Below are 57,671 nucleotides of genomic sequence, written 5' to 3' on the forward strand. Positions count from 1 at the left end.
AAAGCGTTAGATTGGCTTACACCATTAGAGAAATTTGCTCAGCTTGTTGATTATCATAAGACTTTTCAAACTGTCGCACCTCATGTTTGAATTCGCCTAGTATCTTTTTTTAATCCCGCCTATGTAAAATCCGATTGAATTTTTATTGTTAAAATTAAAAAAATATATTTGAAATATAAAACTTATTTTATTATTTAGTCATTAGGATTAATTTTTGATTAAGTATTTGAATACAAAATTCGTTAAATTTAAATCTAGGCATTTCTACATTTTTTATGCTATCAATGAGTGGTAATGAAATTGGACAATCAATGCACAATAGATTGCTATCGTCCGACTAAATCTTAAAAAAATAATGGAAAATTTAAAATGGAAAATACAGAGAATAGTCAATTTTATGATACACATATACATTATTTGATTCATTGGGAACGAAATCTAGCAGATAAAGTTTTCTTGGTTCAACCATCACCTAATGGACAAGCCACCAGTTACACATGGAAAGAGGTTGGTCGCCAAGTCAGAAGCATGGCAGCCTATTTAAAATCTTTAAATATAGAGCCTCAAAGTAAAATTGCGATCTACGGTAAAAATAGTGCACATTGGATCATGGCAGATCTAGCCATTTGGATGGCAGGCTATGTATCTGTGCCGTTGTATCCAACTTTAAATGCAGAAGGAACAGCGTATGTTCTAGAGCATAGTGAAGCAAAATTATTATTCATTGGTAAATTGGATGGTAAAACAGACAGTTGGGGAGATGTGAAAACAATTTTACCGAAAGATTTTCCTTGTATTCTTTTACCTTTAGCACCTGAATATAAAGCACAGAAGTGGAATGATATTATCCAAGTTACTGCTCCACTGGAAAATCCAGAATTTCCTGAAAAAGATGATTTAGCAACAATTGTTTATACATCAGGAAGTACAGGTGTACCTAAAGGTGTGATGCAAAGTTTTGCCACATTACTTGCTGGATCTCGTGAATTAAGAACAACTTATCAGGTGTCATCTTCAGATCGAGCATTATCTTACTTACCACTCGCACATGTTGCTGAACGAATTTTTATAGAATCTTCCGCAATGATTACGGGTTTAACGGTTTATTTTGCAAACTCTATTGATACTTTTATCGATGATTTAAACCGAGCAAAACCTACATTATTCTTTTCTGTACCACGTTTATGGACTAAATTCTATTTAGGAATTAATGAAAAAATTCCACCTCATGTACAAAATATTTTATTTAAACTCCCTATTATTGGAAAAATCATAAAGAAAAAACTATTAACTAAATTAGGTTTAAATAATGTGCGATATGCTTTCACCGCTTCTGCACCATTACCCGTTGATATTATTTTATGGTACAGAAATTTAGGTTTGGAATTACTTGAAGTATATGGAATGACAGAGAATTGTGGATATTCTCATGTGACTCGAGTTGGGCAATTTAAAAGTGGTTATGTGGGAAATGTTCAGCCCAAAGTTGAATGTAAAATTGATAGTAATGGCGAAATTTTGGTTAAAAGCCCTGGAACGATGTTGGGATACTATAAAAATCCTGGAAAAACCGCAGAAGATATCACCAGTGATCACTTTTTGCGTACAGGAGATTTAGGGGAAATTGATGCAGAAGGGCGTTTAAAAATTACAGGACGTATTAAAGATATTTTCAAAACCTCTAAAGGCAAATATGTCATGCCTGTTGCTATTGAGCAAAAATTAGGAAATCACACATTCATCGAGTCTGTATGTGTAGGAGGAGCGAATCAACCACAACCCGTTGCTTTTATTATGCTTGCAGAGGATATTCGTCAGCAACTTGAGCAAGGTAAAAGGCATGATGAAATTGATAAAGAGCTAAATTCTTTATATGTAGAAATAAATCAAGGACTCGAACATCATGAAAAAATTGATTATTTTGTTGTCATTAAAGACATCTGGACGATGGAAAATGACATGCTTACACCGACCATGAAAATCAAACGTAATAAAATTGAAGCAAAATATGAACCGTATTTAGATAGTTGGATCAAACAAGGTAAAGATGTGATTTGGGAATAATGTATTGTGAATTTACAAAGTTTATTTTGTAGTACTGTATTTTAAATAAGTGTAAATAATTGAATTTTATATGTTAGTAATATTTTTAATCTTAAAAAAACCTCTATATACTTAAACGTATAGAGGTTTTTTATAATAAATGATTCTAGCACCCTATTTTTATTCATTTTGAAAACTAGAGTAGGTTAATGAAAAATTTTAGTGGATTTGTGCTTCATCTAAATGGCGAGAGCCTTCGAGTAACATACGGATCATAATCATGGTTTGTTCTGCCACTTGCTTACGCTCATCTGTAGGTAAATCAATAACTTTTGCACCCATGTTGAATACCAGTTGCGTAATTGCCTTGGCAACTAATTCAGGATGTACCAATTTACTATGATTAATGCGTTCGATACGGATCAAATCTTCTTGTAATTCTTGCTGAAAATAGTTCAATTGCTTTTCTACTGCAAGTTTATACGATGTTGAACCTGTATAACCTTCACGTAATAAAAGACTGAGATTACCTTCATCTGCATCTAATTGTTTAATAAAGACTTCAACAGAACTGCGAATAATGCTGCCATGCTTGATTGCTTTAATACGCGCTTCATGCAAAATTTTGCGTAAGACCAAGCCAGAACGATCAATTAGCTCAATAGCAAGTTCATCGATATCTTTAAAATGACGATAAAAACTATTGGGTGCAATGCCTGCTTCACGAGCTACTTCACGCAAACTTAAAGATGCAATACTTTTCTGTGGACCTATTAAATTCAATGCTGCTTGAAATAATTCGTCTTTGGTAATTGTTGCTTTTCGGCCAACTGTACGCACAGAAACTTTTTCAAGATCATCATGAAAAGAGTCTTGAAGGAGTGTTGTATTCTGAGGAAGTGCAGAAGTCTGATTCATAAATATCAAATAAATTAAATTATTTAACTAGTATAGCCGTTGCTCTTACATAAATGAAATGTCTAGATACAATACGAGTGTATATACAAATATATATACATATGTATAATAATTAAAATCCAATCGAATGGTGAGCGCAACATGCACGCTATTGAAAAGCAAAAACCTATTTTAAACTCTATATTTGACGTTGTAATCGGTCAAGATAATGCAAATTTTTGGCTGCGAAAAGTTAATCCATTGTGGTCAGTACAGCAAGCTTTGGGTAAAGTTGTTCAAAAAGAACAAGCTGCTGAAGATACAGTTAGTTTAAAGATCCAGATTAATCGTCATTTTAAAATGGGACAGGCAGGTCAGCATCATCCTGTGATCATTGAAATTCAGGGGCGACGTTACGAAAGAACCTATAGCTTGACTCAGTTAGACCGTCAGCATGTTTTATTAACAGCCAAGAAAGTTGAAAATGGTACTGTCAGCCAATGGTTATCTAATCATGTGAAAGTGGGTGATATTTTAGAGTTTGGTCAGCCTTATGGAGACATGCTGCTGCCAAAGGAAATTACACCTTTGCTACTATTGGCCGCGGGGAGTGGAATTACCCCAATGTATAGCTTAATTAAAGCATTAGAGAAAAATAAGCAGATTGAACAGCAATCCGTTCACCTGAAATATTGGGTGAAAAAGCATGCTGATGTCGCTTTTAAACAGCAATTTGAGCAACTGTCTGAACGCTATTCAAACTTTAAATTTGATGTGTTCTATACCCAAGAAGTACCAGCAGATGCACGTTTGAATGTCGAACATATTCAGTCAATGCAAAATTTGCAACAAAGCACGGTTTATGTTTGCGGGCCATCTGGGTTTGTAAATACTGCGGAATCTTTATTTCAAAATGTTCAGAATTTTAAAAGCGAAGCTTTTAGTTTAACGCTGGTTATTTCTGATGAAACAGGCTTTATCAATGTCACTTTAACCAAGTCCAATAAAGTGGTCGCAATCCCCAAAGGGCAATCTATTTTAGTCGGTTTAGAACAGCAAAATATCAAGCCGCAACATGGCTGTCGAATGGGTATTTGTAATAAATGTGCATGTCATAAAGCCCAAGGTGCAACTAAAAATTTGGTCAATGGTTTAGGCAATACTGAACCCAATAATTTATTGCGAATTTGTGTCAATTCAGCACAAACAGATTTAATTATCGATATTTAAGCGAGTTTTACCATGAATATGCCAGTTAAAATTCAATATTTTAAAAATCCGAAAAACCGTGAATTGACGCCATTTGAATTGGATGAATTAGCACGAGAGTTGGATGCGATCAAACAAGAAGTTTTAGATGATATTGGTGAAAAAGATGCCAAATACATCAAAAAAGTTTATGCCGCAGTTCGCTATAGCAGTATTTTAGGGCGAGCTTGTTTATTTGCAGGTTGGTTTCCACCAGCATGGTTACTTGGGACAGGTTTACTTGGTTTTTCCAAAATCATGGAAAATATGGAGCTTGGTCATAATGTAATGCACGGTCAATACGATTGGATGAATGATCCGCGCTTTAAGGGTACAACTTACGAATGGGATATTGTTGGAACGTCTGACAACTGGCGCCAGACCCATAATTATAAGCATCATACCTATACCAATATCAAAGGTATGGATGATGATATTGGGTATGGTTTGTTGCGTTTATTTCCAGAACAACGTTGGAAACCAGGTTTTTTATTGCAGCCTTTATACGCAATTCCATTTTGTCTATTGTTCCAATGGGGCGTTGCGATTCAAAATCTTGAAATCGGCAAATTAGTTTATAAACGCAAAACATGGGCGCAGTTTAAAGAAGAGTGGAAACCAACCCAGAAGAAAATTGGTAAGCAGTTTTTTAAAGATTATCTTTTCTTTCCGTTGATTGCTGGACCCGCTGCATTACCTGTATTTACAGGAAATTTAGTGGCAAATGGTCTTCGTAATATTTGGACATTCAGTATTATTTTTTGTGGACATTTCACTAAAGATACAGAGGTTTTCCCAAAAACTGTTTTACAGGACGAAAGCCGTGGGCATTGGTATATGCGCCAAATTCGTGGTTCTTCGAACTTAACAGGTTCAGAAGCTTTTCACATTCTTACAGGGCATTTAAGCCATCAGATTGAACATCATCTTTATCCAGAAGTTCCTGCACGCCGTTATCGTAAAATGGCACCCAAAGTTCAGGCCGTTTGTGAAAAATATGGCCTAAATTATAACAATGCAAGCTTGTTTAAGCAGTATGGACAAGTGCTTGGACGTATTGTGAAATATGCATTTCCTTTTAAAAAATAAGATCGTAAATTAAGCTTTCGATTGCCACTTTCGAGTGGCTTTTTTTATTGCAAGAAAAAAGGATTGGTCGGTAATCTATAGCGATTAAATATTTGTAATAACCAAGATAAAATGATCCAATAATAATGAGAGAAAATCGAAACTTGGTTACAGAAACATGCAGCTAAAATTACTTTCAGTCACTTAACTCATCGGCAACGATTGCTGAGTTAGCGCTATTGCAACAAAAAATCTCTCATCCGAATATCTGCTGCTGAATTAGATTATAGCTATAGTATAATGATTATGCATCGTGAGCCGATTTAAAATTGAGTCATTCATGTAATTGTTTTAATAGATTTATTTTAATAGGATTTCAATGAAAGAAAAGGTCATAGCCCATTCGGCCAATTAAAAACACCAGTAGAATTAAAAAGAAAATACGAATAAAACCACTTCCATATTTAAATGCCAAAGCAGTACCCGCAAGTGAGCCTAAAACATTGCAAAATGCTAAAATGATGCCAGCCATCCATAAAATATGCCCAGAAGGAATAAAGAAGAACATGGCAGAAATATTAGTGGCGACATTGACTAATTTCGCAGATGCAGAAGCATTTAAAAAATCAAAAGCAAATACTTTTACAAACAGAAAGAGTAAAAAACTACCTGTCCCTGGGCCAAAAATTCCATCATAAAATCCAATTAAGGCGCCAAAAAATAAACCTAACGCAATTTCTTTTTTACCCGTCTGTAACACAGTATGGATTTTACCTAAGTCTTTTTTGGCAAAGGTGTAGATGGCAATCAAGATCAGTAAAAAGAATACGATATAACGCATCAACTCTTTAGGTATCAACGAAACGGACATTGCACCTAAAAAAGAAAATATAAATGCTGCCAACATTGTGGGTAGTATAAGTTTCCAATTGATCGTAACTTTCTTAAAGTAGGCAAATGCAGAAGATACAGTGCCTGCCATGGCAATGATTTTATTGGTTCCAAAAACTGTGGCGAGACTTTGATTGGGAAAGGCATGCATTAGTGCTGGGAGTAGAACTAATCCACCTCCACCCACCGCAGCATCAATTAAACCCGTACAAAAAGCGAAGAAGCCTAAACTCAGAAGTATTGTCTCGTATTCCATTACAAATTGTTCTAACTGTTATTTTAAGAGAATAATCATAGAATATATTCAAATAAAAGTAATTAAAAAGCGCTAATCTCAGTCTATGAGATTAGCGCTTTAGTTTTAAATGCTTTGTAAATCTACACGTTTTTCAAAAATTAGAAATCAACAGAAGTTTGTAGATAGAAAGTACGTGGCTGTCCTACGTATTTTCCACCTGTAGAGTCAGATGAACGAGTAAAATATTCTTGATCAAATAGGTTTTTAATCCCACCTGCAACTTTTAAGCCGTAAAAATCTTGCCCAAAATCATAACCTGTACGTACAGCAAAAGTTGAATAACCTGGGATATCACCAGTACGGCCATCTGCAGTTTCAACAGTTTGGTAAACATTGCCTGAACCCGGCGCATGTTGTTTAGATTGAGCAAACATATCAGCATTGACAGACCATTTGTCAAAGCTATAAGCAAGCCCTAAATTTCCAACATGTCTTGAATAATAAGGTAAGTCCTTACCATCAAATTTACCTGCCTCAGACACTGCTTTGGTAAAGGTATAATTACTATAGATTTTGAGGCCTTCAAGTGTGTCATAAAGATTACCAAAGTCATAACTTAGGCCAAACTCTACACCTTTATGACTGGTTGCACCTAGATTGGTCCAAATGCCTGTACCAATATTGTCAGGGCGTTCAAGTAATAATTCTTTATCGAAGTCTAAATAGAACACTGTAAATTCAGCATTTAAACCATTGCCGAGGTATTTTGTACCGATTTCATAGTTGTTGGATTTTTCAGGATGGAGACCATCTAAAGTGGTTACAGCTTTGTTGCTTTCAACTTTAGCCAACTGGTTATATTGCTGAGGACCAAAAGAAACCGCTGCATTGGCAAAGACATTCCATTGTTCATTGAAATTGTATTGCACTGCAAGGCTTGGTAAAAACTCATCAGAATTAATTTTTGGATGCACCGTATTGATGAATTTACCATTTTGATAAGCTGTGTAATCATTATGGGTTTTAATAGACTCAAATCGTACACCCGGAGTGATGGTCAGTGCACCTAGACCAAAACGGTTATCAATATACACGGCATGGGCTTTGGTTCCACCTTCACTGCTAGTGTTGGCAAGGCGTTCACCCGGTGTACCTGTTACAGTGTTATATGGCGCTGTACGACCAGAAAACTCTGAACTGTCTTCCTCTAAGTAGCGATAGCCGACTGTGACTTCATTATTCATATTGCCCAAAGTGTAGGCACGTGAATAACGTGGTTCAATGCCAAAATATTTATAATCACGTGGAGAGTTACTAATTCGACTATTTATAGTACCTTCTACAGCTGACTCTAGATCACTGGTACGGAATGAATCGACATAATAACCAAGAATTTCAAAGTTATTTAATTCATCTTTATGGCTATATTTAACAGAAACATCTGAACGACGACCCGCAAAATAGTTACGATATTGGTTCGACTGGTATGGATTTTTGGCATAATCTGCAGTCGTTAAGCCTTCTGGCATTTCGCCACGGCCTTCATAATGATGCAGATTAAGTGCAATCGAATCGGCATCTGTCAACTGATATGACGACTTTAACATGACGTCATCGATATCTATCTCGTTATTGGCTTCGCGATAGCCATTTCCTTTTGTTCCTGAATAAAGTAGTGCAAGGCCTAAACCATTATCCATAGTACCGCCAATAAAGAGGTTTGGACTGTACTTGAGTTGGTCGGTACCTGTGGCGAATTCTGTGGTTAAACCAACAGAGCCTGATAGTTTTTCAGGGATTGCACGGGTATTAAAGTTGATAATCCCACCTACGTTTTGAGGCCCAAAGCGGACTGAACCTGCGCCACGAACAACGTCTACAGATTCAATATTGCCCATTGAAACAGGTGCCATAGACAATTGTGGTTGACCATAAGGTGCGAAGGATAATGGGACACCATCCATCAATACTGTAGAACGAGGTGATAGGCGAGAGGTTAAGCCGCGGACACCTAAATTGAGTGACACATCACTGCCACCTGTTCCATTGCTGTCCTGAACCTGAACCCCTGGCACTTGTTTTAACGCATCACGGATAGAGGTCACCGCAGATTCGTCCATTTTTTTACGATCGATAATGGTACGTGCACCTGCATGCTTGTGAACTTTTTCAGCATTGGCTGCTTCAAGCCAGTTTCCTTCAGCTTGGACTGTGATGGTTTTCAGTGCTTGTATTGTACTTTCTTGATTATCTTCGGCAAAAGTTGTACTGGATATAAAGCTTAGGGAAGTTGCAATTGCAAGGCTCAGGTACGTACGTTTAAAAATGGTGAAGACAGATGTTCTACGGCTTGGAATTTTCATAAGGAGACAAGTGTTTGGAATTGTGCGTATCTTAATCTGTTCAATCACATTTTTAAATCAGGATGATTATCATTTAAAACTATTGCTTAATTCAAATTAATAGATTTTTTAATAAATTATTCACAATTTCGTATATTAATTATAAAAAACCGCGCTTAAGCACGGTTTTTTATAACAATTAAAATCTTATTTAAATTGGATCGAACCATTGGCGTTGACGGTAATTTTAGACTCACCAGAAGCCATATTTTGACCACCGACTGCATCTGCAGCCTCAAATTTTGCCATAGATGCGCGAGCAGCATAAATTGGTTGTGGATATGAATTACTAGTGTTGATATTTAAACTGACCAAGTTATACGCAGACTTATTCCATGCTTGGGTTAAAATTTGCGCACGTTGCTGAAAGTTTTTTGATGCTTCAACGATCAAATCATTTTCAACTTTTTTACGCTGTTCATCGGAAACCGTGAAGTTAATCGATTGTGTTTGAAAGTTTTGTTGTAGCTCATTGATCAATTGGCTTGCTGCTTTAAAATCTTTACTCTCGATTTGAATTTCAGCACGACCACGCCATTCTTTTAACTTTTGGTTATCATTGTCATAAACAGGATAGGTCGTTTGTGAACCCGTTTCGACTTTGACTTGCGGATATTTTTTCGCAGTTGCCATCGCTTGATTCATCAATTGTGTAATTTGTGATGAAAGCTCAGCAGGTTGTTTGTTGGTTTTTTCTATGAAAAGTACAGCATGCATTTCATCATTAGAGACCTGACGAGTTGCATCGGCTTGTACATTCACAACATTATAATTTAAAGCATCATTATCAGCAGCCATAGTCATTGTGCTAAGTGTCGTTCCTAGTAGTAGTGTTGTTAAGGCTAAATAGCGCATAAAAAATCCTTTGAAATAGAATAAAGTGATCATAAAAGTCATAAATTTATGTTTTGATAGTAAGCACAAGTTTTGCATTACTTGAGTAGAATTTGTGGTGTATTTGTAATTATTTATACTTAATTTGAAATGATAGATAAATTAAAATTATTTTAAAAATATATACTTGAGAATACAATTATTCAATTTACCAACAGAAAAAGTGAAATAATAAAATAAGTGATAAATCGTCGGGTTTTCTTTGCTTTGTCACATAGTATGATGATAATAAATAGTAAGTTGGGGTTTAATGTTTTTTTCGATCAATGGACTTTAGATAAGTACATAAAAGATATTTATTTTCTTGAAAAAAACTGTATTATCTCGCTCCTAGTTGTGAGTATACAAAATCACTCGAACTAGATCTATAAAGCGCCGAGTCAAAGGACCGCAAGTCACCCGACTTATTTCTTTCAACCCATATCAGAGATGGTAATTCGATATGAGCGTTTCTTCTGTAAATCCTGCCCCTAATTCTACTAACGAATACTATTTGGCTCGCCAAAGTCAGATGGAATCGAATGTTCGTAGCTACCCACGTAAATTACCGTTGGCAATAGCAAAAGCTTTAGGATGTTGGATTACTGATGTTGAAGGTACAGAGTACCTCGATTGTTTAGCTGGGGCAGGAACATTGGCATTAGGCCATAATCATCCTGCGGTAATTAAAAGTATTCAAGACACTATCGCTAGTGGTCTTCCTCTACATACTTTGGATTTAACAACACCTTTAAAAGATGCTTTTACTGAAGCACTTCTTGCTCAACTTCCGGGTGGACAAGAAGAATACTGCTTACAGTTCTGTGGTCCGTCTGGTGCAGATGGTACAGAGGCAGCAATTAAATTGGCGAAGACTTATACAGGTCGTAGCACTGTTATCAGTTTTTCTGGTGGTTACCATGGCATGACGCATGGTGCACTAGCAATGACAGGTAACTTATCTGCTAAAAATGCGGTAAATGGCTTAATGCCAGGCGTGCAATTTATGCCGTATCCGCATGAATATCGTTGCCCATTGGGTATTGGCGGTGAAGCAGGTGTAGATGCTTTGACTTATTTCTTTGAAAATTTCATTGAAGATGTTGAAAGCGGTGTGACGAAACCTGCTGCTGTTATTCTTGAAGCAATTCAAGGTGAAGGCGGTGTAGTCACTGCGCCAGTAAAGTGGTTGCAAAAAATCCGTGAAGTGACTGAACGTCATAACATCGTATTAATTCTAGATGAAGTTCAAGCTGGTTTTGCACGTTCAGGCAAAATGTTTGCTTTTGAACATGCTGGAATTGAGCCTGACGTTATTGTTATGTCTAAAGCTGTCGGTGGTAGCTTACCGCTTGCAGTGTTAGGTATTAAACGTAAGTTTGATGCTTGGCAGCCTGCTGGTCACACGGGTACATTCCGTGGTAACCAACTTGCAATGGGTACTGGTCTTGCAACAATCCAAACCATTAAAGAACAAAACCTTGCACAAAATGCGCAAGAACGTGGTGATTTCTTACAAGCTGAGTTTAGAAAATTAGCAGTAGAATTCCCATGTATTGGTAATGTTCGTGGTCGTGGTTTGATGCTAGGTGTGGAGATTGTTGACGAACGTCAAACAGCAGATCACATGGGCTCATTGCCAGGTGATTCTCAATTGGCTGCTGCAATTCAAACAGCTTGTTTCAACAATAAATTATTGCTTGAAAAAGGTGGTCGTAGCGGAACTGTTATCCGTTTACTTTGCCCACTGATTATCACGCATGATGAATGTGTTGAAGCAATTGCACGCTTTAAAAAGGCGCTTGCAGAAGCTCTTATCGCAGTTCGAGGCGCTTAAGTTATGGTAGATTTTGCAGAACATCGTAAAGCGTTACTCTGCAATGATGCTCAATCGATTGCTGACTATGAGTCAGCAATGACTGAGGCGACTAAAGCAGTCGCAGCATGGTTGCAAAATGATAAAATGTATACTGGCGGTAGCATTAAAGAGCTTCGCCAAGCCATTTCTTTTAATCCTTCAAAAGAAGGTTTAGGTTTACACCAATCGCTTGAGCGTATGGTGGAGCTTTTCCTGAATAAAAGTTTAAAAGTGCACCATCCACATTCTTTAGCACATTTGCATTGTCCAACAATGGTCACAAGTCAAATTGCTGAAGTGTTGATTAATGCGACCAATCAATCAATGGATTCATGGGATCAAAGCCCTGCGGGTTCATTGATGGAAGTTCAATTGATTGATTGGCTTCGTCAAAAAGTCGGCTATGGTGCAGGTCAAGCAGGTGTTTTCACTTCAGGCGGAACACAGTCTAACTTGATGGGTGTTTTACTTGCTCGTGACTGGTGTATTTCTAAAAACTGGAAAGACGACAACGGCAATCCTTGGTCTGTACAGCGTGATGGTGTCCCAAGCGATGCAATGCGTAACGTCAAAGTGATTTGTTCTGAAAATGCACATTTCTCTGTGCAAAAGAATATGGCAATGATGGGTATGGGTTTCCAATCAGTCGTGACCGTCCCTGTGAATGAAAATGCACAGATGGATATGGATGCGTTGGAAAAAACCATGGCGCATTTACAGGCTGAAGGCAAAATTGTAGCTTGTGTCGTTGCGACTGCTGGTACAACAGATGCAGGTGCGATTGACCCATTGAAACAAGTGCGTGAAATCACCAATAAATATGGCGCATGGATGCATATCGATGCGGCATGGGGTGGTGCACTGATCTTATCAAATGACTATCGTTCAATGCTTGATGGTATTGAGTTGTCAGATTCGATCACATTGGATTTCCATAAGCATTATTTCCAAAGTATTTCATGTGGTGCCTTCTTGCTGAAAGATGAAGCGAATTATCGTTTCATGCATTATGAAGCAGAGTATTTAAACTCTGCTTATGATGAAGAGCATGGTGTACCAAACCTTGTGTCTAAATCGCTCCAAACAACACGTCGTTTCGATGCGTTGAAATTATGGATGACGATTGAAAACCTTGGTGAGGAACTCTACGGTTCTATGATCGATCACGGTGTTAAATTAACCCGTGAGGTTGCAGATTATATCAATGCAACTGATGGTCTAGAAATGCTTATAGATCCTCAGTTTGCTTCGGTATTGTTCCGTGTCATTCCACAAGGCTATCCAGCTGAATTGCTTGATGCTTTAAATCAGAACGTGGCAGATGAACTATTTGCACGTGGTGAAGCAAATATTGGTGTGACTAAGGTTGGAAATGTTCAGTCTCTGAAAATGACCACTTTAAGCCCAGTTGCAACTTTAGAAAACGTGAAAAATCTTCTCGCTATGGTGTTAGAAGAAGCGAATCGTATTAAAGATGCGATTGCTAATGGTAGTTATGTGACTGCATTAGATTAATTTATTATTCATGTGCAAGTTATATTAAAAAAGAGGTCGTAATGACCTCTTTTTTATTGCAAATTGATGATCTGAATATATTCAGATTAATAGATGCCAGCTATCTTTAGAAAAGTTATATTTTAAAAATGTTGAATGCCATTTTTCATAATTTAATGTGAATATTGTCATTTTTATTTCTCTGCTTTTAAATTATTAATAGATTTAAGATGGAAAAATGATAACAGGGTGACTTGAAATATTGCTCTATTAAGTAAAATTCAAATGTTTAGATATGACATAAACATGAAATATTACATTTTAAAGCAGATTCTTTGAAAAAAATAAAATAGTACACAGTAATTTACATATTGAAATTTAAAGATTTTTAATGGAATCAAATGCAAAACATCAATTATCATAAAAGCGTCATAAAGCTGTAACTTCTTTGTCATATTTTAAAATCAAAATGCAGATATCCGAAAAGTACTACACAACAAGAAGTGGCGTACTTCAAATTTGCAGTTTAAATTTAAGAGAGAATAGAATGCGCTTTAATCACATTGCACTTGCATTAGCAGTTTCAGGGGCAGCTGTAACGACTACAGCTAACGCAGCTCGTGATACCATCCAAATTGCTGGTTCTTCTACTGTACTTCCATATGCAAGTATCGTTGCTGAAGAGTTTGGTAATACTTTCCCTCAGTTTAAAGCACCTGTTGTAGGTTCTGGTGGTAGTTCAGCGGGTCTTAAACAGTTTTGTTCAGGCGTGGGCGATAATACAATTGATATCGCAAATGCATCACGTAAAATTAAAGATACAGAAATTGCAGCTTGTAAAAAAGCGGGTGTAAATAAAATCCAAGAAATCAAAATTGGTTATGATGGTATTGTATTTGCATCAAACTCAACAAAAGCTGCCTATAAATTACGTCCACAGCACGTATTTGCCGCATTAGCTGCTGAGTTACCTTCAAATGGTAAACTGGTTCCTAACCCATATACGCGTTGGAATCAAATTGATAAATCGCTTCCAAATGAGCCAATCACTTTAGTGGTTCCTGCATCTAACCACGGTACACGCGAAGTTTTCCAAGAGAAAATGGTTGAAGCTGGTTGTGAAACTTACGATTACTTCAAAAAGTTAGATAAAGATGCTCAGAAAAAAGCATGTTCTAACTTCCGTAAAGACGGTAAGGTAATTGAAATTGCAGGTGATTATACTGAAACACTTGCGCGTTTAAAAACCTCTCCAAGTGCTGTTGGTGTATTTGGTCTAGGTTTTTATGATCAAAACCGTGACAAGTTACGTGTTGCTACGGTAAATAATGTTGTACCTTCTGAACAAACGATTCTAAATGGTTCTTACCCAGTATCTCGTCCTTTATACTTCTATGTGAAAGGTGAGCATTTACAATCAATCAAAGGTTTAAAAGAGTTTACTGAATACTTCTTGAATAAAAAAGTATCTGGTAAAGGTTCTAAATTGGATAAAGCTGGTTTGATTTCTATGTCAGATGCAGAGCGCGCAAAAATTCTTGCAGCGTTCAAAGCTGGTAAATAATCAATCCGTAATGATAGAAGCTGATGGTGGGTGACCACCATTGGCTTTCATTGCTAAGCAGAGTTTTTTCAAATAATGAAAATTGAAAGAACGGTGGAGAATACATGAATCTGCTACTCATTGGCGTGTTATTAGCTTTAATTGCTATCGCATATCAAATCGGGCTACGAAAAAGCCGAAGCCTAGCAGGTAAGGGAAATAACACTGCAATTTTACATTCACGTCCAGGCTATTATGGCTCGTTGGTCGCATTATGGTGTGGAATCCCAGCTTTTTTAATTTTGATTATTTGGAACTTGGTTGAACCGAGTATTTTACAACATCTAATTCTAAAGAATGTGCCAACGAATATTGCATCTGGCTTAGATGCTGCAGGAGTTGATGTTCTTGTAAACCGTATTCAAGCAATTGCTTCAGGATTTGGAGTAACGGATACACCGGCAGCATATGAAGTTGCGGCGGCTGAACAACTTGCAAAATTTGAAAGAGTTGGATCATTCGCAAAATTTGCAGTGGTCATTTGTGCTGCAATGCTTGGTTTGGTTTGGGCGAAGAAAAAAATTAGCCAACAATTCCGAGCTCGTAATGAAGTAGAAAAAACAATTAATGTCGTTTTGATTCTATGTTCTGGTGTTGCGATTCTGACGACTGTTGGTATTGTGATGTCAATGTTCAGCGAAGCAATGCACTTCTTCCAATTCGTAAGTCCAGTCGATTTCTTTTTTGGTACCGAATGGAACCCTGGTTTTAGTACTTCAGGCAATGCAGAAGGAAGCTATGGTTTATTGCCGTTACTATGGGGAACACTCATGGTCAGTGGTATCGCACTTTTAGTTGCAGTGCCATTGGGTTTAATGATAGCGATTTATCTTGCTGAATATGCTTCTCCACGATTCCGCTCATGGGCAAAACCTGCAATTGAAGTTTTAGCAGGTATTCCGACGATCGTTTATGGTGTTTTTGCCATGATGGTTTTGGGACCAGTTTTTAAAATGATTGGTGATTCTATTGGTATAGAAGTGAATGCGACCAGTGCATTAACCGCAGGTTTTGCAATGGGAATTATGATTATCCCTTTCGTGTCTTCACTATCAGATGACATTATTACCCAAGTACCTCGTTCACTCCGTGATGGTTCGTTAGGGCTAGGTGCGACCAAGTCTGAGACGATTCGTCAAGTTGTTCTTCCTGCTGCATTACCAGGGATTACGGGTGCATTCTTATTGGCAGTTTCTCGTGCCGTTGGCGAAACCATGATTGTGGTTCTTGCCGCAGGGAATAGTCCTTTATTGCACATCAATCCACTTGAAGCCGTATCGACAGTTACCGTAACGATTGTAAAACAATTAACAGGTGATACAGACTTTGCTAGTCCGCAAGCACTCGTTGCATTTGCATTAGGTTTGACCTTATTTGTCATTACATTGTGTTTAAACATTGTCGCACTTTATATTGTGCGTAAATATCGTGAGCAATACGAATGAGTACATCAAAGACATCTCCTGTGGGTCAAAATGTATTTGATCCTCAAGTTGCCGCAGAGTTGCGTGAAAAGCGTAAGGCAAAGATTGCAAGTACATTGTCGAAACGCCATCGTAAAGAAAAAGCCTTCCGTATTGCAGGTTTTAGTTCAGTCATTATTGGTCTAGCTTTCGTTGCAATTTTGTTTGGCAGTATTTTATATAAAGGGTTGCCTTCATTTTGGCAAGCCAGTATGACAGTACCCGTATTTTTTGATCCTGCGGTGATTGATGTAGGGCCAAAACCGACACAAAAAGTGGGTGAATCTCCTGCAGTTTTCCAAGAGCGTTATGTCGATTGGCAAACGAAGATGGGGATGGTGGATTGGGATGCGCTGATCGTAAACGGCATCATTGCCAAAGACCCATCACTTGCAAACCGCCGTGATGAGCTTTCTGATTTGTATACTAGTTCTGAATCATATCGAGTTCGAGATATGGTTTTTAAAGATCCTGATCTTATTGGAAAAAAAGTTGAACTGAATTTTCTAACAGATGCCAATATTGATGTGTGGTTAGCAGGAAATATTGATCGCAGTCTTCCAGATGATCAACAACAATTGAGTCCAGAAGTTCGCAAGCTTTCTGATGATTTAGCTGCGAAAGGTGTGATTGAACGTACTTTTAATACTCAACTATTCACAAATCCAGATTCACGTAGTTCACCTGCAACAGCAGGCTTAGCTGGTGCATTCATGGGTTCATTATTCATGATGCTCATTGTGATTGCAATTTCGATACCACTGGGTGTTGCGAGTGCGATCTATCTTGAAGAGTTTGCACCGAAAAACTTTATTACAGATATCATTGAAGTCAACATTAATAACCTTGCAGCTGTTCCATCGATTGTATTTGGTTTATTAGGTGCTGCCATCTTTATCGGGTGGATGCATTTACCGATATCAGCCCCATTAGTCGGTGGTTTGGTATTGAGCCTCATGACGCTTCCTACAGTGATTATTACTACACGTGCATCACTAAAAGCTGTGCCACCATCAATTCGTCAAGCTGCTTTGGGCATTGGGGCTTCACGTTTGCAAACGGTATTCCATCATGTGCTTCCTTTGGCTTTACCAGGAATTATGACTGGTGCGATTATTGGTGTTGCGCATGCTTTAGGTGAAACTGCGCCATTGCTACTGATTGGTATGAGTGCTTTTGTTGCAAATATTCCAGTATCGCCAATGGATCAATCTACTGCATTACCTGTTCAAGTTTATTTATGGCAAGGCAATGAGTTACGTAATTTCTTTGAAGGACGTACAGCCGCAGCAATTATCGTGTTATTGGCATTGATGGTTGGATTGAATAGCTTTGCAATTTGGGTACGTAAGAAATTTGAAGTTCGCTGGTAAAAGAGAGCAGAATATATGAATACTGTAGACATTAAAAATTCCTTAAAACAGGATACAACCGTGAATTCAGAACAATCGCAATTTACTGCAGCTAGTACAGAGCAGAAACAGTCGAATACTTCATTTGTTTCTCAGTTTGATACGGCTGCGCCAAAGAAAGAAAAAAATACCACAGTAAAAATTAGTGCTCAAGATGTGCATGTGTATTATGGCGAAGCAGAAGCGATTAAAGGTATTGATCTTCAAGTGTATGAAAATGAAGTGATTGCATTTATTGGTCCATCTGGTTGTGGTAAATCTACTTTTCTTCGTACTTTAAACCGTATGAATGACACCATCGACAGCTGCCGCATTACAGGTAAGGTCACATTAGATAACCAAGATATTTATGATCCAAATCTAGATGTGGTGCTATTACGTGCACAAGTGGGTATGGTTTTCCAAAAACCAAATCCATTTCCAAAATCTATTTTTGATAATGTTGCTTATGGTCCTAAACTGCATGGTTTAGCCAAAGATAAGTATGATCTAGAAGAAATTGTTGAAAATAGTTTGCGTAAAGCAGGTCTTTGGGATGAAGTAAAAGATCGTTTGAGCCAACCAGGAACAGGTCTTTCTGGTGGTCAGCAACAACGGTTATGTATTGCGCGTACTATTGCTGTAAGTCCAGAAGTAATTTTGATGGATGAGCCATGTTCTGCACTCGATCCAATCGCTACAGCGAAGATAGAAGAGTTGATCTCTGAATTATCGAATCAATATACAATTGCAATTGTGACGCATTCAATGCAACAGGCGGCACGTGTATCAGATCGTACAGCTTACTTTCATCTAGGTGATCTCATTGAAGTTAATGCGACTGAAAAAGTATTTACTCAACCAGATCATCAATTGACTGAAGCTTACATCACAGGTCGTTTTGGTTAATATATTGAATTAATCAGAAGACTTTAAAAAGCAACTCATTTGAGTTGCTTTTTTATGGGCCACTTTAAAATAATTATAGATGCACTTAAAAAAGACTTTAGGGTAAGCCATGATTAATAGATCTTATTGTGATCAAAATATTTTGGCAGAAAGGGGGGATTCTTAAGAATAATATTTTTATATAAATTAAGTGATAAAAATAAGTTACTAGAAGCTTGCTGAATAGATAGAGATTTATTATGGTTGGAGAGAATATTTAATTCTAAAATACAAAACGCCTAATGAAATTCATTAGGCGTTTTGATTGAAATAAGTGTTAGCCTATTTCAAGACTGGGTAGAAATTACTCAGCTACGATAGTAACGAGAACTTCAGCAGTCACATCATGATGCAATTGAATCGAGATGTTGAACTCGCCAGTGTGACGAAGTGCGCCGTTCGGTAAACGAACTTCAGCACGGTCAACTTCAAGACCAGCATTTGTTAAAGCATCAGCAATATCACGAGTACCGATAGAACCGAATAGTTTACCTTCATCACCAGATTTAGCAGTGATAACGATGTTAACTTCGTTCAATTGGTCAGCACGTGCTTGAGCAGCAGCTAAAATATCAGCTTCAGCTTTTTCAAGTTCTGCACGACGAGCTTCGAAAGCAGCAGTATTCGACTCAGTCGCTGCTACTGCTTTACCTTGAGGGATAAGAAAGTTGCGGCCGTAACCAGCTTTAACTGAAACTTTATCGCCTAATTTACCAAGGTTTTTAATGCGTTGTAATAAAATAATATCCACAGCTCAACCTCACTTATGATTGTCAGTGTAAGGAATCAACGATAAATAGCGAGCTTGTTTAATAGCTAATGCTAATTGACGTTGGTAACGAGCTTTAGTACCTGTAATACGGCTAGGAACAATTTTGCCGTTTTCAGTAATGTACTGTTTTAACGTATCGATATCTTTATAGTCGATGTAAGCAACTTTCTCAGCTGTAAAGCGGCAGAACTTGCGACGACGGTAAAAACGTGCCATTGATGTTCTCCTTATGCTTCAGCAGAATCTTGAGATTGTTGTGCTTCTTCACGTTGAGCTTTACGCGCACGTTTTTCTTCAGCACTTTTAGCAAGTAAAGATTCTTCAGTGATTGCATGTTCACGACGAATAATTACGTTACGAAGGATTGCATCGTTATAACGGAACAATTCTTCTAATTCATTAAGCGTAGTTTGGTTACATTCAAGATTCATTAGAATGTAATGCGCTTTGTGAATTTTGTTAATTGGGTAAGCCAATTGGCGACGGCCCCAATCTTCAAGACGGTGAATTTGACCTTCGGCATCTTTGATGTGAGAAATGTAGCGTTCTACCATTCCCACAACTTGATCGCTTTGGTCTGGGTGTACCAGAATTACGATTTCGTAGTGACGCATTGTCAGCTCCTTACGGTTTATACAGCCCCAATCAAAAATGATCGAAGCAAGGAGTCACAGTCAACATTAACTCAAAAGTTAATATAGTTGATTGTGCCGCAAAAATTGCGAGCGCCTATTATAAGAAAGTTTGACTCTAAACACAATTTAATATTCAAGTATTTATGTTGTGAGGTCTGGTCACTGAATTTATTTACAGGTTGATGCTTGAATATGATGTAGTCAGTATTTTGGATTGATCTTAATAAAAATTGCAAACCTAGTGGTGATAAATTTCAGCTCGGAAATTTTAAAATAGTTGAACGTTATGAAGGCAATCCAACTGTAGATTTTTATAATCATTGATTTTTAAGTTTAAAAATAAAAAGATAGAGTTGAACTCTATCTTTTTAGAACAGCGGCAAATGTGGTGCAGGGGAGACATAACTGAAACTAAAGCTAAAACTTAAAGCAGTAATTAAAATTACAGAATACAAAAAGTATTTCTTTGCCCAAATTTGATCATTTTCAGCTTTAAATCCAATAATCGATAAATAAACCCAATAAGCAGATAAAGCATTAAAGGTAATTAAAAATAAAATATTGGTATAGCCGAAACAATACAAACCATTCAATACAGCAGCAAACAAAATCACATAGATCAAACTTTCGATTTTAGTGCGATAGATTGAACGTGCTACAGGCAAAATAGGCACGCCTGCATTTTTATAATCATCAAATCGGTAAATAGCGATTCCCCAAGAATGCGGCATTTGCCAAAGTGCGTATGCAAGAAAAAGCAATAACGCGGCAACATCAAATTCATGAGAAACAGCTGTATAACCAATTACAGGAGGGCTTGCGCCAGAAATACTACCAATCACAGTTTGGTGAATAGTGGTACGTTTACTCCAGAGACTATAAAAAACAACATAAACAACAAACCCAAGTACAGCGAAACCAAAGGCATAAGCATTGACAAAAAACCAAAGTAAGCCGAAGCCTATGATGCCTAGAATTGCCGAAAAAACTAAAGCAAGGGTAGGACTAATGGATTTCTTAACAAGCGCGCGATTCATCGTCCTTTCCATCTTATGATCAATATCTTGATCAATGACGTTATTGACGACGCAGCCTGAGGCAACAACAAGGGTTGTACCCAGTAAAGTGATAAAAAGGAGGAGGAAATCTACAGATCCCTGAGCGGCTAAAAAGAAGCCGCCCAGAGTAGTAACGAAGTTACCAAAGAGAATTCCTGGCTTAGTCAGGAATAAGTACTTTTTAAACATAATGATCAGTTTAGATCATCATGTTTGAATGTAAGTAGTTCATAATCCACACAGAACCAATTAGTAAAACGGCAATGGTTAAAATTGTGTAGATAAAAGCAATTACATTCCAGCGTTGTTCTGACGATGAATTCATGTGCAAGAAGAAAACCAATTGCACAAGGACCTGAGCGACGGCTGTAATTGCAATTGTTGCAATCACTGCACCACCAGTCATGCCACTCATCACCATCCCAAACGGGATGATGGTGAGAACTACAGAAAGAATAAAGCCGATTGAGTATTGCTTGATGTTGCCGTGCGAAGCACCAGCAGCATTATGATCATGACTCATTATTGCGCTACTCCCAGTAAGTAAACGACGCTGAATACGCAGATCCATACGATGTCAAGGAAGTGCCAGAACAAGCTTAAGCAAGCAAGACGGCGAGTGTTTGGAAGTGTCAAACCATTTTTCTTGATTTGATACATCAACACAAGCATCCACACTAAACCAGAAGTTACGTGAATACCGTGCGTACCTACTAAAGTAAAGAACGCAGATAAGAACGCACTATGGCTAGGGCCATGACCAGCGTGAACTAAATGTTTGAATTCATAAAGTTCCATGCCGATGAATGTTGCACCGAAAACCCAAGTAATTGCCAACCACAAAATAACTTGGTTAACATTTTTCTTGTATGAAGCAAGAACCGCAAAACCAAAAGTCACAGAAGAAATAAGGAGGGCAAAGGTTTCTACAAGAACGAAACCTAATGTATCTCCGAATAATTCTTTAGGGCTTGGTGTGCCTGGCGGAATATGACTGCTTAATACAGCGAACGCGATGAAGAGTGTACCGAATAAAATCAAGTCACTCATCAAGTAGGTCCAAAAACCAAAGACTGTGATGTCTGTATCATCGTGATGATGATCTTCGTCGTGTCCGTGGTTATCGTGATGAAGTACTTCAGTCATGTCCTTAGTCCTTCTTCAAGTGTTTTTCAAGTAAAGCATAACGTTCGTTTTCGATACGTTCTACTTCAGCAGCAGGGACATAGTAATCTACTTTCTTGGTGAATGAACTTACGATGAAGCTAATCACTGCACCAAGGAAAGTAACTACAACCAGCAACCAAATATGCCAAATTAATGCAAAGCCCATTGCTGTAATAAACATTGCAATAACGAAACCAGCAGCACGGTCAGTTGGCATATGAATATCTTCATAATGCGTAGGACGAGCGTATGCAATACCATTCTCTTTGTCATTCCAGAAAGTATCAATACCATTGATTTTAGGAATATGAGCAAAGTTATAGAACGGAGCAGGTGAAGAAGTTGCCCATTCAAGTACACGACCATCCCATGGATCGCCTGTGTGGTCCATGTTGTCGTGACGTTGTAAGAAGCCTACAATCACTTGCATTAAGAAACATGCAATACCGATAGCAATAAGAACAGCACCGAACAAAGCAATCGCTAAGTATGGATCCCATTCAGGGTTGTCATATGTATTCAAACGACGAGTCATGCCCATGAAACCAAGGACATAAAGTGGCATGAATGCAAAATAGAAACCGAAGAACCAGAACCAGAAAGATGCTTTGCCCCAAGTTTCATTTAACTTCCAACCAAACATTTTTGGCCAGTAGAAAGTGATACCTGCGAACATACCGAATACAACACCACCAATAATTACGTTATGGAAGTGAGCAATCAAGAATAAAGAGTTGTGTACCAAGAAGTCAGCTGGTGGAACAGCCATAAGTACGCCAGTCAAACCACCGATACCGAAAGTTACTAGGAAGCCTAGTGTCCAGTACATTGGTGATGTAAATGTAATACGACCCTTATACATGGTGAATAACCAAGAGAAGATTTTAACGCCCGTAGGAATCGCAATAATCATGGTCATGATACCGAAGAACGCATTTACGTTCGCACCAGCACCCATGGTAAAGAAATGGTGTAACCATACAACGAACGCAAGCACTGTGATCGCAATCGTTGCATATACCATAGATTTGTAACCGAACAACGTTTTGCGTGAAAAAGTTGAAACGATTTCTGAGTATAGACCGAAAGCAGGCAATACTAAGATATATACTTCTGGGTGACCCCAAGTCCAAATCAAGTTCACGTAAAGCATTGGGCTACCGCCAAGCTCATTAGTGAAAAAGTGGAAATCGAAGTAACGGTCAAGTGTTAACATTGCAATTGTTGCAGTTAATACTGGGAATGATGCAATGATCAATACGGCTGTACAAAGTGCAGTCCAAGTAAAGATCGGCATATCCATTAATTTCATGCCAGGCGCACGCATTTTAATGATGGTAACAAAGAAGTTAACACCCGTTAATAACGTACCGAGACCAGAAATCTGTAGTGCCCAAATATAATAGTCAACACCCACACCAGGAGAATACTGAATACCTGAAAGTGGAGGGTAAGCCATCCAACCCGTCGCGGCAAATTCACCTAGAACAAGTGAAACCATCATTAAGCCAGCAGCACCTGCAAATAACCAGAAGCTGATTGAGTTTAATAATGGGAATGCAACGTCACGTGCACCAATTTGAAGTGGTACAACGATGTTCATCATACCCACAACAAGACCCATTGCTACGAAGAAGATCATGATTACACCGTGTGCGGTGAAGATCTGATCGTAGTGGTCAGGATGTAAGTAACCTTCACCACCACCTTTAGCAAGGAACAGTTGAAGACGCATCATAATTGCATCTGCGAAGCCACGAAGCAGCATCACAACAGAAACAAGAATATACATAATACCAATTTTTTTATGGTCTACAGATTTAAACCATACATTCCAAAGGTATCCCCATTTTTTAAAATAAGTAATACCGCTGAAAACAGCAATTGCACCAAGAGCCATAATGACCATTGTTACAAGTACCAGTGGCTCTTTAGGGATCGCATCCCAATTGAGTTTTCCTAATAACAACATGTCTTATTCCCCGTTAGAAGCATTAACATGTTCAACACCTGCATGGTCTGCACCATGGTAGTTGCTCATGTAAGTATGAATAATGCTTGCAAATAGATCAGAGTCAACATCAGAGTAGTAAGTTACTGCATGAGGCTTAGTAGGGAATGGACCTTTACGTTCAGCTTCGTGTGCAAGCGCTTTCTCTTCTGGGGTATGAGCATTGTTAACCATTGCTTCGATTTGGTGTTTAGAGCGGTCGCCATCTTTTAATGTAGCGAACACTTCTTTCGTTAACTTGACTGTCTCTTGAACAGCTTCAGGATTAATCGATTTACCATTTCCAGCTTTGATTGCTGCAACCCAATTGTTGAAGTCGGTTTCTGACACAGCATGTGCTCTAAAGCGCATTTGTGTAAAACCATAACCACTGTAGTTTGCAGAGAAACCACGATATCCATCTACTGGACTTGGTTCTTCAGCTAACATGTGGAGTCTGGTTTGCATACCAGCCATTGCATAGACTTGACCCGCTAACTTAGGAATGAAGAAAGAGTTCATTGTAAAGTTAGAAGTAATTTTGAATTCAACTGGCTTATTAACAGGAAAACGAACTTCATTAATCGTAGCGATTTTTTGTTCAGGATAGATAAACACCCATTTAAACTGTTCAGCGACAGCTTGAATAGTTAAGTGTTCTTCGTACTGACCTTGTTCATTTGTTAATGGTCTATAAGGGTCGTATTTATGTGACCCCCACCATGTTAAATATGCAAGAATAGCAATAATAATGCATGGAATACCCCATACAACAATTTCAATTGTCGTAGAGTGTGCCCATGTAGGTTTATAGTCTGCATCTTTATTTGACGCGCGATATTTCCAACCAAACCATAATGCCATGATAATTGACGGAATAACCACCAATAGCATTAAATAGATCGCCTTCATCATCAGGTCACTTTGACCTTCAGCTACTGGACCTTTAGAGTTCAGAAGTACCATATCACCACCGCACCCAGTTAAGAGTGCAGCAATCGCAGATAAAGACAATACAGCTAAAATCGTTTGTCTCATTTTACAACCTCGGTGAAGAGTCCCATTCCCGATATTTTTAATATGGGATAGCGATTAAAGTGTCGCATAATTGAAAATAACTATCATTTACAAATAGAAAACATTTTCAATGATACGACACCGCTAACGTTGTAGGGGATTATGCCTCATATCAAAAAACTTATCTATACATAAAGTTGCTTTAAATGTTTGTTCTCAAAACCAATTTGTTTACTCGGAATTATTGATTAAGGTCTATGTTTTTATTTGTAAATCAATATTTTGAAATAAAAAAAGGATGCTAATGCATCCTTTTTATTGTGTGAATATTACTGCTTTATTACTTTGGTCTTTGCTAATTTATCATGCAAAGTTTGGCGATTTCCGCTGAATGCAAAAGCATGATCTATGATTGTGATAAACGGCATAAAAATCATATTTAAAATTATAAATATCACGCTTCTCAAAAGGAAAACACGGGTTAAATTAACTTTTTCACCGGTATTTGCATCGACAATTTTAATCTTAGCAATTTTTTTACCTAAACTTTGACCTGTTTTCGCAAGTGAATATGCTTGTACAGCCAACATTGCGATAATGTAAAAAAACATCGACTGCCATGCCTCTACAGGAATTAAATTTAGTAATTCTTGTTGGTATTGAACCATTTGACTTGAAGCAGTTGCACTTTGCATTTTTTGTTGTAAGGCATTGAGCTGAGTAACTTGGTCTGCTTGTAAGAAAAATGATGGCAGAATAGCAGCAGGAAACCATAAAAACAGATCAAGAATTTTGGCTAAAATACGTGAATTAATCGTCGCAAGCTCTTGCGGAGCTTTAGTCTCAACCTTAATTTTTTGAATCGTATCATTTTGATAGCTTGGTGTTGTCGTTACAGGTGTTTCAGCGACATAGCCAACGGGTTCAAATACAAGTTTACCTTGTGTAAGTTCACCAAGTGCTTTCCATTCAGCCATACCTTGATGCCACGCTAAATCAGTCAATAAAACTTGTTGACTTGCAAGCATCTGATTTAATTGTTCAACGGTATATGGTCCAGCTTGTTGATTATTTCTCGCCAAGTAAATCTGCATAAAACTAAATTCTCAAAATAAATCGAAACATACTAAAAAGTGTAGATAGATATTGATTGTACCATCAAGCTATTTGATCTACTTTTTTAAACGACTATGTATACTAGATTTTTAAACACAATAATATTAATTTTACACGAAATCTAAGGGATCTGGAAAATGAGTTGATTACTTCGCCGTAATTTAATGACGTAGATGCGATTCCTAATCCAATATATATTTAAATTTTTGATGAAAATAGGGAATATTCTTAACGGTTTTTTTGATTTATCGTAAAGCTGATCTTGATTAAAATGATTGAACAAAAAACTGAAAAATATAAATAAAAAAGACCCTACGAGAGGGTCTTTTTTAACGTCATTGATTAACCTTGTTTGATTTTTTCTTCAGCAAGGAAGAACCAAGTCTCTAAAACTGAGTCTGGGTTTAATGAAACAGATTCGATACCTTGTTCCATTAACCATTTTGCAAGATCTGGGTGGTCTGAAGGACCTTGACCACAGATACCAACATATTTACCCGCTTTACGACACGCATGAATTGCCATAGAAAGTAAAGCTTTAACTGCAGGATCACGTTCGTCAAACAAGTGTGAAACGATACCAGAGTCACGGTCTAAACCAAGAGTTAACTGTGTTAAGTCATTTGAACCGATAGAGAAACCATCGAAGTGTTCAAGGAATTGTTCAGCTAACAAAGCGTTCGTTGGTAATTCACACATCATGATCACTTTAAGACCATTTTCACCGCGTTTAAGACCATTTTGCGCTAATAATTCAATCACACGTTTCGCTTCTGCAACTGTACGTACAAAAGGAATCATGATTTGAATGTTGGTTAAGCCCATTTCGTCACGTGCTTTTTTCAACGCGCGGCATTCTAATTCGAAGCAATCACGGAAATTTTCAGATACGTAACGGCTAGCACCACGGAAGCCCAACATTGGGTTTTCTTCTTCCGGCTCGTATAACTTCCCACCAATTAAGTTCGCGTATTCATTTGACTTAAAGTCAGACATACGAACGATCACTGGTTTGTCTGCAAATGCAGCAGCAAGGGTAGAAATACCTTCAACCAATTTTTCTACATAGAATTCGATTGGAGAAGAGTAGCCAGCAGTACGTGTCATAACAGCAGCACGAGTTTCACGTGGTAAGCTATCAATATTCAATAAAGCTTTAGGATGCACACCAATCATACGGTTGATGATGAATTCTAAACGTGCAAGACCAATCCCTTCGTTTGGAATTTGCGCGAAGTCAAATGCACGGTCAGGATTACCGACGTTCATCATAATTTTGAACGGAAGTTTTGGCATAGATTCAATCGAATTACGTTGAATTTCGAAATCTAATGCACCTTCATAGATGAAGCCAGTATCGCCTTCAGCACATGAAACAGTAACTTCTTGACCATCGGTTAGCACTTCTGTTGCATTACCACAACCTACAATTGCAGGAACGCCTAATTCACGTGCAATAATTGCAGCATGACAAGTACGACCACCACGGTTGGTAATAATCGCGGCAGCACGTTTCATCACTGGTTCCCAGTCTGGATCAGTCATGTCAGATACAAGAACATCACCTTCTTGTACTTTGTCCATTTCTTTAATCGACGTAACAATGCGGACTTTACCCGAACCGATACGTTGACCAATTGAACGACCTTCACATACAACCGTACCTTTTTGTTTTAACAGGTAGCGTTCCATTGTGCCGACATTTTCACGGCTTTTTACAGTTTCAGGACGTGCCTGAACAATGTAAATTTCACCGTCATCACCGTCTTTCGCCCACTCAATATCCATAGGTGAATTGTAGTGATCTTCAATAATTAACGCTTGTTTAGCCAATTCTTGGAGTTCTAAATCATTCAGTGCGAATTGTTGACGTTCAGCTTTTTCTACATCGACAACAACAACAGATTTACCAGTAGTGCCTTCTTCACCATAAATCATTTTTTGGTGTTTAGAACCAAGGTTACGACGGATAACTGAATGTCTACCAGCTCTAAGCAATGGTTTTGAAACGTAGAATTCGTCAGGGTTTACTGCGCCCTGTACAACCATTTCACCTAGACCATAAGAAGCAGTGATAAATACAGCATCACGGAAGCCCGATTCTGTATCTAGTGTGAACATTACACCAGCTGCACCTGTCTCCGAGCGAACCATGCGCTGAATACCCGCAGAAAGGGCAACGATGTCATGGTCAAAGTTTTGGTGTACACGGTATGCAATCGCACGGTCGTTATAAAGTGAAGCAAATACTTCCTTAATCGCAATGAGGACGTTGTCAATCCCGCGGATGTTTAGGAAGGTTTCTTGTTGACCAGCAAATGAAGCATCTGGTAAATCTTCGGCAGTCGCAGATGAACGTACTGCAACAGCAATATCTGGGTTGCCTTTGGAAAGCTCTGCAAATGCAGTACGAACTTCTTTTTCAAGCTCAACTGTGAGTGGGGTGTCAACAATCCATTTACGAATTTTTGCACCAGTTTCAGCAAGTGTATTTACATCATCAACATTTAATTGTTTCAATTCAGCTGAAATTTTGGCATTTAAACCACTTTGTTCTAGAAATTCACGATACGCAGCAGCAGTCGTTGCAAATCCACCTGGTACAGATACGCCAGCATTTGCTAAATGGCTAATCATTTCTCCAAGTGAAGAGTTTTTACCACCCACGATCTCAACGTCGTGTTTCCCTAGTTTTTCCAGACCGATTACGCGTGCTTCCAAAGTTGTTACTCCACTTATTGCAGTATTAATCACTATCATTGGCGTGAAAGTATAACAAAAAACTTAGCATTTTGATTTAACTAAGTCATAGTCATGTAAGATGGGCTTACTATAAAGATTATACATCGCTAAGACAAATGTTTGAGGAGATTTTTAATGTCAGAAAGTAACCAAATAAAGCGCAGCGTTTTTTTTATTTCTGATGGTACTGCTATTACGGCTGAAACCCTTGGGCACTCATTATTAGCGCAATTTCCGCATGTAAAGTTTGATATACATATTATTCCGTATATTACCTCTGAAGAAGCCGCAATGAATGTGGTCGAAGAAATCAACCAAAGAGCAGAAAAAGACGGGCAACAACCTTTGGTTTTCGATACTTTGGTTGACCCCTATGCACGTGACATTATTAATACCGCAAATGCAGTAAATCTTGATGTATTTGAAGGTCTTATTAGTAAATTGTCTGACGTATTAGGTACTCCCCCTACAACTTTAGTCGGACAGACCCATGCAGTGACTGATTCTGAGTCATATAAAGCACGTATTGATGCTGTACATTTCGCTTTAGATAATGATGATGGTGCACGCACTCGCCATTATGACAAAGCAGATTTGATTTTAATTGGTGTTTCCCGTTCAGGAAAAACCCCAACATCGATTTATCTTTCTTTACAGTTCGGTATTCGTGTTGCGAACTATCCTTTAACAGAAGAGGATTTAGATGATAATCGCTTGCCAGCAGTGCTCAAAGCACATAAAAATAAACTGTTTGGGTTGATGATTGATGCAGAACGTCTTGTGGCGATTCGTACAGAGCGTAAGGCAAATAGCCGTTATGCAAGTTTCAGCCAGTGTCAAATGGAATTGCGTGCCGTAGAAGGAATCTATATTTCAGAAGGGATTAAATATCTAAACGTATCTGAAATGTCCATTGAAGAAATTTCAACTCGTGTTCTGCAAATGACGGGTTTGAAGCGTCGCATTGGTTAAAATACAGTACAGTCAATAATAGACTTCTTGCGTAAGTTAAAAACAACCAACTATTTACAATTAATGATGCTATAAAACCAATATTGGTTGTTCCTTCTCCCTTTGGGAGAAGGTTGGGATGAGGGGAATTTCTCAAAAATCCGCTTCCTACCCCTCTCCTTTAAAAGGAGAGGGAATTCCAATGTAAATCAAAATTGATTAAAAGTTACTTTCGCTAGAGAGCTACTATTAAAATTTAAAAATCTTTATTGTTAACAGAACTTAATAAGTCGTAATAATGACATCAACAAAATGTTCAATGTTTTCCATACTTTGTATTGCATTTTCAGTAATTTTGACCACAGGCCATGTGATCAACTGAATCGTATCACGCTGTAAAGCTGCATAATAACTATCAGATTTTAAAAATAATTTATTCTTGGTTGCACAGTTCGGCATCAATTGGCGTTTTAACCACTGTTCTTGAACTTGAGCATCTAAATAGCGAATAGCTAACATCGATTTGACACGATGATTGAATAAACGGCGATTCTTGATGATCAATGGATGAGAAATCAGTTTTTGAATACCTTTTTCCGTTTGAGGTAAAATAAAGACAGGCGAAATTTGGAAGACTTTTACGAATTCAGCATTTTGCACAATATATTCGAGATTCGAAACAGTGTGCTGGTCAGTCCCAATCACAGCCACTTTTAAGCCTGAAAAATCAGTCAGTTTTATATCTTTAGATACGATTGTTTTAGCTTTAAAATCTTTAAAAAATTCGGCTTGGTTTTGAAAAAAACCATCAGTTTTACTCGTGTTCCCTTTGAGCATGTTATTTCCCTTTTTTTATTTATTGAGTCAAAAACCATTTTGACTTTCATTCATATATCCAAATTGAAAGCTCTGGTAAAGATTTTTCTAGAATCTTGACAGTCATCTTTGCTGTGACGATGTTTTATCATCATCAAAGTCATCACTATTTTTCACATTATTTGAGTTTTTCTCAATATTTTTAAAATATTGAACGGCATTTATTTTAATGAATGTTGACGAGAGTGATTAGGCTTAAATCGTGATGATCTTGTGTCTAAAGTATCAATTTTGTTATTTTAGAATTTTATTTTTGATATGGTTTTATTTTAAATTATTGATATTAAAAGATAAGACTTGTCATATTTGAGAGAGTCTTATCTTTGTAAATTTTAGTGATTTAAAAAATTAAAATGATGATGATCCATGTGCGTTGGTTGGAGGACTAGACCTTGTCATTTGGTATTTCAATTTCTTTCAGGTCGGTTTGTGGAATAGAGGGGCGAGGTTCAGGTGTGGTATGCGTTCTGAGATATTCTAAATCTCGAATATTTTTCTGAACTGCAACAGCACCAAATAAACTGAGTAAGAAGGCCATGATATAAAAGCCCTTTTCACTTAGAGCCAATGTCGCATTCCATAAACCCAAAGCCAATAGAACCAAACAAATGACCACGGAAACCCAACAAAGTCCGTAATAAATTGTGGTGACTTGTAAGCCTTCCAATTTGTCACGAACAATTTTTTGCAATGACACAGCAGAAAATAATCCATATAAAATAAGAATTAAGTAATAACCTTTTTCATTGAGCGCCATTTGCGCATTGAATAAGCCGATACCATAAGCCGCTGCCCCAGCCAATAGTGCGACCCAGCTGACTGCGATAAAAGCAGGTGATGGTTTATTAATGTATTGATCCATGACAGTTCCTTATTGATTTTCTATACTTTTTATATGATCTATTATGCCTACAAGAAATGAGATGGCAAATCTTTTCATTATAATGATTTATTCAAGAAGGGATGAAGATTAAGTTTATATACAAATATATTGATAATCATCTGGTTATGGTATTTTATTATTCGTAATAAAAAAACCAAAATAAAACGCAATGTTCTATTTTGGTAAAGAGGAAAAGGCACAGCCACCATTAATTTTAAAATATCTTTAATCGTAAATAGTGAGTTGTTTTTAATTTACGTCAGTAAAGTTTATGGATGAATGTTATTTTTTAAATCCATTAACAGGCTAAAGTTTTCTAAACGCTTATCTGTATCGTAAATATCACAAGTGAATATAAATTCATCGACTTGGTATTGTTCTAAAAGATTATTTAAGCCTTTTTTTACCGTTTCAGGTGAACCAATTTGTGCCATCGCAAGGAAATTTTGCACTGCCATTTTTTCAGAAACAGACCATCGACCTTCCATTGTGTCAATGGGTGCTTTGAGTTTTAGGCTTTGCCCAGTAAGTAAAGCTAAAATTCGTTGGTATACACTGGTCGCTAAATATTGTGCTTCTTCATCGGTTTGTGCGACTACGGTTGGTACACCCATAGAAACAAAAGGTTTTTCTAAATATTCAGAAGGTTGGAAGTTTTCACGATAGAGTTGAATCGCTTGACCTAACATTCTAGGTGCGAAATGAGAGGCAAATGAATAGGGAAGGCCGAGTCTCGCTGCGAGTTGTGCGCTAAAAAGACTTGAGCCCAATAGCCATACTGGAACGTGAGTACCTTGTCCCGGCGTTGCTTTAATTCGTTGATTTGGTTGAGCATCGGCAAAATAACTGAGTATTTCCAATACGTCTTGTGGGAATTGATCTTCAGTTTCTTGACGACCACGGCGCAATGCACGCATAGTCATTGGATCAGTGCCTGGTGCGCGACCTAATCCAAGTTCTACACGGTTTGGATAAAGCGTTGCTAATGTTCCAAATTGCTCAGCAACCACCAAAGGTGCATGATTAGGTAACATAATACCGCCAGAACCTAGACGTATTTTTTGTGTATTCGCCAATATATAGCCAAGTAATACGGCAGTTGCAGAACTGGCAATACCATCCATATTATGATGTTCAGCTAACCATAATCGTTCATAACCCAATTTTTCTGCATGCTGTGCTAGTTCCAAAGCATGCTTCAATGAAAATTCAACATTTTGATCTTCACGAACAGGTACAAGTTCAAGAATAGAAAATTTAGTATCACTTAAAGATTGGATAGATGAGGACATAATTGGACTGTTAACCTGAATATGTTTTATATATCGAAATAATACGATGTAAGAGTGTTTTTGTATATCGAAATTTGTCGATATAGTGTAACTATTTTCTATCCATGAAAAATATTAGATATTTCTGAATCTAAAAAGCACCCGAAGGTGCTTAGATGAATCATTAACAAATGAAGGGTTTAATTTGTTAACGGTTTTTGTTCCAACCATAATGTTTGCCGTTGTCATGATGATAATCACGATCATTGTAACGATAGTTGGTGTTACGGTAGCCTTTGTTGTTATAACGACGGTCATAGCGATCATCATAACGACGATCATATCTGTTGTCATAATTACCGTAGTTATCATAACGACGATCCGAACTGACTTGTTTACCCAATGCAGAACCACCAGCAGCTCCAAGTCCTGCGCCGACATAACCACCAGTAGACGTACCTGTGACATTACGACCAACGGTATAACCACCTGCGCCACCTAAAGCACCTCCAATAATCGCACCATTACGGTCACGTTTATTGGTTGCTGCACCAGCACCTGCACCGCCACCAATTGCAGAACCGATCATTGCACCTGTTGAGCCACCCATTTGTTGTCCAATTGCTGCACCAACCACACCACCTAAGGCTGAGGTTAATGCAACACGGCTAGAGCTATCGGCATGTGTTGTGGTCATCATTGTCGCTGCAATGATTGTTGCACCCAGTATCGCTTGTAATTTCATTTTCAAACTCCTTGTCGAAGATTCTATCTATTATTGAACATGAGTTTAGAATATCGAAATATGTAGCAATGATTATGGATTGCTAAGTAATCATTTTTATTCTTTCGTGATTGGATTGTATTTTTATCTCTTTAATTTCTACATGATTATTCACTAAGATACTGGTGAAAGTGATTTTTAATCAATTTTTGGGTGGTGATTCAAATTGTATACTAGCTCGAAATACCTATTGAATTACTGAAATATTCAGGTGAAATTCATAGTATTGCTAATGCTTAACATACTTCATGATGTATCTAAATCATGATCAGCATACTTTTTAGAACACCACCGAATTGCTTATTTAAAATAATAAAACTTTGCATCGTCACTAAAAACAAAAAAGCACCCGAAGGTGCTTAATGTCTATCATTCACATATTAGTGGTTATGACGACGATGTTTTTTGTAGTATTTTTTGCTGTATTTGCGTTGATCTGCATGACGGTCTTGTGAAACTTTCTTACCGAGTACTGAACCACCCGCTGCACCAGCAGCTGCACCGATATAACCACCAGTCGAGCCACCTACGTTTTTACCCACAGTATAACCACCAACACCACCTAAACCACCACCGATTGCAGCAGCAGTACGGTCGTGTTTATTGGTTGCAGCAGCAGCGCCACCTGCACCACCGATTGCAGAACCGATCATTGCGCCAGTGTTACCACCCATTTGTTTACCAACAGCAGTTCCTACTACGCTACCTAGAGCTGAAGTTGCTGCAATTCGAGTTGAATTGTCTGCGTGAGCATTCACAGTAAACATTGATGTTACTGCCAAAGCAGTACTAAATAAAATCGCATTAAATTTCATGTGTTGCTCCATGTCCTAAACTGGACAAATCTATATCTCTTTCTGATGAGGTAAATGTAACAAAAATATTCTCGGTAATAATGGAGATGAATCTGCAAATTGATAGTGTTTAGTATCCGAATGTATGTTTTCTATTAAAACGGGTTTTTAAATAAGCAAAAAAGTACAGAAAAAGAATGAATCATGGAGATTGCACCATTCATTTCACAGCAAGGCCCATTTCAAATGTGGGAATTCAGTTGGTTATGCAATAGTTGCCAAGATAGATATGTCATTTAAAGGGTAGAATCGGTAAACTATAGGCAATTATAGAATTTTTTGATCCACGACTGTTTATATTCATATATATGCCTAGTCAAGGTTCACGTTTAGATTGAGAATGTATTTAAAATGAAAGAGTCGTTACGGTTACGATTAGATCAACTTTGTGATCGACACGAAGAGTTAGAAGCTTTATTGGCAGATGTTGAAGTCATTTTAGACAATAAACGTTTTCGTAATTTGTCACGTGAGCATAATGATTTAACTGAAATTACAGATGTTTGGAAAAAGTATAGACAAGCTGAACAAGATATAGAAACTGCTCAAGAAATGTTATCGGATCCTGATTTTAAGGATATGGCACAAGAAGAAATTAAAGAAAATAAAGCGATAATTTCTCAGCTTGAAGCAGATCTTAATATCTTAATGATTCCGAAAGATCCGAATGATGCCAACTCTGCTTATTTAGAAATTCGAGCAGGTACAGGCGGTGATGAAGCTGCGATATTCTCAGGTGATTTGTATCGTATGTATAGTAAATATGCCGAAACTCAAGGTTGGCGTATTGAAGTACTGTCTGAAAATGAAGGCGACCACGGTGGCTACAAAGAGGTCATTTGCCTTATAAATGGTGAAGGCGTTTACGGTCGTTTGAAGTTTGAAAGTGGCGCGCACCGTGTGCAACGTGTACCAGCAACAGAATCACAAGGTCGTGTGCATACCTCTGCTTGTACAGTGGCTATTCTGCCTGAAGTGGATGTAGATACAACTGTCGAAATTAATCCTTCGGAGCTACGTATTGATACTTACCGTGCTTCGGGTGCAGGTGGTCAGCACATTAACAAAACAGATTCGGCAGTTCGTATTACCCATCTTCCAACAGGAACTGTGGTGGAATGTCAGGATGAGCGTTCGCAACATAAGAATAAAGCCAAAGCATTGGCTTTATTGGTTTCACGTTTAGAAAATGCCAAACGTGCAGCAGCGGATGCTGTTACATCTGAAATGCGCCGTGACTTGGTGGGTTCTGGAGACCGTTCAGAGCGTATTCGTACTTATAATTATCCGCAAGGTCGTATGACAGATCATCGTATTAACCTAACTTTATATAAGTTGGATGCGGTGATGGAGGGTGATTTAACAGAATTACTGGATAGTTTACATCGTGAATATCAAGCGGATCAGCTTGCCATGCTTGCACAGCAGAATGGTGGATAATGAATATTGCACAAGCTTTAGCCTTACGTGGCGAAGTTGAAAGTTATGAACGCCAAGAAAATGCTTGGTTGCTTGAACATATTACCAAAATTGATTCTTTTGATTTAGTGATGAAAAAAGATCAAGAGCTGAGTAGTGAACAAGAGCAGGCATATGTAGATGGTTTGGCTCGTATTGCAGCAGGTGAGCCTTTAGCTTATGTCACAGGTTCGCAGCCTTTTTGGACATTGGATTTAACCGTCACTCAAGATACGTTAGTTCCGCGTCCAGATACCGAAGTTTTGATTGAAACAGTTTTAAAGCTTGATTTACCTGATGATGCGAAATTGGTGGATTTAGGTACGGGTACTGGGGCAATTGCTTTATCGCTTGCCAGTGAACGTCCAAACTGGTCGGTGACTGCAACAGATATTTATGAACCAACTTTAGAAGTTGCTTTGCATAATGCTGAAAAGCATGATTTGACTGAAGTTAAGTTCTTTTTAGGAAGTTGGTTTGGTGCTTTAAATCGTCAATATTTTGATGTGATTGTGTCTAATCCTCCATATATCGATGTAGATGATATCCATATGCAAAATTTGGCTTCTGAACCTGAGCGTGCTTTGGTTGCAGGTGGTCGTGGTTTAGCAGATATTGAACATATTATCCAACAAGGCAAAAAATGGTTAGCGACGCAAGGTTGGATTGTACTTGAGCATGGTTATGACCAAGCTGAAGCTGTTCAAAATATTTTTAAAGGCGCAGGATTTAAAGAAGTGAGAACAGTTAAAGATTATGGTGGTAATGATCGTGTGACTTTAGGGCAGTGGCAGAATTAGATTTATTTTTTACCTTCTCTCTCCCCAAAAGGAGAGAGTATTTCACTATCTATTTGTCATAAATGCTCAGGTCAAATTACTTTTAACCAACTGAATCGGTTCTAATAGTTCTTTACCCAATGAACTGAGCACTTCTCTTTCGATTAAACGGGTGATTGAATCTAAAGGTAAATCATTGTCTTGCAATCCAAAAGGTTCTTCGAGTTGTGCGCTTAATGCGTCTAAACCTAAAAATAAATACGCAATTAAACTGACAATAACAGGCGTCCAAATCCCTAAACTGGCTTCCAAACTAAAAGGTAAAATTAGACAGAAGCAATATACAGTACGGTGCAGTAATACAGAGTAGGAATAGGGTAAGGGTGTGCTTAGAATACGATCACAGCCAGCCTGAATATTGCCTAAGTCCACAATGTGACGATTCAAGCCTTGGTAAATAATATCGGAAAGGTCACCTGACTTTAACAGTTGAACAAGTGATTTTTGAATTTCCTCTAAGACAAATTGCGGGGCATTGATATTACTGTTCAAAGTATTAAATTTTTGTAGAGAAAACTCAACTTTATCTTTATAAAAATCAATTTTTTGATGGTTGTTTCTCAGGCGATTTCGTAGCAAACAGGTAAATAACATGACACGATACATCAAGACTTCGCGCTCATGCTCATTGAGCACATAACTATCTCTAGATAAATGGCGAGATGTTGCAATTAAAGCGCCCCAAAGTTTACGTCCTTCCCACCAACGGTCATAACATGCAGTATTTCTAAAACTGAGGAAAATAGAAAGAATAATACCAAAGACTGTAAAGCCAATTGCGGGAACGGCTGGAAAACTAAAGTAATGATGCGAAGATAAGTAAACAATAATGGTAGAAATAAGGACTACAAAAGTTAATGCAGGTAATACTTTGGGAAGGATGGTGCCATGCCAAGCAAAAAGAAGTGCAAAACTGTTGTTTTTATTTCGAATGATCATACTGTCCACCTTAGATTACGGTGACAGTGTTTCATATAAAAACAATGGGATGCAAGTATTTTGGTGACATCAGTTGCTATAATGTATTGTATTCGAAATACAGATTCAGTCATTAAGTACGTCATATTTGTATAAAATAGACAATAAAAAAGCAGCGATTAAAGCTGCTTTGTAAATATACAAGTCATTCAATTATATTGGATAATCTTCTAGGCTATCGGCAACATTAACTTGATTTAAAGTATCCGTTTCTAGTGCAAGACAAAGTGCAACAATTTTAGCGGTATCAGCGAGATTTTCTTGCTTCATAGCCAAACCAGTACGAATTGCATTTAAACGGTCTTGGTTAATATCGAGGGATTCTGCAATCTCATGTGCATCGTTGGTATTGAAAAAGTCATTCATCGCATCATTAAAATTATGATGAGATGTTTTTAGAATACCTTCGATTAATTCATCTAGATGTTCATTTTGAGCAGAAAGGGAGTCAATAAAATTTTTAACTAGACTCTGATCGAGTACGTCAATCATCTTAAGCATGTTAGTGACCTAAAAAGTGATTCAATGGGAGGAGTTTGCCGCAAGGTTTAAGCAGAAAATACTGCTTTAAGTTGAGTGAAAAATATACCAAATTTAAATAAGTATTCAACCATATTCAGATGAGCTGTAAAGTTTCGTTCAAACTTCATTTAAAGTTGGCTAATTAAACTTGGAACGTTTGTATGAATTTTAATCAAGCTTTCAGGTTTTGTAATTCTCGATATGCGCCTGGACTGACATCTGTCCATTTTTTAAAAGCACGATGAAATGCACTCACTTCTTGGAAATACAATTGATCACTAATTTCTTGTAATGTATAAGTACTTTTGGTGAGTAATTCAATGGCGAGATCGCGGCGAATATCATTTTTGAGTTGTTGATAGCTAATTCCTTCGCTTTTTAAACGACGTTGGATTGTGGCTTCAGAAATATTGAGTTGTTGTGCAAGGTCAGTAAGTTCATACCATTGGGCAGGTGGGACGGAAAGCAAATGTTTACGAATGATCGAACTGAGTGCATGTGGGTTTTTAAAACGCAAGAGTAAATTTTCTGGAGTATTTTTAATAAATTCATACCATGATTTTTTGTCACGTTTTATATGAATATTTAAATAAGTTGCATCAAATTGGAGATAGTTTTTATTTGCTTGATATTGGATGTTTTCACAGAAACGCACACGATAATCTAAATCATCTAAAGGTGGTGAGCATTTTAATTGGATGCTATTTAATAAAATTCGTTGATCCGCTAACCAACAGATTAAGCTATGGATGAGCATGAAATAAGTTGCATAACTAAACATGGACTTAGTTTGTAATTTGTCTGTAATGACAATGTATGCATAATTTTCATCAATAATCAGTTTGCTATAAAAATCATCTAAAATTAGATTAAAAAATTGCAGTATTTGTTCAATTGCAGTAGATAAGTTCTCGGCATGCATGACCATTTTAGACAGTAATTTATAACTACCACGGCGCATTGGGTGTGAATCCATGCCAAAAAATTCATCATTCATAAGATTGGCGATTTCAGTCCACAATTTTGCATAAGCCGAAACTGAAATACGTGCTTTCGTTGACTCGAAAAGTTCCAGTGAAATTTCAGCCTTATTTAATATTTCATAAATATCAAAGCCTTTTTCTTTAGCACCTAGTAAAGCCTCATGTACCAAAGCGATAGAAATAGTACCTTTATTGTCACTGAATTGTTGATTATTCACTGTTCATTCCATTATCTTGTGAATTGCTTTTCCATAAGAAATTTTAAATTGTCCAAATCCATCATATAGGATGCAACTTTTGGAAATTGTACTCAAGCTTGACTATGTTTACTCTGCATCTTAAGTCGAAAACAGCGTTAATGTTGTCATGAGCTTGTTTTAAAATGTATTGATTCAAACAATTAAATAGGAATACAAGATGAAAATTGAAGGAAAAGTTTTTGTAGTGACTGGTGGTGCATCTGGTTTAGGTGCTGCAACAGCAACTCACCTTGTGGGCAAAGGTGCAAAAGTGATTATGGTCGATATGAACCAAGCACTGGGTGAAGAAATGCAAAAACGTTTAGGTGAAAAATCTAAATTTGTTCAATTGGATGTGACCGATGAAGTTGCGGTTGAACAATTCTTTAAATCCGTCGAGCAAGATTTTGGTCAATTGAATGGCTTAATTAATTGTGCAGGGATTGGTCCTTCTGCAAAAGTATTGGGTAAAAATGGTATTCACGGATTAGCCGATTTTCAAAAAGTATTAAATATCAATGTAACAGGCACATTTAATATGTTGCGCTTTGCAGCAGATGTGATTTCTCGTTATACGTTAGAAGTTGGTGAAGAAGATCGTGGTGTCATTATTAATACTGCATCTGTTGCTGCTTTTGATGGTCAGATTGGTCAAACCGCTTATGCTGCATCAAAAGGTGCAGTGGTTGCAATGACATTGCCTTTAGCACGTGAGTTGGCAAGAGAAAGCATCCGAGTGATGACCATCGCACCAGGCATTATGGAAACACCAATGCTTAAAGCTTTACCGCAAAATGTACAGGATGCTTTGGGTGCAATGGTGCCGTTTCCTCCACGTTTGGCAAAACCAGAAGAGTTCGCTCATTTAGTGGGGCATATTTGTGAAAATAGTTATTTAAATGGTGAAACGATCCGTTTAGATGGTGCAATTCGTATGCAACCTAAATAATCTGAATTTATAAAAAATCTACATTCTATCCCTGCTTTGCAACAAATTAGGGATAGATAAAATAATTTTATTGACTGAACAAGCATGTTCGAAAATGTGAGAAAGGACGCTCAGATGATTTTAAATGAAGAACAGAAAATGGTTCAGGAAATGATGCGGAATTATTCGCAGAATAAATTAAAACCAACGGCTGCTGGGCGTGATAAAACCTCTAGATTTCCTGCACAAGAACTCAAAGAATTGGGTGTACTTGGTGCATTAGGAATGACTGTCGCCGAGCAATGGGGTGGTGTGGGCTTAGATTATGTTTCTTTGGTTGCAGTGATTGAGGAAATTGCAGCAGGCGATGGTGCAATCTCAACGATTGTCAGTGTGCAAAATTCTTTGCCCTGCGGTATTATCCAAAAATATGGTACAGAACAACATAAACATGAGTATTTAACCAAATTGGCTTCTGGTGAATGGCTTGGCTGTTTTTGCTTAACTGAACCACAGGCTGGCTCAGATGCAGGTGCTTTATTATGTAAGGCTGAGCGTGAGGGTGATTCATGGATCATTAATGGGACTAAGCAATTTATTACCACGGGACAAAATGCACAGCTTGCGATTGTTTTTGCAATTACAGATAAAGCCGCAGGTAAAAAAGGTATTTCTTGTTTTATTGTCCCTACAGATTCACAAGGTTATATCGTTGCCCGTATAGAAGAAAAAATGGGGCAGCATTGCTCTGATACAGCGACTATTATTTTTGAGAATTGCCGAATTCCTGCCGAAAATTTACTTGGAAAAGAAGGTGAAGGTTATAAAATTGCTTTATCTAATTTGGAGTCGGGGCGAATTGGTATCGCTTCGCAATGTGTAGGTATGGCACGTGCAGCTCTGGATGCTGCCGTGGAATATGCCAATGACCGTAAAGCTTTTGGTGTGGAATTGGTACAACATCAGGCAGTTGCATTTCGTTTAGCCGATATGGCAACCCAAATTGAAGCAGCCAGACAACTGATTTATCACGCAGCCAGTTTAAAAGACGCAGGTTTACCTTGTTTAAAAGAAGCGTCTATGGCGAAACTTTTTGCTTCTGAAATTGCAGAAAAAGTCTGTTCAGATGCTATTCAGATTCATGGCGGCTATGGCTATGTCTCTGATTTTCCAGTCGAGCGTATTTACCGCGATGTTCGTGTCAGCCAAATTTATGAAGGGGCTTCGGATATTCAGCGCTTAGTCATAGCGAGAGCTGTTATTCAATAAAATATCTTTAAACGCATACAAAGATAGAATATCAAATTACTTTTTGAAAAGATCAGCCTCGTGCTGATTTTTTGATCCTAGACTCAAAAAATATTGATCAGCGAAACATTATTGAAATGTTCAAAAGCTGCAACACAACTGCGGTGTTTGGAAATTGTGTATGACTTCGAATCATGATTATCTATAGAAATCAGCAAGCATGTTTAATGATTAAACATCTTCAATAAAAAATGAATGGAACGGCAAATCGAGATGATTTGTAAGTAAATAAAGGATATTCAAATGAAGACACTAGACCAAGCGCATCAAGAGTTTGATTATGAAAAACTAATAGATGAGCAACTGGCTGGAAATGCGCAAGCAATCAATGCTTATGTAGAATGCTGTGAACGTTACATTGGCTTAAATAAAGTTGCCTTAATTTGGGAAGGTAAAAACGGTGAATCTTCGCAATGGACGTTTGAGCATTTGGCGGAAGCCTCTGGAAAATTAGCGCATTATTTTCAAAGCATTGGCTTAAAAGTAGGTGATTGTGTTGCAGGGTTATTGCCGCGTACACCTGAATTACTCATTACGATTTTAGCCACTTGGCGTATGGGCGCAATTTATCAGCCATTGTTTACAGCGTTTGAATCTAAAGCCATTGAGCATCGTGTTGAAACTGCCAAAACGCAACTTATTGTGACCAATGAAGAGCAGCGTGTAAAACTTAATCAAATTGATATACCACATATTTTAACCGTTCATCAATCAGCCGATGTCGTTCATTCTGTTGCTGATTTTTGGCAAGAAATAAATCGATATCCAACTAATTTTACAGCCATTATGCAGACATTTGAAGATGATTTTCTCATGATGTTTACATCGGGCACGACAGGGTTAGCTAAATCTGTTCCTGTACCGTTAAAAGCGGTTTTAGCCTTTAAAGAATATATGCGTCATGCTGTAGATTTACGTGAAGAAGACTCTTTTTGGAATCTTGCAGATCCAGGATGGGCGTATGGATTGTATTACGGCATCATAGGACCACTAGGGCTTGGACATAGTATTATAATGAATGAGAGTGCATTTAGCGTAGACAATGCTTTGCAAATTATTCAAAAATATAAAGTGAGTAATTTAACTGGATCACCAACAGCATTTCGTATGTTCTTTGGTTTTAAAGAAAAATTTGATATTTCAATTAAAGATCATTTACGTGCAGTGAGTAGCGCAGGTGAGCCACTAACACCTGAAGTGATTCATTGGTTTAATCATGATTTAAATGTCAATATTTATGACCAATATGGACAAACTGAATTGGGAATGGTGATCGGTAATCATCATGCATTACAACATCCTATTAAAGTTGGTTCAGCAGGATTCGCCAATCCTGGGCATCGTTTTTGTGTGCTTAATGATAAAAATGAAGAAGTCGAACGTGGCGGAATGGGAACGCTTGCAATCGATTTTTCTCAATCGCCACTAACTTGGTTTAAAGGTTACGGTGGCAATAATCGTAAATCTTTTGTTGGAAATTACTATTTAACAGGTGATACCGTTCGTTTTAATGATTTAGGCGGTGTGGATTTTATTGGACGTGCAGATGATGTCATTACAACTTCGGGTTATCGCGTTGGACCTTTTGATGTAGAAAGTACCTTATTAGAGTGCGTAGAAGTGTTGGAATCAGCAGTCATTGGTAAGCCAGACCCTGAACGTACTGAACTTGTCAAAGCTTTTGTAGTGCTTAAACCGCAGTATGTTGTTTCAGAAGCGTTGAATCAGAAACTGCAAGATTATGTACGCTCTCGCTTATCTAAGCATTCTTATCCACGTGAAATTGAGTTTGTAGAAAGTTTACCTAAAACTTCGAGTGGAAAGATTCAGCGTAATTTATTGAAACAACAAGAGGTTGCCAAAATGCAGGGTAGCCAACTAGTCAGTTAATTTGATAGCGATGATTGCTATGAGTACAGTCGTTCCATGCTTTGCACCCGAAAGGGTGCTTTTTTTAAGATTTTGAACACAACAAATTTTTCTCCAAATATTACATTCTCAAGTTCAGTGCTTATAAAACCAGTCTTTTGCTTCTTGGCTATAAAATTTTACTTTATCCATCTATAATAGCGACCATTCTTATTGGTGTGATTTATGGGTCGTTATCAGACCGACAAAATCGTACTATTTACATTTTTAAGTCAATTTCTACTTTGCAATTCGGCTTTGTTTATATTTCTCAAAAATTATGTGTCATTACAGATACATAATCATAGTTAGGTGCCTGCATGGAAATCAAGGTCAATTATCTTGACAATCTTCGACAAGAAGCCAAGTTCGATGACTTTACCGTAATTGCCGATCAGCCGATCCGCTATAAAGGCGATGGCTCTGCACCTGGTCCATTCGATTATTTTTTAGCATCATCGGCATTGTGCGCTGCTTATTTTGTCAAAGTTTATTGTGCTGCACGGGATATTCCGACAGATAATATTCGTCTATCACAAAATAATATTGTAGATCCTGAAAATCGTTATAAACAAATTTTTAAGATTCAAGTTGAGCTTCCTGCTGATATTTCAGATAAAGACCGTCAAGGAATTTTACGTTCTATTGATCGATGTACCGTTAAAAAAGTAATTCAGACAGGTCCTGAATTTATCATCGAAGAAGTGGAAAGTATCGATGCGGATGCACAAGCTTTGCTCATGCCAAGTTTAACGTCTGAAAATAAAACCCTGATTGCAGGTAAAGATCTGCCTTTAGAAGACACCATTGCCAATATGTCTGAAATTTTGGCAAATCTCGGCATGAAAATTGAAATTTCGTCATGGCGTAACATTGTTCCGAATGTATGGTCATTACATATTCGTGATGCACAATCGCCAATGTGTTTTACCAATGGTAAAGGTTCAACTAAAGAGAGTGCGCTTGCTTCGGCTTTGGGCGAGTTCATTGAGCGTTTGAATTGTAATTTCTTCTATAACGATCAGTTTTGGGGTGAAGAGATTGCCAATGCTGAATTTGTTCATTATCCAGATGAAAAATGGTTTAAACCTGCTGCGAATGGTGCATTACCTAAAGAAATTTTAGATGATTACACTTTAGAAATTTATAACCCTGATGATGAGTTACTCGGTACGCATTTATACGACACCAACTCTGGTAATACTGAACGTGGTATTTGTTCATTGCCATTTGTACGTCAGTCAGATGGTGAAACCGTTTATTTCCCATCTAATCTTATTGAAAACTTATATTTAAGTAATGGGATGAGTGCGGGAAATACTTTAGCAGAGGCACAAGTACAGTGTTTATCTGAAATTTTTGAACGTGCTGTGAAACGTGAAATTTTACAAGATGAAATTACCTTACCCGATGTTCCTGCTGAGGTCTTGGCGAAATATCCAAGTATTGTCGAAGGAATTAAGGGCTTAGAAGAACAAGGTTTCCCTGTTTTAGTTAAAGATGCATCATTGGGCGGAAAGTTCCCCGTCATGTGTGTAACTTTGATGAACCCACGTACAGGCGGTGTATTTGCATCTTTTGGGGCGCATCCAAAACTAGAAGTCGCATTAGAACGCAGTTTAACTGAATTGTTACAAGGGCGTAGTTTCGAAGGTTTAAATGATCTTCCTAAACCAACTTTTAGCAGTAATGCGGTAACAGAACCGAATAATTTTGTTGAACATTTTATCGATTCTAGCGGTGTTGTTTCTTGGCGCTTCTTTAGTTCGAACTCAGATTACGAGTTTGTAGAGTGGGATTTCACCAGTCAAGGTGCAAATGCCAATGCAGAAGAAGCTGCAACCATGTTCAGTATTCTTGAAGAATTGAATAAAGAAGTCTACATGGCAGTTTATGAGCATTTAGGTGCGATCGCTTGCCGTATTTTAGTACCTGATTATTCAGAAATTTATCTTGTAGAAGACTTAGTTTGGGATAATACCAATAAAGCACTTTTATTCCGTGAAGATATTTTGAATATTCATCGTCTAGAAGATGAGCAACTAGAAGCTTTGGTTGAGCGCCTTGATGAACTTGAAGTCGATGATTACACCGATATCATGACTTTAATTGGTATCGTATTTGATGAAAATACCGCATGGGGGCAACTCACTATTCTTGAGTTAAAACTGTTGATTTATCTTGCGTTACAACAGTTTGAAGAAGCGAAAGAATTAGTGGAAACATTCCTACAGTACAACACTAATACCGTTGAACGAGGTTTATTCTATCAATGTATGAATGTAGTGCTTGAAGTCGAATTAGACGATGAATTGGATTTGAATGATTATGAAGCCAATTTCCGTCGTATGTTTGGCGATGAACGCATGGATGCCGTAATTGGTTCTATGGATGGTAACACTCGTTTCTATGGTTTAACTGAAACAAGTATGAAGCTTGAGGGTTTAGACCGTCATTTAAAACTGATCGAAAGCTATAAAAAATTGCATGCTGCACGTGTTAGAGCCGTAGCTGTAAAATAATTGAAACTGCGTATAAAGGGTAATCTTATCAATAAGATTGCCCTTTATATTATATCGTCAATTGATGTGTACTGGAAAAATAGAGTCTTTAACTCAGTAAGCTATTTGTATTCATTATAAGTTTTCAAAAATCAAAAACTTATACAGCATAATTGAAACTTGAAGTAATAAAAGAGATTGAAGAAAATAAAGGCAATGTCTCAGAAACAGTAAAATGGCTTGGTATAAGGTTGTAGCAAATTTTGTTAATAATACAAGGTTGTGAGATCTTAATTATTATAAGCATAAAAAAATCTCGATGTACTCAAAGCACATCGAGAGCTATAAAATTGGTCAGAACTTATTTAAAGTATGACTTTTAAAGACAGTATATAATTGAATAATAAAATTAATATTCTATTAAATTTTAAATTATTTAATTCTCACAAGACCTAAATTGATCAATACAGCAGTTACAAATGCAGCATCATTGTTATTAGTAAGAGAAGGTAATAATTTTGTTGCTGAACCAGCAACCGTATTCGGTTGTAGTTCTTTCAATATGCTATTCAAATCGAAGCAATCCGTAACGGTGTCCACTTCAGTTTCATCAGTATTTACACGTTGATTAGCAGCAATATTTTCAATCTGTAAAGATAAATTGTCCGAATCTTTTGTAATTTTATACGATATTTTACCTGAAGATTTTCTAATTTTATGGCATTTATGATCTGTATTTAATTTCACATTTTCAGAAATAGTGTTTCTAACTACAAGGTATTGGGTCATTTTAGTCACTTCAAGTATTTTACAAATTGGAGGATGCTATATATTCATTTACTTTTCAAGTAAACAGCGAACATTAAAAAAACATAGTACAAAAATTGCCTTACTAAACCAATAAAAGTCAAAGGCAAGGTATAGTGAATCCTCGTGCTAAAGAGCAAAAGTTGTCTGAGGAAGTCCTTTAGGTAGCTATTTGTATACTTCCCATTATGTTAAATCGGGATTAAACCTCCTATTGGAAGGGCTAAATAAGACTACACTCTCTCATTGAGAACAGTATCAAACACAAACGAAAAATTTTCATATTATTAAAAATTCTTTGTCAAGAATCAGAGAGATAAATAAAAATTTACACACCCCCAAATAACCATAAAAATGGACTATTTGATTGTAAATCTTTTTTTTCTTAGAAAAATATTACCAACTGAAAATAGTAGAAACATCAAAAGGAATGGGGCTTTTGTAGTGTTAAAATTATTAATAGCAATATTATATGAAACGACATTTAAACCAACTCCAAATAAAAAATGTAAATATAAATTGGTAAATTAGTCATGTAGATATAATTAAGCACCACAGTTTTTGCCTCTTTTATCATATTAGCTAAGAATAATCCTATCTTTCTGTATTAAATTTTATTCATAAAACAATAGAATAGTTAAGAGACTGAGTAGTTCTGTTACTAATAAAAAATAGACCACATTAAAAATGAAAATTTTCCACTTGTATAAATCATAAATACCAAAGTAAGAAATTTTTTGATCGACATTTATACAATTAACATATTGCAGCTTATGCTAAATACCTGAAGTTTATCCATAAGTATCAATGTCTTATATTAAACCGTGATAGGGTTTAGCGGACTATCATGGTTTTTTGTGATTCTTCACGTTTCATGGCTATTATTTGAATAATATTCAAAGGGTAAGTAAAACCTATCTTGATATTTATCGAACCTTAATAAATCCATTCTTAGACAAGATATCTCTACTCATTAACTATTTTGTTTAAATAGCTTGAGGATTTGGCTCTATAATTTCAAGCCAAGACCAGCGATCCTGATAACTTTTAGCTTTTTGATAGAATAGATCTAACTTGTAATTTTTAGGATTAATACGAAGAATACCTTGTTCTGTATCTGATAAACCGTTTGGAGCGTAAATCTGATGTGTTTCGACATCTAAACCAAGACATGTACCTGAAATTAAATAGCGATCTATACCTTCTTTAGTTGATTCTAGCTTTGGGTATTGCCCACCGAATCGACTGCTATACCAAAGATGAACACGAGCTTGATTTTTTAATTCAACGTTTATATCTAAATCTCTAAAGAGCTCTTGAGCAGAATTAATAATTTTATTTTCAGCTTCAAAAGACAAATCCTTATCGAAGTAGAAAACATCATAGTCTTTTATTCCCCAAGTTAATGGTAATTTTGACTGGTGATTCCATATCGTTTGAAATAGACATCCAGCTGTGAGCATACACTGATCTAAACCAAGTTGAGGAAGTCTTGAAACGAGTTCAATATTGATTACATTTTCCAAAGTAAGATTGAGGAAGTTTTCGGTTGTTAGCACCATATTTTCCTTATTATAAAATCTAAATTAATACAATAGACCTCATTCTTAATTATAAAAATATAATAAATAGGGTTTTTGCATATCAGTTAAAGTGGTATTGGTTAGCAAGAACCTTATCAATGAATGGGCGCTTACGTTCCAAGTATTCTCCAATACCACCCGTATTTTCGGCTTCTAACCTAAGCTTGAGTTGCTGATACTGCTTTCTCAAAATTGGTTCCCGACGCAACTGGTTTCGAAAGTGTAGCATCTGTGGTATTTGAGAATGACCAGTATGGCAGACATGAACTTTATGTGTACGTATCCCTTCGATGTCTCTGCGGTAGAAGTGATGGCCGTCAGATAGGTTACTGCCACGGACATAGCCACAAGAGCGCATAAAAGTATCTCCTTGATGCGTTAGTCGATGATCTGATACCTCTACAAGAATATCTATCTCAGGCTTGGCTGAGAGTTCAGGAATAGCGGTACTTCCAACGTGATAGATTTGGATAAGCTCATCGCCAAAAGCAGGGGATATTCGATTACACTCTTCCTCAAACATAGCTGGCCATGCAGGATTGTAAGAAGTTATTTTGCTAGTAAGCATTAATATTTCCTTTGTTCGCAAACAGATAGTCTAGGTCTATTTCTTGAATTCTGTAATACGTAGTCATCCTACTTTTAAACTCAATTGAATTAGTTATTTGTAAATTAGGCAATGTCTGTTTTATTTAGAAGTAGAGCCATGATTTCATCTTATTCATGCCTAATAAATTTTTATAAAAATGTTGATAATAGAATTTTTATTGAGTGCTTACATATTGCTTACATGGATTTAGATATTAAAAAACCACTTAGGATTAATGCACCTAAGTGGTTGTTTTATTTGGTGGGCCCGCCCAGACTTGAACTGGGGACCAACGGATTATGAGTCCGCTGCTCTAACCAACTGAGCTACAGGCCCGATAAATACTGGTATTTCAAGTATTTTCGAAAAAGAATACTAGCGAAAATAAAATTGAATTACAAGGACTTTAATGATTACAGTATTGATATGCATGTTTTTTAAACGTTATGGTTGAGTTTTAATTAAATTATTGATTATCATCAGTAGTTTGAGGTAGTTGCTGAAATGAAGAATTTGTATTTTTTCTCTTATCTAAATAAATTTCAAATGCACTCCATACGCATATTACAAAGAAAACGAATGCTATAACCGTAAATAAAGCCAGTAACATGCTGCAATCCTTTTGCGCATTTATAAAATTTTGAGCTTGTGGCTCCAATCAGACTAAAGTCTATATGAATTGGTGGATGTTGGAAACATAATTTTAATATAGCGGAATGTTCATATTATTGTTTTTAAATATTAATTTCTGCTTTATGTTTGAATTTATTATAACTGTTCAGTGAAAATTATTATTTCATAATTTTAGAGTCCTTGGTTTCGACAAATTTTGCTTTAATAACAAAATAAATATACAAATGTAGAAAAATAAGCCGATTTGCGATTGTATTTTTACAGCTTTGCTCGGACAATTCACAAATTACATTGAAAAGTATATTGAGTAAGTCATGAAAAAATTATTGGGAGAGCTAACCTTTAAGTTGTCTGGTTGGACATATGATGTAAAACCCAATGTATTAGAAAAAAAACAAGTGATTATTGGTTTTGAACATACATCGATGATGGATGCAATATTGTCATTGGCAATTTTTCAAATTCATGATTTGAAAATTCATACCTTGATAAAAAAAGAATTATTTAAGGGTCCAATGAAACCACTTTTAGAAAAGATCGGTGGAATTGCGGTAGATCGTAAGTCAAATCAAGATATTGTGACCCAAATGGTTGAACTTTTTCAAAGTAATGATGAGTTTAACTTGGTGATTGCACCAGAAGCGACGCGCGCAGTACAGGGTGAAACACGTAAGCCTATTCGCACTGGATTCTGGCATATCGCACAAGCAGCGGGTGTTCCAATTGTTTTGATGTATGCAAATTCAAAGACTAAGCAAGGTGGTATTTTTGGGAAAATTTATCCAACGGATATGGATCAAGATTTAGCGGAAATTAAGCGTTTATATAAAGAACACACCGGTTTGGATATTGAAATTCCTGTACCTAAAAATTCTTAAATTTTATAATAATTACAAATAGATAGAAAGTCCAGTTTACACAAGTAAGTTGGATTTTCTTATCGTTTAAGTGAAATATTAGATGATTATTTTACTTAGATGATAAAGAATAAGACTTTAACCACTGTTTATATTTTCTAATATATTTATTGAATTTTATTCATAAAAAATGATACAACAATTAAATAAGGCATTTGCAATAATATTAAAAATAAGTAAAGAGGATCAACCGATGAATTGTTCCCCACAACAACAATATCAATTCTTTAAAACATTTACTGAAAATAAAAGAGATCATTTAGACAATATTATTCTTAAATATAAATATGATCTTGTAGATATTGATGGTGTTTTTCATGCGATTAGGGCTGATGATAAAGGTGGTATTCAACCCGCATTTATTTGTATTGAAGGAAATCACATCGGATTGAACCATGATATTGATGTGTTATCTTTTTATCAAAATCGATTGACGACAGGTGAACAAGCACTATTTTCTCGAAATAAGGATGCAATTTATCCTGAATCTTCTTTGACACAACTTTATAAAGTTATCACTAAGTTGACTGAAAATGCGACTGATTTAGCGACCATGTATTTTAGAATTCGTTTTAATTTTGAAGCCGATCGTTTCGGTTCTAATACGATTTCTATTTCACTAGAACAATTTATATGCATGGTTAAAATGATCAACGGTATAGTGAAGAATGTTGAACCTAATGATTCATCACTGGATATTTGGGAGAAGGTTCCAGTAATGAAAATTAGGTCTGAGTTATATAGCTATGCTCAATCACATCCTGAAATCGAAAAAATTTGGTTTTCAATATTTTCAACTGGTTTATTTGCTTTTTTTAAATCGAACAATCCTAATCATAATACCGAAATTAAGGATCAAATCTTGAAAATTGTACAACCTTATTTAGATGCTTATGCTCTATTTATTGTGGATACAATTGAAGAGCTATTCACATATATTGAAGATGAAAATCAAGAAGCATTTAAACAACAAGCTTTACTATTCGATACAAAAAATTGGCATTTTGGACTACTTAAATGGTTCCGTATACGTGCAAAAACGCTGTTCATCGATACGGAATAAGAATGAGTGAAATTTCATAAGTTTAGATCAATTTTATTTAAAAATCCTGTAAAACTCATCACTAAGCACTTTCTCATAAAAAAGCGCTTATGGTAGAATCTCTCCAATTTGATATGGCATAAGGCCAATCTACAAGGAGCATATTTCGCATGGCGGGTCATTCCAAGTGGGCAAACACAAAGCATCGTAAAGCAAAACAAGATGCGAGCCGCGCAAAAGTTTTCACAAAATTTATCCGTGAAATTGTAACAGCTGCTCGATTAGGCGGTGGTGATGCGGCAGCGAACCCACGTTTACGTGCTGTAGTAGAAAAAGCATTAGTTGCTAACATGACGCGCGATACGATTAACCGTGCTATTCAACGCGGTGCTGGTGGTGAAGACAACGAAGATTTAAAAGAAGTCACTTACGAAGGTTATGGTGTCGGTGGTGTTGCGGTTATTATTGAAACAATGACTGATAATTTGAATCGTACTGTGCCAGATGTGCGTCATTGTTTTTCTAAAACAGGTGGTAACTTAGGTACAGCTGGTTCTGTGGCATACATGTTCACTAAACGTGGTGAAATTACTTTTGAAGATGTTTCTTTAGAAGATAAAATTATGGATGTTGCACTTGAAGCAGGTGCAGAAGACATTGAAGTCAGTGAGGATGAAATTTTAGTCATCACGACACCTGAAACATTTGGTGATGTGCAGGATGCTTTAGCAGCAGCAGGCTTGAAGTCTGATAATGCTGAAGTTGTGATGAGCCCATCGACTAAAGCTGAAATTACAGATGTTGAACAAGCAAAACAAATCTTAAGAATGATTGATATGTTTGAAGACTTAGACGATGTTCAAAACGTTTATACAAATGTAGAATTTCCAGATGAAGTTTTAGCTCAATTAGATGTTTAACTTCTAATTTTATTCTTAATTAAAATGAATTAAACGCACCAAGTGGTGCGTTTTTTATGACTTAAGCATTTTCAAAGATGGATAAGCTTTTAATATTTTAGCGAATATACTTCTATCTATAGGTAATGATTGATCAAATTCGGTTAAGTAATCCTGAACAGTTAAAAACATGATTATATTCTTTAATCACAAAGCTAGAATGTAGCGCAGAAACATGCTCAATTTTACCAATCCGTTTGAGTAGAATGTCACTATAGTTTTCCATATCTTTTGCAACAACTTCAACTAGAAAATCAGCTGTTTGCCCAGTCACTAAAAAGGCATTAATGACTTCTGGAATACTTTCTAGTTCTTCTAAAAATTTGGCAAAAGTGTCCGTATCATGCTTGCTGAGTGAAACTTGTAAAATCACGTGAAGTTTAAAACCCAATTTTTCAAAATTAATATCACGCTTTAAATTGGTCATGATATTGGTTTCGATCAAGTGTTTGATACGACGGTGCACAGAGCTTACAGACAGACTGATACGTTCTGATAATTCATTTAGATTGATATCTTCGTGCGTCAAAATTTCAAGTATTTGCTTGTCGTAGCGATCAAGTTCCATGAATCAATCCATTGTGAAAAAAAATTCTGTTTTAATGTAATTTGTTTTTGTATTATTTTCAATATTTAATCATAAGTGAAAAATATTTGCTTATTATTAATTATTTAAGAAAATATTATTTTTTGAGGTTAGTTTTTAAAATTTATTTGTATCTTAAATGAGTACAAGGCAATATTGATTAAACTTAGAAAAAATTGCTTTGCAAAAATGTTATATTGCAGCGAGTAATACTGAAATTAATTTAGCACATAATGGATATGGAACTAGAACTCACTGAATCAGAATTACATCTTTATTCACGTCAAATTCTACTTGATGGTTGGGACATAGATGCACAGGAAAAGTTGAAGCTTGCCAATATTTTAATCATCGGTAGTGGTGGAATTGGCTGTACAACGGCTGAATTACTTGCTCGTGCAGGTGTGGGTAAAATCACCTTGATTGATGCAGATATCATTGAAATGAGTAATTTGCAAAGACAAATTGCATTTATTGAACAAGATATTGGTTTTTATAAATCTGAAATTTTAGCCAAAAGATTACGACAAATTAATCCATTTATTCAAGTGAAAAGTTATACCGTTAAACTTGATGAAACTAATGCTCAAGCACTTATTTCTCAACAGGATTTAATTTTGGATGGTTGCGATAATTTCACAACACGTTATTTGGTCAATCAAATATGTACGCAATTAAATGTGCCGTTGATCAGTGCTTCTGCGATTGGTTTTCAAGGACAATTGTTCATGGTGGAAGGGGATTCGGCATGTTATGAATGTCTATTTCCTAGAGAACAACATATCAGTGAGAGCTTCCGTTGTGCAGATTCAGGTGTTTTAGCCACAACGCCAAATGTTATGGCAAGTTTGCAAGCCCATCATGCACTGCTATATTTAGGTTTAGGTAGCACGCCACTTAAGCAAAAACTTATGCTTTGGGATGGATTAACAATGAAACAACGAATTTTAGCCTTTGAAAAAGAGAGAGATTGTCCAAACTGTCAGGCAAGCCATACTGCAAAGCCTGATTAATTTGCTACACTCGACTTAATTTATTTATACAATTTACTTCTATTTAGACATTATGAAAAACAATATCTGGTTAGATGGATTACGTTCAGTTGCCCGAGTTGGGGAAACTGCGGTAATTGCAGCAAAAGCAGGCATTAAATATGCCACCGAAAAGCCAAGTAACGCTAAACTCATGCGTGAAACATTTGAATCTTTAGGTTCTACGTATATTAAACTTGGACAATTTATTGCCAGTACACCTTCACTATTTCCTCGTGAATATGTTGAGGAATTTCAGGGATGTTTGGATCAAACACCATCATTGCCATTTAGTTATGTGCAAGGGGTTTTAGATAAAGAATTTGCAGGACGTGATTTAAGTGAAATCTTTGCTTCAATTGAAGAAAAGCCATTAGCATCAGCTTCAATTGCACAAGTTCACGCAGCAAAATTAGTGACAGGTGAAGATGTTGTTATTAAAGTACAGAAACCCGGTGTAGAAACGATTCTTTATACCGATTTAAATGTACTGCATTGGGCGACTAAAGTACTTGAGCGTGTTGTACCGAAAGTGAAATTTGCTTCACTGGCAGATATAGTGGATGAAATTAAAACACGTATGGTACGTGAGGTTGATTTTATTGAAGAAGCACAAAATATTGATGATTTTATCAACTATCTGAATGTGTCACAAAATCATGCAGCGACAGCACCGAAAGTCTATCACCAGCATTCAACGCGCCGTGTACTGACGATGCAGCGTCTGTACGGTGTGCCTCTGACTGACTTTGAAGTCGTTAGAAAAGTATCTAAAGATCCGTCACAAGTATTAATTACTGCGATGAATACGTGGTTTGGTAGTTTGATGCTTTGTAAATCTTTCCATGCAGATTTACATGCAGGTAACCTAATGTTGCTTGAAGATGGTCGTATCGGTTTTATTGACTTTGGTATTGTAGGGCAATTAAAACCTGAAGTATGGCAAGCATGTATGGCATTTATGGATGCTTTACAGCGGACAGATTACAATCTCATGGCTCAGAATATGTTGGGCATGGGGATGACCAGTCATCAAATTGATACCCAAGTTTTAGCTGATGATTTAGAACGTCTTTTTAGTGGTGTACTTTTAGCAGATCCACAGCAAATTATGTCATCTAATCCATCAGATTTAAATGACATTATGATGGATATGGTTGGAGTCGGTGAGCGTCACGGTATCCGTTTCCCTCGTGATTTTGCTTTACTATTCAAGCAAATGTTGTATTTCGATCGTTTCATGCGCGTACTTGCACCGTATACCGATATTTATGCAGATCAGCGTTTGCAAATGGGGCAGGACATCGATATTACTTCATTGTTAAAGCACTGATTTAAATTATTAATCCCTCCCAGCCTCCCTTTAAAAAAGAGGCGCTTTTCTTTATATATTAAATATATGAAAGTTGAGAAATCCCCCTTTTTTAAAGGGGGGACTTTTATTAAGGAATGATATGGACTCAATCATCATCGAAGGTTTAAAAGTCGATACTGTTATTGGTTGTTTTAATTGGGAGCGCCAAATCATTCAGCCGTTAATGCTGGATCTGAGTATTAACACCAGTTTGGAACAGGCTTCTAATTCGGATGAATTAGTAGATACGCTCAATTATGCCGAAATTTGTGAAATTGCAGCCAAAGTGATTCAAGATGCTGCACCGAAATTAATCGAACATGCGGCAAAATTGGTTTTAAATGCGCTTTTTACTACCTATCCAGTGATTGAATCGATTATGATTACAATCCGTAAGCCTGCAATTATCCCGCAAGCCAATTCTGTAGGAATTCGTCTTGAACGACACCGCAACGATATTCGCCCTAGCTTTAGCGAGTAATTGTTTACCCCAACAAAATTTCCAAAATGCGTTTGCTCAAATTGTAGGTTTGGGCAAGGTGACATTTTCCAAAATTTATCTCATACCATGTCGTGATGGAATTGGGGCTGATTATTGGAATACCGCTTGTTTGGTTAAAAGTCAGTTATCTGTAAATGAAATGATGGCTGTATTAAAAAAAATGGAAGTAGATTCAGGTCGTGTACGTCCATCACATCACATTTCTTTAGATGTAGATCTGATTGCTTGGGGAACAGATTTAAGTGCAATGCAATTTAATTCGAAAAAATTACCTTTGGCGATGGATGTGAAAGTTCCAATGTCTGATCTCTGGAAAGATGCATTATTTACACATTCTCCGCATCGATTCCCTGTTATTATTTTATAGTCTTAAAAATAAGAAGGTTAAAGTAATGTATTTTAAGCCTTTGGCATTATTCAGTTGCGTGCTGTTATTCAATGCATGTAGTCATTTACCTGAAAAATCAGTTAAACCATTAAAAGCCGAAATTGAAAATCAAGCCTTGCAACTGCGAGACAGAAATCTAAAGAAAAAAATACAAGATTACACGCTAAACCAATCTTTGTTTGATGTCGCATTTGATGATCTCAATCAAGATGGGCAGGATGCAATTGTCCTTTTAAAGGGGCAAAATTGGTGTGGTTCAGGTGGTTGTATGATGCTGATTTTCAAAGGGAAATTTAGTCAAAAATTTGACTTTGTAAGTAAAACAACATTGGTGGATAATTCTATTTATTCTACAAATTATACACAGAACTGTTGGAAGCAATTATTGGTCTATAGCCGAAAACATGGGCAAGTTATGTTGAAGTTTGATGGTATTAAATATCCTTTAAATCCATCGTTTTTGCCATTACACGTTGGGAAATTAGCACCAGATAATGCTCGTTTGTTATTTGGTGAAAATCATTAACAACTCGATAATATATTTGAATATTAGTTGATGCTCCATCGCCTATGCTGTAGTTAATAATATTGCAGCGATAGTTTTGAATCGGCCTTAGGTATTATTTTAGGTAGACGATAGGCATAAAAAACCCACCGAAGTGGGTATAAAAATTTTATAGAAAACTATCATAAATTAAATAAAATAACTGGTCTTAGTCATTAATTTAGAAATTGCAGTCATAGTAATTTTCACTGGAATAGGTAGGTCGACACCACCAGCTTGTAACGCCGCATCACGATGATGCAATTCATCTTCATTCATTTGTACCAGGATTTTACGTGAACGCTCATCCTGTGGTGGTAACTGAGTAATATGATGTTGTAAATGTAGGCTGACTTGACGTTCAGTTTCTGCAACAAAACCTAAGCTATATTTGTCTCCAGCAATACCCGCAAGTGCGCCCATTCCAAAAGAAAGACCATACCAAACAGGATTAAATAAACTGGTATGACTGTCTAACTCTTTTAAACGATCCTCACACCAAGCAAGATGGTCTTGCTCTTCAATTGCAGCAAACTCCA

51 protein-coding genes and 1 tRNA gene (1 of these 52 running past the window's edge) are annotated in these 57,671 nt (G+C 36.8%); 24 read left to right on the plus strand and 28 right to left on the minus strand.

Annotated features, from left to right (window positions below):
• Positions 1-369 precede the first annotated feature (369 nt).
• The gene (locus tag ACG94X_RS03340) at positions 370-2,064 is read left to right on the plus strand and encodes an AMP-binding protein (protein ID WP_419382322.1); all 1,695 of its coding nucleotides are present in this window, start codon (positions 370-372) and stop codon (positions 2,062-2,064) included.
• 198 nt (positions 2,065-2,262) lie between these two features.
• Here ACG94X_RS03340 and fabR read toward each other — a convergent pair whose 3' ends face one another.
• Complete coding sequence (gene fabR, locus ACG94X_RS03345; RefSeq protein ID WP_419382323.1) at positions 2,263-2,961, minus strand: HTH-type transcriptional repressor FabR; 699 nt, start codon at positions 2,959-2,961, stop codon at positions 2,263-2,265.
• A 141-nt stretch (positions 2,962-3,102) separates the two neighbouring features.
• On the opposite strand from fabR, the gene ACG94X_RS03350 reads away from it, so the two are divergent.
• Both ACG94X_RS03350 and ACG94X_RS03355 read left to right on the plus strand, forming a co-directional pair.
• Positions 3,103-4,170 (plus strand): ferredoxin reductase, encoded by a 1,068-nt coding sequence (locus ACG94X_RS03350; RefSeq protein WP_419382324.1) that lies wholly within the window; start codon positions 3,103-3,105, stop codon positions 4,168-4,170.
• Positions 4,171-4,182: 12 nt separating this feature from the next.
• Positions 4,183-5,277, plus strand: a complete 1,095-nt coding sequence (locus tag ACG94X_RS03355) for a fatty acid desaturase family protein (protein ID WP_419382325.1) — start codon at positions 4,183-4,185, stop codon at positions 5,275-5,277.
• A gap of 355 nt (positions 5,278-5,632) precedes the next feature.
• Here the strand turns inward: ACG94X_RS03355 and ACG94X_RS03360 are convergent, their stop codons facing one another.
• From ACG94X_RS03360 to ACG94X_RS03370, 3 genes are all read right to left on the minus strand, one after another.
• Positions 5,633-6,403, minus strand: coding sequence for a sulfite exporter TauE/SafE family protein (locus tag ACG94X_RS03360; protein ID WP_419382326.1), 771 nt, complete (start codon positions 6,401-6,403; stop codon positions 5,633-5,635).
• Between the two features lie 140 nt (positions 6,404-6,543).
• Entirely contained in the window at positions 6,544-8,748 is a 2,205-nt protein-coding gene (locus tag ACG94X_RS03365) for a TonB-dependent receptor family protein (protein ID WP_419382327.1), read from the minus strand.
• Positions 8,749-8,934: 186 nt separating this feature from the next.
• Positions 8,935-9,642 (minus strand): SIMPL domain-containing protein, encoded by a 708-nt coding sequence (locus ACG94X_RS03370; RefSeq protein WP_419382328.1) that lies wholly within the window; start codon positions 9,640-9,642, stop codon positions 8,935-8,937.
• Between the two features lie 481 nt (positions 9,643-10,123).
• Here ACG94X_RS03370 and ACG94X_RS03375 point away from each other — a divergent pair, with 481 nt between their 5' ends.
• The 6 genes from ACG94X_RS03375 to pstB all read left to right on the plus strand — a co-directional run bounded on the left by ACG94X_RS03375 (position 10,124) and on the right by pstB (position 18,378).
• Complete coding sequence (locus ACG94X_RS03375) at positions 10,124-11,497, plus strand: diaminobutyrate--2-oxoglutarate transaminase (RefSeq protein ID WP_419382329.1); 1,374 nt, start codon at positions 10,124-10,126, stop codon at positions 11,495-11,497.
• A 3-nt stretch (positions 11,498-11,500) separates the two neighbouring features.
• Positions 11,501-13,033: a pyridoxal phosphate-dependent decarboxylase family protein gene (locus tag ACG94X_RS03380; RefSeq protein ID WP_419382330.1), complete on the plus strand. Its 1,533-nt coding sequence runs from the start codon at positions 11,501-11,503 to the stop codon at positions 13,031-13,033.
• A gap of 526 nt (positions 13,034-13,559) precedes the next feature.
• Positions 13,560-14,576 (plus strand): substrate-binding domain-containing protein, encoded by a 1,017-nt coding sequence (locus ACG94X_RS03385; RefSeq protein WP_419382331.1) that lies wholly within the window; start codon positions 13,560-13,562, stop codon positions 14,574-14,576.
• Positions 14,577-14,680: 104 nt separating this feature from the next.
• Positions 14,681-16,060 carry a phosphate ABC transporter permease subunit PstC gene (gene pstC, locus ACG94X_RS03390; protein ID WP_419382332.1) on the plus strand — a complete coding sequence of 460 codons (1,380 nt, stop codon included), beginning with the start codon at positions 14,681-14,683 and terminating at the stop codon, positions 16,058-16,060.
• On the plus strand, positions 16,057-17,451 hold the full coding sequence (gene pstA / locus ACG94X_RS03395) for a phosphate ABC transporter permease PstA (RefSeq protein WP_419382333.1): 1,395 nt from the start codon (positions 16,057-16,059) through the stop codon (positions 17,449-17,451). Before pstC ends, pstA begins: the two co-directional genes overlap by 4 nt.
• Positions 17,452-17,466: 15 nt before the next feature.
• Positions 17,467-18,378 carry a phosphate ABC transporter ATP-binding protein PstB gene (pstB, locus tag ACG94X_RS03400; RefSeq protein WP_419382334.1) on the plus strand — a complete coding sequence of 304 codons (912 nt, stop codon included), beginning with the start codon at positions 17,467-17,469 and terminating at the stop codon, positions 18,376-18,378.
• Positions 18,379-18,721: 343 nt separating this feature from the next.
• On the opposite strand, the gene rplI is transcribed toward pstB, so the two are convergent.
• From rplI to ppsA, 10 genes are all read right to left on the minus strand, one after another.
• Positions 18,722-19,168, minus strand: a complete 447-nt coding sequence (gene rplI, locus ACG94X_RS03405; protein WP_419382335.1) for a 50S ribosomal protein L9 — start codon at positions 19,166-19,168, stop codon at positions 18,722-18,724.
• 9 nt (positions 19,169-19,177) lie between these two features.
• Positions 19,178-19,405 (minus strand): 30S ribosomal protein S18, encoded by a 228-nt coding sequence (gene rpsR / locus ACG94X_RS03410; protein WP_004648825.1) that lies wholly within the window; start codon positions 19,403-19,405, stop codon positions 19,178-19,180.
• An 11-nt stretch (positions 19,406-19,416) separates the two neighbouring features.
• Complete coding sequence (rpsF, locus tag ACG94X_RS03415; RefSeq protein WP_419382336.1) at positions 19,417-19,803, minus strand: 30S ribosomal protein S6; 387 nt, start codon at positions 19,801-19,803, stop codon at positions 19,417-19,419.
• Between the two features lie 389 nt (positions 19,804-20,192).
• Entirely contained in the window at positions 20,193-21,071 is an 879-nt protein-coding gene (gene cyoE / locus ACG94X_RS03420) for a heme o synthase (RefSeq protein ID WP_419382337.1), read from the minus strand.
• Positions 21,072-21,081: 10 nt separating this feature from the next.
• On the minus strand, positions 21,082-21,408 hold the full coding sequence (cyoD, locus tag ACG94X_RS03425) for a cytochrome o ubiquinol oxidase subunit IV (RefSeq protein WP_419382571.1): 327 nt from the start codon (positions 21,406-21,408) through the stop codon (positions 21,082-21,084).
• A complete protein-coding gene (cyoC, locus tag ACG94X_RS03430; protein ID WP_419382338.1) occupies positions 21,405-22,028 on the minus strand; it encodes a cytochrome o ubiquinol oxidase subunit III in 624 nt (207 codons plus the stop codon). Before cyoC ends, cyoD begins: the two co-directional genes overlap by 4 nt.
• A gap of 4 nt (positions 22,029-22,032) precedes the next feature.
• The gene (gene cyoB / locus ACG94X_RS03435) at positions 22,033-24,021 is read right to left on the minus strand and encodes a cytochrome o ubiquinol oxidase subunit I (protein WP_419382339.1); all 1,989 of its coding nucleotides are present in this window, start codon (positions 24,019-24,021) and stop codon (positions 22,033-22,035) included.
• 3 nt (positions 24,022-24,024) lie between these two features.
• Positions 24,025-25,077: a ubiquinol oxidase subunit II gene (gene cyoA, locus ACG94X_RS03440; protein WP_419382340.1), complete on the minus strand. Its 1,053-nt coding sequence runs from the start codon at positions 25,075-25,077 to the stop codon at positions 24,025-24,027.
• 308 nt (positions 25,078-25,385) lie between these two features.
• Complete coding sequence (locus tag ACG94X_RS03445) at positions 25,386-26,150, minus strand: RDD family protein (RefSeq protein ID WP_419382341.1); 765 nt, start codon at positions 26,148-26,150, stop codon at positions 25,386-25,388.
• Between the two features lie 364 nt (positions 26,151-26,514).
• Positions 26,515-28,932: a phosphoenolpyruvate synthase gene (gene ppsA / locus ACG94X_RS03450; protein WP_419382342.1), complete on the minus strand. Its 2,418-nt coding sequence runs from the start codon at positions 28,930-28,932 to the stop codon at positions 26,515-26,517.
• 117 nt (positions 28,933-29,049) lie between these two features.
• Between ppsA and ppsR the strand changes: the two genes are divergently transcribed.
• Positions 29,050-29,886 carry a posphoenolpyruvate synthetase regulatory kinase/phosphorylase PpsR gene (gene ppsR / locus ACG94X_RS03455; protein ID WP_419382343.1) on the plus strand — a complete coding sequence of 279 codons (837 nt, stop codon included), beginning with the start codon at positions 29,050-29,052 and terminating at the stop codon, positions 29,884-29,886.
• A 261-nt stretch (positions 29,887-30,147) separates the two neighbouring features.
• Here the strand turns inward: ppsR and ACG94X_RS03460 are convergent, their stop codons facing one another.
• The 5 genes from ACG94X_RS03460 to ACG94X_RS03480 all read right to left on the minus strand — a co-directional run bounded on the left by ACG94X_RS03460 (position 30,148) and on the right by ACG94X_RS03480 (position 34,494).
• Complete coding sequence (locus tag ACG94X_RS03460; protein WP_419382344.1) at positions 30,148-30,702, minus strand: NAD(P)/FAD-dependent oxidoreductase; 555 nt, start codon at positions 30,700-30,702, stop codon at positions 30,148-30,150.
• Between the two features lie 424 nt (positions 30,703-31,126).
• A complete protein-coding gene (gene yiaA / locus ACG94X_RS03465) occupies positions 31,127-31,603 on the minus strand; it encodes an inner membrane protein YiaA (protein WP_419382345.1) in 477 nt (158 codons plus the stop codon).
• A gap of 290 nt (positions 31,604-31,893) precedes the next feature.
• A complete protein-coding gene (locus ACG94X_RS03470) occupies positions 31,894-32,904 on the minus strand; it encodes an LLM class flavin-dependent oxidoreductase (protein ID WP_419382572.1) in 1,011 nt (336 codons plus the stop codon).
• 199 nt (positions 32,905-33,103) lie between these two features.
• Positions 33,104-33,640 carry a glycine zipper domain-containing protein gene (locus ACG94X_RS03475; protein WP_419382346.1) on the minus strand — a complete coding sequence of 179 codons (537 nt, stop codon included), beginning with the start codon at positions 33,638-33,640 and terminating at the stop codon, positions 33,104-33,106.
• Positions 33,641-34,059: 419 nt separating this feature from the next.
• A complete protein-coding gene (locus tag ACG94X_RS03480) occupies positions 34,060-34,494 on the minus strand; it encodes a hypothetical protein (protein WP_419382347.1) in 435 nt (144 codons plus the stop codon).
• A 390-nt stretch (positions 34,495-34,884) separates the two neighbouring features.
• On the opposite strand from ACG94X_RS03480, the gene prfA reads away from it, so the two are divergent.
• Both prfA and prmC read left to right on the plus strand, forming a co-directional pair.
• Entirely contained in the window at positions 34,885-35,973 is a 1,089-nt protein-coding gene (gene prfA, locus ACG94X_RS03485) for a peptide chain release factor 1 (protein ID WP_419382348.1), read from the plus strand.
• Positions 35,973-36,791 carry a peptide chain release factor N(5)-glutamine methyltransferase gene (gene prmC, locus ACG94X_RS03490; RefSeq protein WP_419382349.1) on the plus strand — a complete coding sequence of 273 codons (819 nt, stop codon included), beginning with the start codon at positions 35,973-35,975 and terminating at the stop codon, positions 36,789-36,791. The genes prfA and prmC overlap by 1 nt, the downstream gene beginning before the upstream one ends.
• A gap of 66 nt (positions 36,792-36,857) precedes the next feature.
• Here prmC and ACG94X_RS03495 read toward each other — a convergent pair whose 3' ends face one another.
• From ACG94X_RS03495 to ACG94X_RS03505, 3 genes are all read right to left on the minus strand, one after another.
• The gene (locus tag ACG94X_RS03495; RefSeq protein WP_419382350.1) at positions 36,858-37,769 is read right to left on the minus strand and encodes a bestrophin family protein; all 912 of its coding nucleotides are present in this window, start codon (positions 37,767-37,769) and stop codon (positions 36,858-36,860) included.
• Positions 37,770-37,961: 192 nt separating this feature from the next.
• The gene (locus ACG94X_RS03500; RefSeq protein WP_419382351.1) at positions 37,962-38,309 is read right to left on the minus strand and encodes a hypothetical protein; all 348 of its coding nucleotides are present in this window, start codon (positions 38,307-38,309) and stop codon (positions 37,962-37,964) included.
• 193 nt (positions 38,310-38,502) lie between these two features.
• Positions 38,503-39,531 carry an AraC family transcriptional regulator gene (locus tag ACG94X_RS03505; RefSeq protein WP_419382352.1) on the minus strand — a complete coding sequence of 343 codons (1,029 nt, stop codon included), beginning with the start codon at positions 39,529-39,531 and terminating at the stop codon, positions 38,503-38,505.
• A gap of 199 nt (positions 39,532-39,730) precedes the next feature.
• Here ACG94X_RS03505 and ACG94X_RS03510 point away from each other — a divergent pair, with 199 nt between their 5' ends.
• The 4 genes from ACG94X_RS03510 to ACG94X_RS03525 all read left to right on the plus strand — a co-directional run bounded on the left by ACG94X_RS03510 (position 39,731) and on the right by ACG94X_RS03525 (position 46,218).
• On the plus strand, positions 39,731-40,501 hold the full coding sequence (locus tag ACG94X_RS03510) for a 3-hydroxyacyl-CoA dehydrogenase (RefSeq protein WP_419382353.1): 771 nt from the start codon (positions 39,731-39,733) through the stop codon (positions 40,499-40,501).
• Between the two features lie 114 nt (positions 40,502-40,615).
• A complete protein-coding gene (locus ACG94X_RS03515; RefSeq protein WP_419382354.1) occupies positions 40,616-41,749 on the plus strand; it encodes an acyl-CoA dehydrogenase family protein in 1,134 nt (377 codons plus the stop codon).
• A 282-nt stretch (positions 41,750-42,031) separates the two neighbouring features.
• Complete coding sequence (locus tag ACG94X_RS03520) at positions 42,032-43,678, plus strand: AMP-binding protein (RefSeq protein WP_419382355.1); 1,647 nt, start codon at positions 42,032-42,034, stop codon at positions 43,676-43,678.
• Between the two features lie 338 nt (positions 43,679-44,016).
• A complete protein-coding gene (locus ACG94X_RS03525) occupies positions 44,017-46,218 on the plus strand; it encodes an OsmC domain/YcaO domain-containing protein (RefSeq protein ID WP_419382356.1) in 2,202 nt (733 codons plus the stop codon).
• A gap of 411 nt (positions 46,219-46,629) precedes the next feature.
• On the opposite strand, the gene ACG94X_RS03530 is transcribed toward ACG94X_RS03525, so the two are convergent.
• The 4 genes from ACG94X_RS03530 to ACG94X_RS03545 all read right to left on the minus strand — a co-directional run bounded on the left by ACG94X_RS03530 (position 46,630) and on the right by ACG94X_RS03545 (position 49,512).
• On the minus strand, positions 46,630-46,986 hold the full coding sequence (locus ACG94X_RS03530; protein ID WP_419382357.1) for a hypothetical protein: 357 nt from the start codon (positions 46,984-46,986) through the stop codon (positions 46,630-46,632).
• A gap of 1,004 nt (positions 46,987-47,990) precedes the next feature.
• Positions 47,991-48,563 (minus strand): nucleotidyltransferase family protein, encoded by a 573-nt coding sequence (locus ACG94X_RS03535; RefSeq protein ID WP_419382358.1) that lies wholly within the window; start codon positions 48,561-48,563, stop codon positions 47,991-47,993.
• Positions 48,564-48,648: 85 nt separating this feature from the next.
• Positions 48,649-49,155: a GrpB family protein gene (locus ACG94X_RS03540; protein WP_419382359.1), complete on the minus strand. Its 507-nt coding sequence runs from the start codon at positions 49,153-49,155 to the stop codon at positions 48,649-48,651.
• A gap of 280 nt (positions 49,156-49,435) precedes the next feature.
• Positions 49,436-49,512: transfer RNA gene (locus ACG94X_RS03545), tRNA-Ile, on the minus strand.
• Between the two features lie 611 nt (positions 49,513-50,123).
• Here ACG94X_RS03545 and ACG94X_RS03550 point away from each other — a divergent pair.
• From ACG94X_RS03550 to ACG94X_RS03560, 3 genes are all read left to right on the plus strand, one after another.
• Positions 50,124-50,687: a 1-acyl-sn-glycerol-3-phosphate acyltransferase gene (locus tag ACG94X_RS03550; RefSeq protein ID WP_419382360.1), complete on the plus strand. Its 564-nt coding sequence runs from the start codon at positions 50,124-50,126 to the stop codon at positions 50,685-50,687.
• Positions 50,688-50,856: 169 nt separating this feature from the next.
• A complete protein-coding gene (locus ACG94X_RS03555) occupies positions 50,857-51,789 on the plus strand; it encodes a hypothetical protein (protein ID WP_419382361.1) in 933 nt (310 codons plus the stop codon).
• 149 nt (positions 51,790-51,938) lie between these two features.
• Entirely contained in the window at positions 51,939-52,688 is a 750-nt protein-coding gene (locus tag ACG94X_RS03560) for a YebC/PmpR family DNA-binding transcriptional regulator (RefSeq protein ID WP_419382362.1), read from the plus strand.
• A 133-nt stretch (positions 52,689-52,821) separates the two neighbouring features.
• On the opposite strand, the gene ACG94X_RS03565 is transcribed toward ACG94X_RS03560, so the two are convergent.
• Complete coding sequence (locus tag ACG94X_RS03565) at positions 52,822-53,295, minus strand: Lrp/AsnC family transcriptional regulator (RefSeq protein ID WP_419382363.1); 474 nt, start codon at positions 53,293-53,295, stop codon at positions 52,822-52,824.
• A gap of 251 nt (positions 53,296-53,546) precedes the next feature.
• Here ACG94X_RS03565 and ACG94X_RS03570 point away from each other — a divergent pair, with 251 nt between their 5' ends.
• The 5 genes from ACG94X_RS03570 (at position 53,547) to ACG94X_RS03590 (ending at position 57,114) form a co-directional block, all read left to right on the plus strand.
• Positions 53,547-54,326: a HesA/MoeB/ThiF family protein gene (locus ACG94X_RS03570; protein ID WP_419382364.1), complete on the plus strand. Its 780-nt coding sequence runs from the start codon at positions 53,547-53,549 to the stop codon at positions 54,324-54,326.
• Between the two features lie 52 nt (positions 54,327-54,378).
• Positions 54,379-55,677, plus strand: coding sequence for an ABC1 kinase family protein (locus ACG94X_RS03575; RefSeq protein ID WP_419382365.1), 1,299 nt, complete (start codon positions 54,379-54,381; stop codon positions 55,675-55,677).
• A 121-nt stretch (positions 55,678-55,798) separates the two neighbouring features.
• Positions 55,799-56,179, plus strand: a complete 381-nt coding sequence (gene folB / locus ACG94X_RS03580) for a dihydroneopterin aldolase (RefSeq protein ID WP_419382366.1) — start codon at positions 55,799-55,801, stop codon at positions 56,177-56,179.
• Entirely contained in the window at positions 56,136-56,567 is a 432-nt protein-coding gene (locus ACG94X_RS03585; protein ID WP_419382367.1) for a 2-amino-4-hydroxy-6-hydroxymethyldihydropteridine diphosphokinase, read from the plus strand. Before folB ends, ACG94X_RS03585 begins: the two co-directional genes overlap by 44 nt.
• 25 nt (positions 56,568-56,592) lie before the next feature.
• Positions 56,593-57,114: a COG3650 family protein gene (locus tag ACG94X_RS03590; protein ID WP_419382368.1), complete on the plus strand. Its 522-nt coding sequence runs from the start codon at positions 56,593-56,595 to the stop codon at positions 57,112-57,114.
• A 168-nt stretch (positions 57,115-57,282) separates the two neighbouring features.
• On the opposite strand, the gene coq7 is transcribed toward ACG94X_RS03590, so the two are convergent.
• On the minus strand, positions 57,283-57,671 hold the 3' portion of the coding sequence (gene coq7, locus ACG94X_RS03595) for a 2-polyprenyl-3-methyl-6-methoxy-1,4-benzoquinone monooxygenase (RefSeq protein ID WP_419382369.1). 247 nt of this gene lie beyond the right edge of the window; the window shows 389 of its 636 coding nt (coding positions 248-636); its start codon lies off the right edge, out of view; it ends in the stop codon at positions 57,283-57,285.

The organism is Acinetobacter psychrotolerans (assembly GCF_048552595.1).
GTDB lineage: Bacteria > Pseudomonadota > Gammaproteobacteria > Pseudomonadales > Moraxellaceae > Acinetobacter.

What these genes read in the sequence shown, in the direction of transcription:
- ACG94X_RS03340 (WP_419382322.1), top strand. Translation starts at nt 370, where the DNA reads ATGGAAAATACAGAGAATAGTCAATTTTATGATACACATATACATTAT.
- fabR (WP_419382323.1), bottom strand. Translation starts at nt 2,961, where the DNA reads ATGAATCAGACTTCTGCACTTCCTCAGAATACAACACTCCTTCAAGAC.
- ACG94X_RS03350 (WP_419382324.1), top strand. Translation starts at nt 3,103, where the DNA reads ATGCACGCTATTGAAAAGCAAAAACCTATTTTAAACTCTATATTTGAC.
- ACG94X_RS03355 (WP_419382325.1), top strand. Translation starts at nt 4,183, where the DNA reads ATGAATATGCCAGTTAAAATTCAATATTTTAAAAATCCGAAAAACCGT.
- ACG94X_RS03360 (WP_419382326.1), bottom strand. Translation starts at nt 6,403, where the DNA reads ATGGAATACGAGACAATACTTCTGAGTTTAGGCTTCTTCGCTTTTTGT.
- ACG94X_RS03365 (WP_419382327.1), bottom strand. Translation starts at nt 8,748, where the DNA reads ATGAAAATTCCAAGCCGTAGAACATCTGTCTTCACCATTTTTAAACGT.
- ACG94X_RS03370 (WP_419382328.1), bottom strand. Translation starts at nt 9,642, where the DNA reads ATGCGCTATTTAGCCTTAACAACACTACTACTAGGAACGACACTTAGC.
- ACG94X_RS03375 (WP_419382329.1), top strand. Translation starts at nt 10,124, where the DNA reads ATGAGCGTTTCTTCTGTAAATCCTGCCCCTAATTCTACTAACGAATAC.
- ACG94X_RS03380 (WP_419382330.1), top strand. Translation starts at nt 11,501, where the DNA reads ATGGTAGATTTTGCAGAACATCGTAAAGCGTTACTCTGCAATGATGCT.
- ACG94X_RS03385 (WP_419382331.1), top strand. Translation starts at nt 13,560, where the DNA reads ATGCGCTTTAATCACATTGCACTTGCATTAGCAGTTTCAGGGGCAGCT.
- pstC (WP_419382332.1), top strand. Translation starts at nt 14,681, where the DNA reads ATGAATCTGCTACTCATTGGCGTGTTATTAGCTTTAATTGCTATCGCA.
- pstA (WP_419382333.1), top strand. Translation starts at nt 16,057, where the DNA reads ATGAGTACATCAAAGACATCTCCTGTGGGTCAAAATGTATTTGATCCT.
- pstB (WP_419382334.1), top strand. Translation starts at nt 17,467, where the DNA reads ATGAATACTGTAGACATTAAAAATTCCTTAAAACAGGATACAACCGTG.
- rpsR (WP_004648825.1), bottom strand. Translation starts at nt 19,405, where the DNA reads ATGGCACGTTTTTACCGTCGTCGCAAGTTCTGCCGCTTTACAGCTGAG.
- rpsF (WP_419382336.1), bottom strand. Translation starts at nt 19,803, where the DNA reads ATGCGTCACTACGAAATCGTAATTCTGGTACACCCAGACCAAAGCGAT.
- cyoE (WP_419382337.1), bottom strand. Translation starts at nt 21,071, where the DNA reads ATGTTTAAAAAGTACTTATTCCTGACTAAGCCAGGAATTCTCTTTGGT.
- cyoC (WP_419382338.1), bottom strand. Translation starts at nt 22,028, where the DNA reads ATGACTGAAGTACTTCATCACGATAACCACGGACACGACGAAGATCAT.
- cyoB (WP_419382339.1), bottom strand. Translation starts at nt 24,021, where the DNA reads ATGTTGTTATTAGGAAAACTCAATTGGGATGCGATCCCTAAAGAGCCA.
- cyoA (WP_419382340.1), bottom strand. Translation starts at nt 25,077, where the DNA reads ATGAGACAAACGATTTTAGCTGTATTGTCTTTATCTGCGATTGCTGCA.
- ACG94X_RS03445 (WP_419382341.1), bottom strand. Translation starts at nt 26,150, where the DNA reads ATGCAGATTTACTTGGCGAGAAATAATCAACAAGCTGGACCATATACC.
- ppsA (WP_419382342.1), bottom strand. Translation starts at nt 28,932, where the DNA reads ATGATAGTGATTAATACTGCAATAAGTGGAGTAACAACTTTGGAAGCA.
- ppsR (WP_419382343.1), top strand. Translation starts at nt 29,050, where the DNA reads ATGTCAGAAAGTAACCAAATAAAGCGCAGCGTTTTTTTTATTTCTGAT.
- ACG94X_RS03460 (WP_419382344.1), bottom strand. Translation starts at nt 30,702, where the DNA reads ATGCTCAAAGGGAACACGAGTAAAACTGATGGTTTTTTTCAAAACCAA.
- yiaA (WP_419382345.1), bottom strand. Translation starts at nt 31,603, where the DNA reads ATGGATCAATACATTAATAAACCATCACCTGCTTTTATCGCAGTCAGC.
- ACG94X_RS03475 (WP_419382346.1), bottom strand. Translation starts at nt 33,640, where the DNA reads ATGAAATTACAAGCGATACTGGGTGCAACAATCATTGCAGCGACAATG.
- ACG94X_RS03480 (WP_419382347.1), bottom strand. Translation starts at nt 34,494, where the DNA reads ATGAAATTTAATGCGATTTTATTTAGTACTGCTTTGGCAGTAACATCA.
- prfA (WP_419382348.1), top strand. Translation starts at nt 34,885, where the DNA reads ATGAAAGAGTCGTTACGGTTACGATTAGATCAACTTTGTGATCGACAC.
- prmC (WP_419382349.1), top strand. Translation starts at nt 35,973, where the DNA reads ATGAATATTGCACAAGCTTTAGCCTTACGTGGCGAAGTTGAAAGTTAT.
- ACG94X_RS03495 (WP_419382350.1), bottom strand. Translation starts at nt 37,769, where the DNA reads ATGATCATTCGAAATAAAAACAACAGTTTTGCACTTCTTTTTGCTTGG.
- ACG94X_RS03500 (WP_419382351.1), bottom strand. Translation starts at nt 38,309, where the DNA reads ATGCTTAAGATGATTGACGTACTCGATCAGAGTCTAGTTAAAAATTTT.
- ACG94X_RS03510 (WP_419382353.1), top strand. Translation starts at nt 39,731, where the DNA reads ATGAAAATTGAAGGAAAAGTTTTTGTAGTGACTGGTGGTGCATCTGGT.
- ACG94X_RS03515 (WP_419382354.1), top strand. Translation starts at nt 40,616, where the DNA reads ATGATTTTAAATGAAGAACAGAAAATGGTTCAGGAAATGATGCGGAAT.
- ACG94X_RS03520 (WP_419382355.1), top strand. Translation starts at nt 42,032, where the DNA reads ATGAAGACACTAGACCAAGCGCATCAAGAGTTTGATTATGAAAAACTA.
- ACG94X_RS03525 (WP_419382356.1), top strand. Translation starts at nt 44,017, where the DNA reads ATGGAAATCAAGGTCAATTATCTTGACAATCTTCGACAAGAAGCCAAG.
- ACG94X_RS03530 (WP_419382357.1), bottom strand. Translation starts at nt 46,986, where the DNA reads ATGACCCAATACCTTGTAGTTAGAAACACTATTTCTGAAAATGTGAAA.
- ACG94X_RS03540 (WP_419382359.1), bottom strand. Translation starts at nt 49,155, where the DNA reads ATGCTTACTAGCAAAATAACTTCTTACAATCCTGCATGGCCAGCTATG.
- ACG94X_RS03550 (WP_419382360.1), top strand. Translation starts at nt 50,124, where the DNA reads ATGAAAAAATTATTGGGAGAGCTAACCTTTAAGTTGTCTGGTTGGACA.
- ACG94X_RS03555 (WP_419382361.1), top strand. Translation starts at nt 50,857, where the DNA reads ATGATACAACAATTAAATAAGGCATTTGCAATAATATTAAAAATAAGT.
- ACG94X_RS03560 (WP_419382362.1), top strand. Translation starts at nt 51,939, where the DNA reads ATGGCGGGTCATTCCAAGTGGGCAAACACAAAGCATCGTAAAGCAAAA.
- ACG94X_RS03565 (WP_419382363.1), bottom strand. Translation starts at nt 53,295, where the DNA reads ATGGAACTTGATCGCTACGACAAGCAAATACTTGAAATTTTGACGCAC.
- ACG94X_RS03570 (WP_419382364.1), top strand. Translation starts at nt 53,547, where the DNA reads ATGGATATGGAACTAGAACTCACTGAATCAGAATTACATCTTTATTCA.
- ACG94X_RS03575 (WP_419382365.1), top strand. Translation starts at nt 54,379, where the DNA reads ATGAAAAACAATATCTGGTTAGATGGATTACGTTCAGTTGCCCGAGTT.
- folB (WP_419382366.1), top strand. Translation starts at nt 55,799, where the DNA reads ATGGACTCAATCATCATCGAAGGTTTAAAAGTCGATACTGTTATTGGT.
- ACG94X_RS03590 (WP_419382368.1), top strand. Translation starts at nt 56,593, where the DNA reads ATGTATTTTAAGCCTTTGGCATTATTCAGTTGCGTGCTGTTATTCAAT.